Annotated in this window: 42 protein-coding genes (2 of these 42 cut by a window edge); 29 read left to right on the forward strand and 13 right to left on the reverse strand. The window is 39.1% G+C overall.

All coding sequences use genetic code 11. From position 1 onward, the window contains the following. The 3 genes in view from nusB to yajC are tightly spaced (at most 52 nt apart) and all read left to right on the forward strand, a layout consistent with a single transcriptional unit that may run on beyond the window. Nucleotides 1–775, forward strand: the 3' portion of a protein-coding gene (gene nusB / locus ACKWBX_RS05910; RefSeq protein ID WP_413967725.1) for a transcription antitermination factor NusB. 173 nt of this gene lie to the left of the window's left edge; 775 of the gene's 948 nt are visible here — the last part of the coding sequence; its start codon lies off the left edge, out of view; it ends in the stop codon at nt 773–775. Nucleotides 776–827: 52 nt separating this feature from the next. Further along, the gene (locus ACKWBX_RS05915; protein ID WP_413967726.1) at nt 828–1,298 is read left to right on the forward strand and encodes a DUF1573 domain-containing protein; all 471 of its coding nucleotides are present in this window, start codon (nt 828–830) and stop codon (nt 1,296–1,298) included. 26 nt (nt 1,299–1,324) lie between these two features. Beyond that, complete coding sequence (yajC, locus tag ACKWBX_RS05920) at nt 1,325–1,618, forward strand: preprotein translocase subunit YajC (RefSeq protein WP_413967727.1); 294 nt, start codon at nt 1,325–1,327, stop codon at nt 1,616–1,618. A 49-nt stretch (nt 1,619–1,667) separates the two neighbouring features. Here the strand turns inward: yajC and ACKWBX_RS05925 are convergent, their stop codons facing one another. Continuing rightward, nucleotides 1,668–2,270 (reverse strand): YdeI/OmpD-associated family protein, encoded by a 603-nt coding sequence (locus ACKWBX_RS05925; RefSeq protein ID WP_413967728.1) that lies wholly within the window; start codon nt 2,268–2,270, stop codon nt 1,668–1,670. Between the two features lie 53 nt (nt 2,271–2,323). Then, nucleotides 2,324–3,562 (reverse strand): peptidase T, encoded by a 1,239-nt coding sequence (gene pepT / locus ACKWBX_RS05930; protein WP_413967729.1) that lies wholly within the window; start codon nt 3,560–3,562, stop codon nt 2,324–2,326. Nucleotides 3,563–3,631: 69 nt separating this feature from the next. On the opposite strand from pepT, the gene ACKWBX_RS05935 reads away from it, so the two are divergent. Then, the gene (locus ACKWBX_RS05935) at nt 3,632–4,081 is read left to right on the forward strand and encodes a hypothetical protein (protein ID WP_413967730.1); all 450 of its coding nucleotides are present in this window, start codon (nt 3,632–3,634) and stop codon (nt 4,079–4,081) included. Nucleotides 4,082–4,163: 82 nt separating this feature from the next. Then, nucleotides 4,164–5,201 (forward strand): quinone-dependent dihydroorotate dehydrogenase, encoded by a 1,038-nt coding sequence (locus tag ACKWBX_RS05940; RefSeq protein ID WP_413967989.1) that lies wholly within the window; start codon nt 4,164–4,166, stop codon nt 5,199–5,201. Nucleotides 5,202–5,229: 28 nt separating this feature from the next. Here ACKWBX_RS05940 and ACKWBX_RS05945 read toward each other — a convergent pair whose 3' ends face one another. After that, a complete protein-coding gene (locus tag ACKWBX_RS05945) occupies nt 5,230–5,553 on the reverse strand; it encodes a Dabb family protein (RefSeq protein ID WP_413967731.1) in 324 nt (107 codons plus the stop codon). Nucleotides 5,554–5,725: 172 nt separating this feature from the next. Between ACKWBX_RS05945 and ACKWBX_RS05950 the strand changes: the two genes are divergently transcribed. Together ACKWBX_RS05950 and ACKWBX_RS05955 are read left to right on the forward strand one after the other, a co-directional pair. After that, nucleotides 5,726–6,349, forward strand: a complete 624-nt coding sequence (locus ACKWBX_RS05950) for a LysE family translocator (protein WP_413967732.1) — start codon at nt 5,726–5,728, stop codon at nt 6,347–6,349. 43 nt (nt 6,350–6,392) lie between these two features. Further along, nucleotides 6,393–7,259, forward strand: coding sequence for a hydroxymethylglutaryl-CoA lyase (locus tag ACKWBX_RS05955; protein WP_413967733.1), 867 nt, complete (start codon nt 6,393–6,395; stop codon nt 7,257–7,259). Here the strand turns inward: ACKWBX_RS05955 and ACKWBX_RS05960 are convergent. Next, nucleotides 7,256–7,615: a hypothetical protein gene (locus ACKWBX_RS05960; RefSeq protein WP_413967734.1), complete on the reverse strand. Its 360-nt coding sequence runs from the start codon at nt 7,613–7,615 to the stop codon at nt 7,256–7,258. The genes ACKWBX_RS05955 and ACKWBX_RS05960 overlap by 4 nt on opposite strands. Before the next feature lie 154 nt (nt 7,616–7,769). On the opposite strand from ACKWBX_RS05960, the gene ACKWBX_RS05965 reads away from it, so the two are divergent. From ACKWBX_RS05965 to ACKWBX_RS06035, 15 genes are all read left to right on the forward strand, one after another. Continuing rightward, nucleotides 7,770–10,193: a TonB-dependent siderophore receptor gene (locus ACKWBX_RS05965; RefSeq protein WP_413967735.1), complete on the forward strand. Its 2,424-nt coding sequence runs from the start codon at nt 7,770–7,772 to the stop codon at nt 10,191–10,193. Then, entirely contained in the window at nt 10,194–11,501 is a 1,308-nt protein-coding gene (locus ACKWBX_RS05970) for a PepSY-associated TM helix domain-containing protein (RefSeq protein ID WP_413967736.1), read from the forward strand. A gap of 24 nt (nt 11,502–11,525) precedes the next feature. Next, a complete protein-coding gene (locus tag ACKWBX_RS05975) occupies nt 11,526–11,882 on the forward strand; it encodes a hypothetical protein (RefSeq protein ID WP_413967737.1) in 357 nt (118 codons plus the stop codon). A 48-nt stretch (nt 11,883–11,930) separates the two neighbouring features. Further along, nucleotides 11,931–12,437 (forward strand): ferritin, encoded by a 507-nt coding sequence (locus tag ACKWBX_RS05980; protein WP_413967738.1) that lies wholly within the window; start codon nt 11,931–11,933, stop codon nt 12,435–12,437. Between the two features lie 353 nt (nt 12,438–12,790). Next, nucleotides 12,791–13,039, forward strand: a complete 249-nt coding sequence (locus tag ACKWBX_RS05985; RefSeq protein WP_413967739.1) for a hypothetical protein — start codon at nt 12,791–12,793, stop codon at nt 13,037–13,039. 196 nt (nt 13,040–13,235) lie between these two features. Continuing rightward, on the forward strand, nt 13,236–14,393 hold the full coding sequence (locus ACKWBX_RS05990; RefSeq protein ID WP_413967740.1) for an imelysin family protein: 1,158 nt from the start codon (nt 13,236–13,238) through the stop codon (nt 14,391–14,393). Between the two features lie 103 nt (nt 14,394–14,496). Then, complete coding sequence (locus ACKWBX_RS05995; protein ID WP_413967741.1) at nt 14,497–15,891, forward strand: di-heme oxidoreductase family protein; 1,395 nt, start codon at nt 14,497–14,499, stop codon at nt 15,889–15,891. Nucleotide 15,892: 1 nt separating this feature from the next. Next, the gene (locus ACKWBX_RS06000) at nt 15,893–17,002 is read left to right on the forward strand and encodes an imelysin family protein (RefSeq protein WP_413967742.1); all 1,110 of its coding nucleotides are present in this window, start codon (nt 15,893–15,895) and stop codon (nt 17,000–17,002) included. Nucleotides 17,003–17,160: 158 nt separating this feature from the next. Continuing rightward, nucleotides 17,161–18,381 (forward strand): DUF4856 domain-containing protein, encoded by a 1,221-nt coding sequence (locus tag ACKWBX_RS06005; protein WP_413967743.1) that lies wholly within the window; start codon nt 17,161–17,163, stop codon nt 18,379–18,381. Between the two features lie 177 nt (nt 18,382–18,558). Continuing rightward, nucleotides 18,559–19,689, forward strand: coding sequence for an imelysin family protein (locus ACKWBX_RS06010; RefSeq protein WP_413967744.1), 1,131 nt, complete (start codon nt 18,559–18,561; stop codon nt 19,687–19,689). Between the two features lie 6 nt (nt 19,690–19,695). Continuing rightward, entirely contained in the window at nt 19,696–21,063 is a 1,368-nt protein-coding gene (locus ACKWBX_RS06015; RefSeq protein ID WP_413967745.1) for an HTTM domain-containing protein, read from the forward strand. Further along, nucleotides 21,044–23,533: a TonB-dependent receptor domain-containing protein gene (locus tag ACKWBX_RS06020; protein WP_413967746.1), complete on the forward strand. Its 2,490-nt coding sequence runs from the start codon at nt 21,044–21,046 to the stop codon at nt 23,531–23,533. The genes ACKWBX_RS06015 and ACKWBX_RS06020 overlap by 20 nt, the downstream gene beginning before the upstream one ends. Before the next feature lie 68 nt (nt 23,534–23,601). Then, entirely contained in the window at nt 23,602–25,074 is a 1,473-nt protein-coding gene (gene guaB, locus ACKWBX_RS06025) for an IMP dehydrogenase (RefSeq protein ID WP_413967990.1), read from the forward strand. Between the two features lie 281 nt (nt 25,075–25,355). Beyond that, nucleotides 25,356–27,239 (forward strand): family 16 glycoside hydrolase, encoded by a 1,884-nt coding sequence (locus tag ACKWBX_RS06030; protein ID WP_413967747.1) that lies wholly within the window; start codon nt 25,356–25,358, stop codon nt 27,237–27,239. A gap of 26 nt (nt 27,240–27,265) precedes the next feature. Further along, nucleotides 27,266–29,197 (forward strand): plastocyanin/azurin family copper-binding protein, encoded by a 1,932-nt coding sequence (locus ACKWBX_RS06035; RefSeq protein ID WP_413967748.1) that lies wholly within the window; start codon nt 27,266–27,268, stop codon nt 29,195–29,197. A 10-nt stretch (nt 29,198–29,207) separates the two neighbouring features. Here the strand turns inward: ACKWBX_RS06035 and ACKWBX_RS06040 are convergent, their stop codons facing one another. Both ACKWBX_RS06040 and lysA read right to left on the reverse strand, forming a co-directional pair. Then, nucleotides 29,208–29,741 carry a thioredoxin family protein gene (locus ACKWBX_RS06040; RefSeq protein WP_413967749.1) on the reverse strand — a complete coding sequence of 178 codons (534 nt, stop codon included), beginning with the start codon at nt 29,739–29,741 and terminating at the stop codon, nt 29,208–29,210. A 60-nt stretch (nt 29,742–29,801) separates the two neighbouring features. Further along, entirely contained in the window at nt 29,802–31,040 is a 1,239-nt protein-coding gene (gene lysA, locus ACKWBX_RS06045; RefSeq protein WP_413967750.1) for a diaminopimelate decarboxylase, read from the reverse strand. Between the two features lie 254 nt (nt 31,041–31,294). Between lysA and ACKWBX_RS06050 the strand changes: the two genes are divergently transcribed. The 3 genes from ACKWBX_RS06050 (at nt 31,295) to ACKWBX_RS06060 (ending at nt 33,885) form a co-directional block, all read left to right on the forward strand. Further along, nucleotides 31,295–31,933: an LON peptidase substrate-binding domain-containing protein gene (locus tag ACKWBX_RS06050; protein ID WP_413967751.1), complete on the forward strand. Its 639-nt coding sequence runs from the start codon at nt 31,295–31,297 to the stop codon at nt 31,931–31,933. A 140-nt stretch (nt 31,934–32,073) separates the two neighbouring features. Next, nucleotides 32,074–33,267 (forward strand): ADP-forming succinate--CoA ligase subunit beta, encoded by a 1,194-nt coding sequence (gene sucC / locus ACKWBX_RS06055; protein WP_413967752.1) that lies wholly within the window; start codon nt 32,074–32,076, stop codon nt 33,265–33,267. Between the two features lie 291 nt (nt 33,268–33,558). Then, on the forward strand, nt 33,559–33,885 hold the full coding sequence (locus ACKWBX_RS06060; RefSeq protein ID WP_413967753.1) for a hypothetical protein: 327 nt from the start codon (nt 33,559–33,561) through the stop codon (nt 33,883–33,885). Between the two features lie 34 nt (nt 33,886–33,919). Here the strand turns inward: ACKWBX_RS06060 and ACKWBX_RS06065 are convergent, their stop codons facing one another. Further along, complete coding sequence (locus tag ACKWBX_RS06065; protein ID WP_413967754.1) at nt 33,920–34,285, reverse strand: DUF1456 family protein; 366 nt, start codon at nt 34,283–34,285, stop codon at nt 33,920–33,922. Nucleotides 34,286–34,402: 117 nt separating this feature from the next. Between ACKWBX_RS06065 and ACKWBX_RS06070 the strand changes: the two genes are divergently transcribed. From ACKWBX_RS06070 to ACKWBX_RS06080, 3 genes are all read left to right on the forward strand, one after another. Continuing rightward, nucleotides 34,403–34,804, forward strand: a complete 402-nt coding sequence (locus ACKWBX_RS06070) for a TerB family tellurite resistance protein (RefSeq protein ID WP_413967755.1) — start codon at nt 34,403–34,405, stop codon at nt 34,802–34,804. A 166-nt stretch (nt 34,805–34,970) separates the two neighbouring features. Then, entirely contained in the window at nt 34,971–35,393 is a 423-nt protein-coding gene (locus tag ACKWBX_RS06075) for an Hsp20/alpha crystallin family protein (protein WP_413967756.1), read from the forward strand. Between the two features lie 432 nt (nt 35,394–35,825). Next, on the forward strand, nt 35,826–36,146 hold the full coding sequence (locus tag ACKWBX_RS06080) for a hypothetical protein (RefSeq protein ID WP_413967757.1): 321 nt from the start codon (nt 35,826–35,828) through the stop codon (nt 36,144–36,146). A gap of 635 nt (nt 36,147–36,781) precedes the next feature. On the opposite strand, the gene uvrB is transcribed toward ACKWBX_RS06080, so the two are convergent. The 6 genes from uvrB to ACKWBX_RS06110 form a co-directional block, all read right to left on the reverse strand. Further along, nucleotides 36,782–38,770 (reverse strand): excinuclease ABC subunit UvrB, encoded by a 1,989-nt coding sequence (gene uvrB / locus ACKWBX_RS06085; RefSeq protein ID WP_413967758.1) that lies wholly within the window; start codon nt 38,768–38,770, stop codon nt 36,782–36,784. Nucleotides 38,771–38,815: 45 nt separating this feature from the next. Then, nucleotides 38,816–40,558: a T9SS type B sorting domain-containing protein gene (locus tag ACKWBX_RS06090; protein WP_413967759.1), complete on the reverse strand. Its 1,743-nt coding sequence runs from the start codon at nt 40,556–40,558 to the stop codon at nt 38,816–38,818. Between the two features lie 560 nt (nt 40,559–41,118). Then, entirely contained in the window at nt 41,119–41,883 is a 765-nt protein-coding gene (locus ACKWBX_RS06095; RefSeq protein ID WP_413967760.1) for a M48 family metallopeptidase, read from the reverse strand. A gap of 119 nt (nt 41,884–42,002) precedes the next feature. Next, nucleotides 42,003–42,836: an ABC transporter permease gene (locus ACKWBX_RS06100; protein WP_413967761.1), complete on the reverse strand. Its 834-nt coding sequence runs from the start codon at nt 42,834–42,836 to the stop codon at nt 42,003–42,005. A 16-nt stretch (nt 42,837–42,852) separates the two neighbouring features. Continuing rightward, on the reverse strand, nt 42,853–43,755 hold the full coding sequence (locus ACKWBX_RS06105; protein ID WP_413967762.1) for an ABC transporter ATP-binding protein: 903 nt from the start codon (nt 43,753–43,755) through the stop codon (nt 42,853–42,855). 229 nt (nt 43,756–43,984) lie between these two features. Continuing rightward, the gene (locus ACKWBX_RS06110; RefSeq protein WP_413967763.1) at nt 43,985–56,479 is read right to left on the reverse strand and encodes a T9SS type B sorting domain-containing protein; all 12,495 of its coding nucleotides are present in this window, start codon (nt 56,477–56,479) and stop codon (nt 43,985–43,987) included. A 237-nt stretch (nt 56,480–56,716) separates the two neighbouring features. Between ACKWBX_RS06110 and ACKWBX_RS06115 the strand changes: the two genes are divergently transcribed. Next, nucleotides 56,717–57,671: the 5' portion of a hypothetical protein gene (locus tag ACKWBX_RS06115; protein ID WP_413967764.1), read on the forward strand. The gene runs 128 nt beyond the window's last position; only the first 955 of its 1,083 coding nucleotides appear in the window; the start codon lies at nt 56,717–56,719; its stop codon lies off the right edge, out of view.

Consider the following 57,671-nt stretch of genomic DNA (forward strand, 5'->3'; position numbering starts at 1 on the left):
GGAAGAACAATTAAAACTTTCCTCAAAAAAGTACCTCAGTGAAGACCTAGGAAAAATAACTGATCCTCAAAAATTTGTAGAAAACAAATTCCTTTTGCAACTACGGGAAAATAAGAAATTAAAAGAGGCCCTCTCTGATAAAAAGTTGAACAATTGGTACCTGAACGAGGAGTACGTAAAATTAATTTACAAAGAAATTATTGAGAGTGAACTGTACCATAAACACATGGTTCAGGGGAATACTTCATATCAATCGGATAAGGAATTGATTATGGGTATTTTTAAAACGATAATGGCTCCTAACGATAAAATCTATGATTATTTTGAGGACGATAAATTAACTTGGGTGGATGATCTGCCCATTGTAAATACATTTTTACTGAAGCATTTCAAAAAAGCCAAAGAAAATCAGTCCGAAGGGTATTTTTTACCAAAGCTATTGAAGGATAATGAAGATATGAATTTTGCCAATGATCTATTGAGCAAAACGCTTTTGCAGAATGAAAAACTGGAAAAAGAAATAGAAGGTAAAACACCTAATTGGGACAAAGACAGGATAGCGGATATTGATGCAATCCTTTTAAAAATGGCAATTTGTGAGCTTTTGAACTTTTCTTCCATTCCGGAACGTGTCACCATTAATGAATATTTGGAGATAGCCAAGGAATATTCTACCCCTAAAAGCAGCATTTTTATTAACGGTATTTTGGACAAGTTGACCAAAGAATACAAAGCGGACGGTAAGCTTAACAAAGTAGGTAGGGGGCTGTTATGAAAATATTTTCTAATTTTGAACGTTGAAATATTGAAATAAAAAAAATACAATAATGAAAAAAGTAGTTTTCGCATTAAGTTTGGTTTCCGTTTTTGCATTTACATCATGTAAAGAAAACGCATCAAAAAAAATAGACACGGCCAAGGTTGAAGAAGCGGCCCAAAGAGACGAAGCTTCCAAAGCAGTTCCAGTAATGAGTTTTGAAAAATCGGAGCATGATTTTGGTACTATCGAGCAGGGCACTCCGCAAGAGACTGCATTCAAGTTTACGAATACGGGCAATGCACCTTTGATCATTACAGATGCTAAAAGTAGCTGTGGTTGTACAGTTCCCAATCCTCCAAAAGATCCAATTGCTCCAGGAGAATCCAGTGAGCTTAAAGTAAAGTTTAACGGATCCGGACAAAACCAAGTGACAAAAACCATTACGGTAACCGCAAATACGGCCAAAGGTTCTGAAATGTTAAGAATAAAGGCATTTGTAAATCCTAAAGGAGCCGCTCCGTTAGGTCCGGTTAAATAATAATTAGTTGTAAAGAACACTAGAGAATGGGAGATATAGGGCAGTTTTTGCCAATGATTTTGATTTTTGTGGTGGCGTATTTTTTTATGATTCGCCCACAAATGAAAAGGCAGAAAGATGAGAAGAAATTCTCTGCAGAACTAAAACGGGGTGATCGCATTATCACCAAAAGTGGCCTTCATGGCAAAGTGATGGATATTAACGACAAGGACAATTCCTGCGTCATTGAAACCATGGCCGGAAAATTAAAGTTTGACCGTTCCGCCATTTCTATGGAGATGAGCAAAAAACTAGCAACGCCGGCTCCTGCCAAAAAATAAATAGAAATTTGATTGAAATAAAAGTGCCGGATCCATGGATCCGGCACTTTTATTTTCTATACTTATCGTTCAATCCTTTTCCTTTCAAAATCATGGGAAGTATTTTCCCTAAACGCGAAAGTTTTGTTTTTTCCTGTTTTGCGGTTGTTATATACTCCACATATTCGTTTTGTTTAGAAAGGGATAGTTGAGCAAAGGCTTTTTCTAATTTGGAATCTTTCTGAAAACTTTCTTGAAGTAATAAAGGCACTTGGATTTTGTCTGTCTTTTTTTTCTTTTTGGGGAGTAATCGTAAGCCTTTTTTTTCATTTTCTAGGGCCTCGTTCATATAAGCCAAAACAGGCATATCATCAATCTCATCTATCGTAGTGAATTTCCAGTGGAGCATAGCCTGGGTCTTCCCTTCTTGTGCATTTTGCAATACATTTTTTGGGTCGCTCAAAAACACGCCGTTAAAAAACCAAATGCCAAAATGTTGCTTGAATTTGCAAATGGCCAATACATTTTTATTATTGTGCGTATATGTAGGAAACATCCATTTAAAGGTTTCCTCCAAACCGGTTTTTAACGCAAGGTCACGTAATTTCCCAATAGCTTTGCTGTAGGGATGTTCTTCAGCATAATAAGCTTCAACTTTTTCCGATTTTTCCATCATTAAGAATTTAGGTCGGGATATTGGTCCTCTTCCCGCTTTACTCTAGTCTATTACAGCACTTCCGAATGTCGCGCAGCAGTAAGTTCGCAAATTTTTACGATAACTTCAACCGCTTTTTGCATACTTTCTACGGGAACATACTCATACTTGCCGTGAAAATTATGGCCACCGGCAAAAATATTAGGACATGGTAAACCTATAAAACTTAGTTGGGAACCGTCTGTGCCACCTCGTATGGGTTTTATTATCGGTGTAATGTTCAAGGATTCCATTGCGGATTTTGCAATGTCTACAATGTGCATAACGGGTTCAATTTGCGCTCGCATATTGTAATATTGGTCTCTTATTTTTAAATCGATGCAATTATTATAGGAAAGGTTGAGCTCTTTCGTTATTGCTGCCAGCATAGATTTTTTTTGTTCGAATTCAGCGCTATCATGGTCTCTAATAATTAAACCTATTTCGGCTTTTTCAATACTACCGGTTACATGGTGCACATGAAAAAAACCTTCCCTGCCCGATGTTTTTTCGGGAACGGCATTTTTGGGAAGTCTGGAAATAATTTCATTGGCGATTAAAATGGCATTGACCATTTTGCCTTTGGCATAACCTGGATGGACACTTTTTCCTGAAATCGTAATGGTTGCGCCCGCAGCATTAAAATTTTCATATTCCAATTCGCCGATCTGACTTCCGTCCATCGTGTAGGCCCAATCCGCGTTGAATTTTTCAACATCAAATTTATGGGCACCACGTCCTATTTCTTCGTCCGGCGTAAAACCGATTCTTATCGTTCCGTGTTTGATTTCCGGATGCGCGATCAGGTATTCCATAGCGGTCATAATTTCTGCAATACCCGCCTTATCGTCCGCCCCCAAGAGTGTTGTACCATCGGTCGTAATCAGTGTTTGCCCCTTGTACTGAAGTAAATCCTCAAAATAAGAAGGAGACAGAACAATATTTTTGTCCTTGTTCAGAACGATATCTTCACCGTTGTAATTCTCAATGATTTGAGGATTTACGTTGGTACCCGAAAAATCCGGTGTGGTATCAAAGTGAGAAATAAAACCGATGGTGGGCACTTCATGGAGAACATTACTGGGCAAGGTGGCCATGATGTAAGCATATTCATCAATAGTGACATTAGACATGCCCATGTCCTTTAATTCTTCTACAAGCTTGTTGGCCAAATCCCATTGTTTTTGGGTACTGGGGGTGGTTTTTGAGGAAGCATCACTTTGCGTATCAATTTTTACATAACTGATAAATCGGTCTACAATATTTTTCATCAAGCGTGATTTTATCCAAAAATAGGACTATAAATTGTATTTTTAGGCTACTTGAAAAACGGGTGGATGATGGATTATTTTAAAAATGTTTTAATTTTAATATGCTTGTTCAATGGCTTTTTGAATCATGCGCAAGCCGATTGCGTTTTAGGGGTAGGTACTGCGGATGATGCCACCATTATAGATGTATTTCAACTTAATGAAATGCAACAGGAAAAATTGGCCAATTTTGGAGCGGAATTGAAGTATAGAAATGAAATACTGAACGATCAGTTAGAGAATATCATACAAAGGCATCCCCAAAGTACGGGTGCCGAATTACAACAATTGGCCGACAAGTACACAAAAACGATAGACAGTATGGCAAGTATCCAAGCATTTATCGATAAGAAAGTATTGTCTCTGTTCAACGAAAAACAGTACGAATTGTACCGGAATCTTTGTAAAGAAGCATCGCGCTCTCCTTTTGTGGTTGTCCCTGCCGTTTATAACGATAGTACAATTACTAAAAATAAATAGTTCCTCCCTAGTTATTTCTAAAAATGGAACTGCCTTAATGCAGTTCAGTTTGTATTTTTGTGGTCAAAACCACTCCATTTTTATGTACCGATTGTTGATTCGTCCCATATTGTTCCTATTTGATCCCGAGAAAATACACTACTTTTCATTTTCCGCGATCAAACTTTTTTCAAAGATGGGGCTTTCAGGTTTGTTTCGGACGCTATTTTTAGTGGAGGACAAAAGGCTGGAGCGAGAAATATTCGGTTTAAAATTTAAGAATCCGGTAGGTCTGGCCGCTGGTTTTGATAAAAATGCAGTACTGTACAATGAATTGTCCGATTTAGGATTCGGGTTTGTGGAAATTGGTACACTGACCCCTAAACCGCAAGACGGTAACCCAAAACAAAGACTTTTCCGGCTCAAGTCAGATAGTGCCATCATCAATAGAATGGGCTTTAACAACGGTGGAGTTTTTGAAGCTGTAGAACAGCTAAAAAAGAAACATCGTGTACTCATAGGAGGCAATATTGGGAAGAACAAAGTGACCCCAAATAGTGAAGCGGTAAAAGACTATTTAATTTGTTTTGATGCCCTATTCGACCATGTGGACTATTTTGTGGTCAATGTAAGTTCACCAAACACTCCGGGTTTACGGGAACTTCAGGATAAGGAACCGCTAACGGCCCTTTTGAAGGAACTTCAACTTGAAAATGATAAATATGCAACAAAAAAACAGGTAAAACGCAAACCTATCTTGCTCAAAATTGCTCCGGACCTGACCGATGAACAATTACTGGATATCATAGAAATTGTAAATACGACCAAGATAGACGGGATCATAGCGACCAATACCACTATTTCTCGGGAAGGCTTAAAATCCGATATGTACTTGACCGAGCAGACTGGCGGACTTAGTGGAAAACCCTTGACCAATAGAAGTACGGAGGTCATCCGATTCTTGGCCGAAAAAAGCAATAAAGCATTTCCCATTATTGGAGTAGGGGGGATTCATTCAGCTGAGGATGCACTGGAGAAATTAGCGGCAGGGGCCGATCTAATTCAACTATGGACCGGTTTTGTGTATGAAGGCCCCGCTTTGGTTAAGAGAATAAACAAAGCAATTTTAGAAATGGCTTAAAAGTTTCTTTTGATACCCTTCAAAAAAACTAATCCTTTGTCCAATAATCAAGAACCAATACATCTTCTAAATATGGAGAAAGAACCTCTCCAAAGGTCTTGTGGTCAGGATGTGGTAAATAAATGGCCCGGTCTTCTTCGCTGTCGAAAGACAGAAAGAAGCAATGAGTAAACCCCTTTTCTAACCCTTCTGGACTATTGTTTATCCCCCATTCATAATCTCTTATTTGCGGAATCTTAGAAGGTAGGGCACCGAACGCATCTTCTACTTTTTTTACTTCTTGTGCTGTTGTTCCATTTTTGAACTTAAATAGTACCACATGGCGTAGAACGGAATCTTTAACGGTAGTCATTTTATTGGTTTGAGAAGGTTTGTTTTTTTCTTCACAGGAGAAACCTAGAAATAAAACTAGCGTGAAAATTAAAAGTATTTTGGCGTAGTCTCTCATCTTTTTTTGGAAAGATATGAAAAATGAAGCACTGTAATTTGTATTTTTCCTATTTAAGCATCAAACTAAAAAATTGTTGGATTATACTATTTTAATCGCCTTTTGCGGTGCTACCGCCGCTTTGGCAATTTCTCCCGGTCCGGATAATATATTTGTACTTATTCAAAGTGTAAGCCATGGCAAAAAGTATGGTTTGGCAACTATGGCGGGGTTAATGACCGGTTGTTTGGTGCATACCACGTTGTTGGCCTTTGGCGTTTCCGCTTTGATAAAAAATAATCCGAATATCTTTTTGGGCATCAAGGTTTTTGGGGCACTCTATTTGCTGTACTTGGCCTATAAAGTTTTTAAGTACGATAGTACGGTCATGCTGTCCAGAGATGGTGGCCCAAGAAAAAGTTTATCGGCACTGTTTCGTCAAGGGTTTATCATGAATGTGCTGAATCCCAAAGTGACTATATTCTTTTTGGCTTTTTTTCCTGGGTTTCTATTTTCGGAAACGTTGGGGTCCGTAGTACAATTTTACGTTTTGGGATTCCTTTTTATTTTGGTGTCATCGCTTATTTTTGGAAGCATTGCGCTATTATCGGGATTTCTTGCCAGTCGCTTGGACAGAAATGAAAAAGTAGGTCTGGTTTTGAAATGGTTACAAATTTTGGTTTTCGTAGCAATAGCCATCTATTTGTTTGTTGAATCATAACTTTTGAAGTTGGTACTTTCTTTGGAGTTTGTACTTTTACAAGATGACCAATAATGTCAAAATCACTGAGTGTCCCCGAGATGCCATGCAGGGAATAAAAAAGTTTATACCTACCGATGAAAAGGTACGCTATATACAGTCTTTGTTGGGTTGCGGTTTTGATACGATTGATTTTGGGAGTTTTGTTTCGCCAAAGGCAATACCCCAAATGATTGATACTGCAGAAGTACTGTCAAAATTGGATCTGTCCAAAACCAAAAGCAAACTACTCGCTATCGTGGCCAATATAAGAGGTGCACAAGATGCAGTGAAACATTCTGAAATTGATTATTTGGGCTTCCCGTTCTCTATCTCCGAGAATTTTCAAATGCGGAACACCCATAAGACCATAGCACAATCTGTTGAGACTTTACAGGAAATTTTCAATATTGCCGAAAGTAAAAACAAGGAAGTGGTCACTTATATTTCGATGGGTTTTGGTAATCCGTATGGTGATCCGTGGAATGTGGAAATAGTAGGGGAATGGACTGAAAAATTGTCCGCTATGGGCGCAAAAATAGTATCCCTATCTGACACGGTGGGTACTTCTGACCCAGAGACCATTTCGTATCTTTTTTCAAATTTGATTCCAAAATACCCGCAAATAGAATTCGGGGCCCATTTACATACGACACCTACTAAGTGGCATGAGAAAGTAAATGCTGCCTTTCAGACAGGTTGTAGACGGTTTGATGGTGCTATACAGGGTTTCGGGGGTTGCCCCATGGCGAAGGATGAGCTTACCGGAAATATGCCCACTGAGAAAATACTTTCCTTTTTAACGACTGAGAAAGCGGAAACGGGGGTCAATTGGATGGTCTTTGAAGCGGCATACAATAAAGCAACGGCGTTATTTTCGAGGTATCATTAATCGGACTTACAGATTCCACTTAAAAAATTATCGAGTTTTAACTGAAACAAGGTTCCTTCTACAAGGTCTTGGATAGCATCCAATTCTTTAACATTCATAGCAAAAGTGATTTGAGACGCAGGTGAGTTTACCAATAGTGCCTTGCATTGCTCGCTCTCCTTACAATCTTCACATAAGGGCGAGTTCTTTCGGGTATGCAATATATTCTTTGAAAATAGAAGCAATTCGTCGTAGGAAAGCAATAGCCCCGTATCCCTAAACACGAGTTGAATTCTCTTTATATCCCTTAAACTGGCCCTTTTACATTGAAAAGCAACGCCAAACTGATTGTTGTAAATGGGGTGAATATCGGTCATTATGTTTCTATTTCGGATTAGAAATTATTCTTCAAAAATATAATATTTATTTAGATTAATTAAAAATAAGAAATATATTTGACCCTCAATTAGGAATCATTCTAAATAAGAAAAATGGTTCATCTCTCTAAGAACCATTACTAATCAAAGTTTTATGAAAAAAAATTATGTATTCTTTATCGCTTTTCTCACATTTTCAATGGTGTGGGCTCAGACAGAAATAAAAGGAACTGTTTATGACGAAAACGATTTGCCCTTATTGGGAGCTACAGTCATGCTAACGAGTACGGAAGGCACCACGACCGACTTCAATGGAAAATATAGCTTTCCAGGACTTACTGAGGAAGAGTATACCGTAACGGTCACCTATATCGGGTATGGGACCCAGACCAATACCGTAACCGTTGAAAATCAGGAAACCATTTTGCTGGATTTTTCGTTAGTACCGTCAGTGGAAAAATTACAGGCGGTGGAAATCACCGGTCGTAGGGCCAGGTCCTATAAAAACGATGTGAGTTATTCCGCTACTAAAACGGCTACCGCCATTAAGGATATTCCACAAGCCATAAGTTATGTCACCAAGGAATTGATGTCCGACCAACAAGCGTATCGTGTAAATGATGTAGTTAAAAATATTAGCGGGGTCAATCAGTTTTCCTATTATGACGACTTTACGTTTAGAGGTTTCCGTTCGGGAGATACTTATATCAATGGTTTGCGCGTAATTGGTCTTTTTGGTCCGCAACCTTTGTTGGTCAATATAGAAAGAGTGGAGGTGGTCAAGGGTCCGGCGTCTGCCATGTTCGGAAATTCTATTCCAGGTGGAATTATGAATAGGGTCACCAAGAAACCATTGGCAGAGGATAGGAAAGCCATCAATTTCACGACCGGTAGTTTTAATACATTACGGGCTACTGCAGATTTTACTGGTGCTATGAATAAAAACGGTTCATTGTTGTATCGTTTAAATCTGGGGTATGAAAATTCGGATACGTTTCGTGATTTGCAACAATTTAAGTCTTTCGTAATTGCACCTTCGTTCTCCTTTCTGCCAACGGAGCGAACACGTATAAATTTCGATTTGGTAGTCAGTAATTTTGATAACAATTTAGATCGAGGTCAGCCCATTTTCGGTGCCACCGCAGGAACCGATTTAAATTCAACACCTATCAGCTTTGCAATTGGTCAAACAAGCGATTATCAAAAAAGTGATGTGGTCTACTCCACGTTGTCCCTGAGTCATAATTTTTCTGATAAATTATCCTTTAATGCCTCCTATATTAAGTACCTATTCGAAGAGGATTTATTGGAGCACCGTACATCCAATCAATTTGCAATAGATGGTTTGGGACAACAGATACCGACTTTGATGGGAATGCAAGTCATTAACCGCCAAAGACAACAGATAGCGGATAACATTTCTACCTATTTCATCTACAAGGAAAATACCGGGGCGTTGGAACATACTATTCTTGCAGGGTTAGATTACAATGAACAGAAACAACCTGAAGGAAATGCTGTATCCACGGCACGCGGATATCTTTTGAATGATGGTACATCATCAACTAGTGCGGGCGATTTTGCGGATTTTCAGAGGGATGAAGAAGGAAACCCTATTCCCAACGTGCCTCATTTTGATTTGGAAAACCCTGAATATACTGTGGCGCGGGTAAGCAATTATGTGTTTGTGGATAGGGCTTTTGACCCCACAAAATACTTTTCTTATGGGTTTTATATACAGGATCAAATCAAATGGAACAAGTTTCAGTTCCTGATTGGCGGTAGGCAGGAATACTATAATGACATCGTCAATTTTGACCGACCCGATGAAGAAAAAACGGAACAGAAAAAATTCCTGCCAAGATTAGGTCTTGTGTACGCTGCCACGGACAATATCAATGTTTACGGAACTTATACGGAGAGTTTTCAACCGCAAGGAGTTTCCGTCCAAAACAATCCGTTAACGGGAGGTCCTTTTGATCCAATAAGTGCTTATATGGCAGAAGTTGGGGCCAAAGGGGAATTTTTCAACAAAAGATTATCGGCAAATTTGGCGCTCTATTATATCGAGAACAATAATATTTTGGTGAATGCCAACGCGGCGGACAATCCAGAACTGCTTCGCCAACGGGGACAGGAAGAGTCGTTGGGTTTTGAGTTGGACATTAACGGCCGTATTTCAAGAAACTTTACGCTTAGTGCCAACTACGCCTATAACCAAGCAACAATTAGTGAAAGTAATGTTGAAGAGGAAATAGGGGAAAGAAAAGAAAATGCACCCCTAAATCAGGGTGGATTTTTTGGAAAATATACATTTGATAACGGTGTTTTAAAGGGTATAGGATTGACCTTGGGAAGTAATTTTGTGTCTAGCAGGAATACTTTTGAAAGCAGTTTGCAGTTGCCTGAGTACACCATTTTTGATGCTGGCGTTTCGTACACGGTAGATAAATTTAATATACGTTTGCTCGTCAATAATTTCACCAACAAAACCCATTGGGTAGGTGGTTATAGCTATGTGCGTTTATTTCCCGGGGCTCCACGTAATTATTTATTATCCGTGGGATATACGTTTTAAATGAAACTCAACAAGAAGTCTTTTTTTAAGATCCATAGTTGGATAGGCATCCGATTGAGCATACTATTTTTTATAGTATGCTTTTCGGGCACCTTGGCAACACTTAGTAATGAGATGGATTGGCTTTTTAATTCGGAAATCAGGGCAGTCCCCCAAGAAGAGTTGGCTCCGCGTAACCTGATTATGGAAAATTTAAAAAAGACCTATCCTCAAGCCGAAGTTACTTTTTGGGACCATAGCGGGGAAAAATACATGTGCGATATATTACAGGTAAAAAATAATGGTAAAAGGAGCTACGTTTTTGCCAACCCTTACACTGGTGAAATACAGGGTAAGACTCAAATGACCGTACAACGGTATTTCCGAAACCTACATTATTTTCTTTTTATACCCTTTCAAATAGGTCATTTCACGGTTTTGATTTTTGGTTTTTTATTATTGATTTCGTTGATAACGGCTTTAGTTTTTTATAAAAAATGGTGGCGGAAATTATTTGAGCTAAAAACAGGTAAAGGAACATTGGTGTTTTTTAGAAGTTTACACCGCTTGGTAGGCGTGTGGTCAGTGCCTTTTACCTTGCTTTTTTCCATTACCGGCATTTGGTATTTTCTTGAGCGGACCAATACGGCAGGGTTAGGGCGAATAGCAAATCCAAGGGCACCAAAGATTGAAGCTTTGGAAAACCTTGATAGCACGGAAAATTTGGATGCCAAGACGTTGGACTATGACAAAGCTATTGAAATCGCAAAGACACAAATACCTAACTTGGAGCTTGGTTTTATAGTCCCTAGCAGAGGCTCGTCCGGTACCATCTATATTACGGGAACTAGTGAGGTGCCTTTGGTTCGCCCAAGAGCGAATAGGGTGTACTTGCACCCCGAAACATACGAAGTAGTTTCGGTTCAAAAAGCAACCGAAATCGGGGCGATTATGTACTTAAATGATATTGCGGATCCTTTGCATTTCGGTTACTGGGGCGGTTTGGTCACCAAAATTATCTGGTTCATATTGGGTCTGGGTATTTCTTCATTGGTAGGCACGGGAATTTGGATAACCTTGAAACGTAAAGCAATAAAACGTAAAAAGAATAAACAAAGGATTATGGGACATTGGCGTTACGTTAACTGGGGCATATTCGCTGTGATGCTATTTTTCATGTATTACATCAGTATTGATACTTATCAGGTTTCAACATTGGGTTTATGTGCCATAAGTGCAGGTTGGGCAATGTTTTTGTCGGTAGTATATTACTTGTTTGTATATCGATTAAATAATACTGTAGAAAAAGAAATTTTTAAAAATCAGTGAGTTGAATACCAAAAAATAGTTGAAATGGAATTGATCTATAAAAATGATTACGGCGCTACCTACTACGTAAAAAATAGCCCAAACCCATCTTGTGAAATGCAATTGGTAATAGACACGGTGGGGCTGTTCATATCAAAATCGGATCTGGACCACCTGTTGAAAATTGTTAATAAATCCAACGAACCATGTAACTGCGATGAATGCGGAGGCAATCAATGCAATAAAATATGGTGTTCAAATCCGCTGATAGATATTTGTTTAAAAGTGAATGAACCTATCTTGGAAATGATGGAAGACCTTATCAAAGGCACCCATTTTATTTTGGATATGGATGCAACTTTGGAAAAATATCGGGTAGACCCTAAAAATCCGCTTACCTAAAATTTGAACGAACTTAAAACCTAATTACCTTTGTTAAAAATAATACCGATGAACAAATCAATTGAAAAGCTGTTAAACGATCAGATAAAGTATGAAGCCAATGCCTCAATGCATTATTTGGCAATGGCCTCGTGGGCAGATGAAGAAGGATATAATGGCATTTCCGAATTCTTTTACAAGCAATCAGAGGAGGAGCGTGTACACATGATCAAATTGGTAAAGTTTGTGAATGAGCGCGGAGGCAAGGTAGTTGTACCGGCATTGGAAAAGCCAAAAGCGGAGTTTGAATCTTTGAACGAGCTGTTCGCCGATTTTTTAAAGAGTGAAATGTTCGTAACGGAACAGATCAATCATGTCATTTTTGAATGTCTTAATAAAAAAGATTACAACGTGCACAACTTTATGCAGTGGTATGTTACGGAACAGTTGGAAGAGGAAGCAGTGGCCAGAACGCTGTTGGACAAATTGAACATTATTGGCGATGATAAATCCGGACATTATATGTTCGATAGGGACATTAATACCATAGCGACATCCGTTGACGCGGAAGAATAATTGTTGGTAACGTTTTACAATATTTAAAAAAGGCTTGTCATTACAAGCCTTTTTTTAGTAGTTTTGTTTTTATTTAGAATAATTAAAAATAATGTTGTTAACTACTTCTGGCAATACTTGTATAATTATGGGACCATCTTGCACAGCGTGCTCTGGCGACAAGAAAAAAAAGTGTTGTAAAAAGTTTAAGAAAAAGGGGAAGACCAACTGCAAGCGTTGCCCAAAAATTTAACATTATCCACTTCCTTTTATTTTAAAGCAATCTAAATAGATATTACTGTATATCAGCTATTTAAATTGTTTCTGATCAGTTTCACCCTTAGTTTTATAGATATAATTAAAAATTGATTGTTATGTCTATAAGATTAGGAAATAGTTGTGTGAACTGTGAAAATTTATTGGAAGGTAATACCTGCAAAAAGCATGGAGTTCAAGTGGGAAATAGCTATACATGTGATAGTTTTGAAATGAAAGCTGCGTTAAAAACGGAACAGAACTGCATTAGTTGTGTTCGTTTTGAAACGAGTGATTGTGCCAACCCTCAGAAAGCGGCTCCCGGAATGTCCTGTAATCATTGGGCGCCTCAAACGGCATCGGCCTAGGTTTACAAGCTACATTTTATAATATTGAGGCTGTCTGAAAAGGCAGCCTTTTTTCTTTCCCTTTAGCTTCCAAATGTTAAATCTTTAAGTTTATTTAGATTTAATTTAAATAAAGTTTGTTGGAGTTAATTATCAGTTTAAATTTGCGCTTTCAAATTGTTATTTAAAATAAGTCCAAATAAAAACAACCTGAAAAATGAGAAAAATCACCTTTGCCCTAATGACCTGTTCAGCAATTTTTTTTACTAGCTGTTCCGATGATGATACTGAAAGTCCTGAAAACAATACAATTGATAGAAGAACCGTAACGTCCAATTATGCAGATTTAGTTTTGGCAAACTATCAAGCAGCTATGGTAGATGCAGAAGCACTTGAAACGGCTATCGCTACTTTTGTTGCAGACCCTACGGAAGTTAATTTTAATGCGGCCAAAGAGGCTTGGTTGGTATCTAGGGAAAGTTATGGGCCAAGTGAGGCCTTCCGTTTTGCCAACGGGCCTATCGATTCTGGTGATACTGAAGAAATAGAAGGATTTTTAAATTCATGGCCTTTGGATGAAGTCTTTATTGATTATGTAGATGGGGATGCTGCTGCCGGAATTATAAATGACGATACTACTTTTCCAACCCTTAGCAAGGAGGTATTATCTGGAGAAAATGGTAATGGTGGCGAAGAGAATGTTGCCATTGGATACCATGCCATTGAATTTCTACTATGGGGCCAAGACCTTACCGCTCCTTCAGAAAATATGGCGGGACAACGTCCGTACACTGATTTTGTGGACGGTGGTACTGCTGCCAATCAAGACCGAAGAAGGGAATATTTAGCCATCGTGGCGGATTTATTAACGGATCATCTACAGGTCATGATAGATGAATGGTCCGGTGCTTACAAAACAACCTTTTTGGCACTTGATGAAAATGAAGCCTTGGATAACATGATTAGTAGTATCTCTGAATTATCGCGAAGCGAATTGGCAATTGAACGTATGTCCGTTGCTTTGGTAAACCAAGATCAAGAAGATGAGCATTCTTGTTTTAGTGATAATACGCACCGCGATATACGTTTAAATTTACAAGGAATAGTCAATGTCTACAAAGGTACGTACGGTAACGTATCCGGTAACTCATTGGAAGATTTAATCAAGGAGGTCGATGCCGATCTGGCCTCCGAATTGAACACACTTTTGACTACGGCGCAAACTCAGGTTGACGCTACACTTGACCCTTTTGACCTTGCCATAGTCGAAGGGACTACGAGTACGGAAGGTGCTAAAGTACAGACGGCCGTTCAGGCTCTTGTAGCTTTCGGCGATAAATTATTGGAGGCGAGACCTGCATTGGGAATCAATTAAACAAAATATATCCTGATAAAAAACTTTGAAAGTTTTGCCCCCAAATAGTTAGTTTAATTAAAGGAAACTGGACTCGAAAGAGTCCGGTTTTATCATTTTTAAAATGAGTAAATCAATATTTTTAAGCATCATATTTTCAATTGCTTTTTTACTTTCCTGTAATAAGGAAGAAATTATAATTCCTTTAATTCCAGAAGAAGGAGAAGAACTTTCCGGAGGGAGCAGTACATCAAATAACTTTTCCGCAGAAGCCTTTGGTTTTGCGTCTCCCGGTCTGTCTTTTGATGAACGGGTAACTTTCGGAGTCGGGAATTCTCTTTTTAATCAAAGTTGGGTCACGGCACCTGCATCTACTACAGCACGTGATGGTTTAGGCCCCTTTTTTAATGCTAGGAATTGTTCTGGTTGCCATTTTAAGGATGGTCGTGGTAGACCCCCGGAGTTTAACGGTGAACTTTCCCATGGGCTTCTATTAAGGTTGGGCCTATTGGAAAAGAATGCCAATGGCTCAAATGTAGGTGATCCGGTCTACGGTACGCAGCTTCAGGACAACGCTATTTTAAGTGTTCAAAAAGAAGGTACCTTGATTGTTACGTATCAAACTTTAACAGAAACATATCCAGATGGCAGTACGGTAGAATTACAGAAACCGGAATATGGGTTTTCCGGTTTAAGCTATGGGGCGTTGGACCCGTTGACCAAAGTTTCGCCAAGAGTGGCCAATCAAATGATCGGTTTGGGACTTTTGGACGCCATTCCGGAAACCACCCTCCAAAGTTTTGCAGACCCAAATGATATGGATGATGATGGTATTTCCGGTCGTATAAACCTTGTTTATGATATAGCGGAAAATACCATGAAAATAGGTCGGTTTGGTTGGAAGGCCAATCAACCGAACATTAAACAACAGGTGGCAGCGGCTTTTTCGGGAGATTTGGGTATTACCTCCTCGCTTTTTCCTAACGAGAACTGCCCTACACCTTTAAATTGTGACGGCATTGCAAATGGAGGAACTCCAGAGATACCGGATGATAATCTTGATAGAGTAGCTTTTTATGCCGCTTCTTTGGCAGTTCCTGCTCGTAGGGATGTTGATAATGAAAAAGTATTGGAAGGAAAAGAAATATTTGAAAGTATAGATTGTACAAAATGCCATATACCAAAAATAGAAACGGGCCCATATGAAATAGCGGGCCTTGCCAATCAAATTATCCGGCCCTATACTGATTTATTGTTACACGACATGGGAGAGGGGCTTTCCGATGGTTTGCCAGATTTTGAGGCCAATGGCAACGAATGGCGAACCCCTCCATTATGGGGTATTGGTCTCATAGAAACAGTAAATGGTCATACCAATCTGCTTCATGACGGTAGGGCCAGGAATATTGAGGAAGCTATACTTTGGCATGGCGGCGAAGCTTTGCGATCCAAAGAAAAGTTTAAAGGCTTATCCAGTGAAGCACGTAGTAAATTAATTCAATTTTTGAATACATTATAAGATGACAAAGAAACAAATAGTTATAATCCTTGGTATTCAATTGGTACTGTTAATTATTTCTTGTGGTAATGATGATGTGCAGGGTACTGAAAATGAAGCAAAAATTACGGTAGCTGAAGGTAGGGCCATGCAAGTAAGTGATTTATATGATAATCAGATTAAGATGCTCCAAACCGTACATGTAGAATTAGTGGGCAAATTGGTTGTTGGGACTGAGGAATTTATTGAAAATCCATCCGAACAGACCCTAATCAATATTAAAAATATATGGGAAAATTCCTTTTTACATTGGAAAAAGGCTGAAATATATAACTTGGGTGTTGTTCAAAATTCTTTTATACATACACGTATTCATCAATGGCCGATTAATACTTGCGTTATAGAAAGAAATATTGAAAGCACTGATTTTATTGACAGTGAATATATTGCTAAAAATGGCGCAAATAGTAAAGGATACGGTGCTATTGAATATATGATTTACCGTGGCAGTACGGATATGGTTCTTTCTGAATTTATATCGCTTCCCAACTACGAAAGACGTGGAGAATATTTATTGGCCCTTGCAAAGAACTTAAACGAAGAAGTTTTAGCACTTCAAAAATTATGGGAAGAGGCTCAGTCCGCTCTCAAATCAAATTTGGAAACCGGTGTCAACGGGAGTCAAAATCAAATGGTCAATGCACTTATTGCCGCGCTGGAATCCATTAAAAACAGAAAAATAGAAGAGGCATTGAATTCGGAAAATGAGGGAGTCGAAAAACTAGAAGTATTTAGGAGTATGCTCAGTAAGGAAGCTATAGTAGCAAATTTAAATACGATACAAGAAAGTTATACCGGTGATTATGTTCGAGAAGAAGGTTTTGGTCTAGCATCATATACGACGGATGTTTTAAATCGTCCCGAATTGGACAATGCCATTCAAGAAGCTATACAATTGGCCATATCCAACCTAAATCAAATTGAGGGATCTTTGGAAATGGCAGTTGAAAATGACATTGATGCGATTGAAACATTCAGAGAAAGCATTCAAGAGGTCATCGCTATTTTCAAAACCGATTTTTCCAGCGCGGCAAATATTGTAGTAACCTTTAATGACAATGATGGGGACTAATTCATTAATCTATCCAAAGACACAAATTTTACCTAAATGTTAAATCTTTAAGTTTATTTAGATTTAATTTAAATAAACTTTGTGTAAGTCAATTTTGCGATTAAATTTGTGCTCTCAAACAATCTATTTATAACAAGTCTAAATAAACTTAACAAATAATGAAAAAATTAGCTTTTTCTTTGATTGCAACTACCGGATTATTATTTACTTCTTGCGACAAGGATGATGATGGCCCAGGCGAAATAAGTAAGGAAATTGAAAATCCAACAAGTTACACTTTCACTAGAGATGGAGAGAGTACGGTCAATTTTTCAGGTCAGACGACTCGTATAGCAATGGGTGAAGAAATTTTAAGCTTGATCAAAGACCCAAATACAACAGCTGAAAAAATGGTGGCCATGTATGGGCATCAAGAAGGAGAGGATAATTTCTCCGATACTGATTTAAACGCTTCCGATAAAAATATGATAAGTAAAACGGCAGCTTCTGAAGACTATTTTTCCAATAGTCCTTCCGTGCAAGCTGCTATCAGGGCCGATTTTGAATCGTATTTGAACAAACAGGCCAGTGAAGTGTTTCCAAACTGGGGCGTAGCTGCAGCGGCCGGAACGGCAGGCCAAATTTCGGACGGTTCATCTACTCGATATATTAGCGCAAAAGGGCTGGAGTATGATCAGGCCTTTACGAAGGGGTTGATAGGGACACTAATGGTAGACCAGGCTTTGAACAATTATTTAAGCCCGGCAGTACTTGATGAAGCGGACAATAGAGCGGAGAACGATGCCGGTACAGTGGCAGAAGGAAAGTCCTACACCACTATGGAGCATAAATGGGATGAAGCTTATGGTTATGCATTTGGCTTGAATGCTGATGCTGCAAATCCCAATGCGGATTTAGGTGCGGATAGTTTTTTGAACAAATATATAGGTAGAGTAGAAGGCGATGCCGACTTCGCCGGAATAGCAGATGCTATTTTTCAAGCATTCAAATTAGGCCGTGCGGCTATTGTGGCCGGAGATTATACGGAGCGTAATAAGCAAGCAGACATCATTAAGCAGAAAATATCCGAGGTAATCGGTATTCGAGCGGTATTTTATCTACAGCAAGGTAAAAATGCCCTTGCACAGGAACCAACTGCTTTTGGAACAGCTTTTCATGACCTGTCCGAAGGTTATGGTTTTATATATAGTCTCCAATTTACCCGAAAGCCCGGTACGAACGAACCTTATTTCACAAAAGCTGAAGTAGACGCTTTTTTGATCGACTTGATGGATGATGGTATTAATGGACTTTGGGATGTGGAAACTGCAACATTGGAAGATATGGCGACGGATATCGCTGAGCGATTTGACTTTACATTAGAGCAAGCATCAGAATAGTTTTAGGTTATGATGTTAATAAAAAAGTGGTTTATTCTTATTCTGGAATAGACTACTTTTTTTACTTTCGCATTTAATTAGAATAAATAAAAATAAGGATAGCAATCTTTAATATTGAATGTAGTCGGAACAAGGTTTTTTAGCGAACAACATTTTACCGTTTTGAAAAATATACAAATGAAAAAGATACTCGGAATTCTATTTTTAACGACCATTTTTTGGGCCTGTAGCTCGGATAATGGAGGCGGTGGGGAAATAACGGATGATGGTCCAACGCCGGTAAGTTTTCAAAGAGGTCCCATGCTGGCCAACTGGGCGGATAATATCATCATTCCGTCTTACGAAGCTTTTTCCGCCGAAATGGAAAGTTTGAACACGGCCTTTTCTTCGTTTAAGGCAGATGCAAGTGTGTCTAATTTAACTGCTTTACGATCATCATGGTTGTCTGCCTATAAAGTTTGGCAGAGCGTTTCCATGTATGAAATTGGCCCGGCTGAAACGGTTGGACTGCGTTTAAATATGAATATTTATCCTACGGATGCTTCAAAAATAGAAGGTCATATAGCCTCTGGCAGCTATGACCTTTCACTTTCTTCCAATAGGGATGCCAAAGGTTTTCCTGCATTGGATTATTTGATAAATGGCTTGGGAGAGGATGATGCAACAATTGCCGCTAAGTATAATGACACGGATAAGGAAGCACTAATAGCATATGCCGAAGCTGTTTTGGAAGATATGACTACGCTTACAAATCAAGTAGTTGCGGAATGGAGCCAAGGATATAGAGATACTTTTGTGAATAATGATGGGGCTTCTGCCACAGCATCAGTAGATCGTTTTGTAAACGATTATATTTTCTATTACGAGAAATTTCTCCGAGCGGGAAAAATGGGAATACCATTGGGTGTTTTTTCTGGAACCAAGTTTCCGGAAAAGGTAGAGGCGTTCTATAAAAGTGATGTTTCCAATGAATTGTTTTTGGAAGGGTTGAACGCCGTTCAGGACTTTTTCAACGGAAAGCATTTTGGCAAAACAACTTCTGGAGTAAGTTTGGCTTCCTATTTGGACGATTTAAATTCGGTCAAGGATGGCGAGGATTTAAAGCAATTGATCAACAATCAGTTCAATGAAGCGCGTAGTGCGGTAACCGGATTGGGAAGTTTTAGGGAAGAAATTCAAAATAATTCACCTGCCACACAAATGCTATTGGCATATGATGAGGTACAAAGAGCGGTACCGCTGTTAAAGGTAGATATGGTTTCTGCAATGAGCATCAGTATTGATTTTGTTGATGCCGACGGGGATTAATAATCGATGAGTACATTTATTAATAAACATATAAAAACCCAGGTAGAGGCCGCCCCTTTGGCGGTCTTTCGCATTTTATTCGGTTTGATGATGTTTATGAGTATTGTAAGATTTTGGAGCTACGGGTGGATAGACAAACTATACATTGAACCTAAATTTTTCTTTTCATATTATGGTTTTGAATGGATCAAACCCTTAGGGAACTACACCTATCTTTTGTTCATTATATGTGGATTGGCATCAATTTTTATAGCACTTGGTTACAAATACAAATGGGCGATCATTACCTTTTTTCTCAGTTTTACCTATATCGAATTAATGGATAAGACCACGTATCTAAATCATTATTACTTTATAAGTATCCTAAGTTTTCTAATGATTTTTTTACCGGCAAATGCCTATTTTTCTATTGATGCGGCCAAAAACCCTAAAAAAGCGTTTCAGTACGTTCCGGCTTGGACGATAAACAGTATAAAAATTTTACTGGGAATCGTGTATTTCTATGCAGGTTTGGCCAAATTGAACTCGGACTGGTTGTTGAAGGCCATGCCTTTGAAGATATGGCTTCCCTCTAAATTTGATGTTCCTTTATTGGGAAATCTGTTGAGTCAAGAATGGGTGCAATATGCTTTTAGTTGGATCGGTGCCGGATACGATCTGGCCATCCCTTTTTTATTGTTATACAGAAGAACAAGACCTTTTGCTTTTGCTTTGGTCGTTATTTTTCATGTATTGACTAGGGTGCTTTTCCCCATCGGGATGTTTCCGTACATCATGATCGTTTCCACACTTATCTTTTTTGATGCAAAAGTACATCGGACTATTTTAAAATACCTGGGCTTATTACTTAAAATCGATGTCAATCGTTTCAATACGGACAAAAGGTTACCAATTCCTTCGACTTTAAAAAACAAAATGACAAAATGGGTTTTGATACTGTTTTTTGCAATACAGCTACTGTTTCCTTTTCGATATCTATTATATCCGGGAGAACTTTTTTGGACAGAGGAAGGGTATCGGTTTTCATGGCGGGTTATGCTCATGGAGAAATCGGGTTATGCTCAATTCAAGGTGGTAAACGGGAATACGGGAAGATGGTTCTATGTGGATAATTCCGATTTTCTTACTCCATTTCAAGAAAAACAAATGGCATTTCAGCCTGATTTTATTTTGGAATATGCACATTACTTAAAAGAACATTTTAAAAAGGACGGGCATAAAAATGTTCAGGTTTTTGTGGATAGCCGTGTTGCTTTAAACGGAAGGTTAAGCACTACCTTTGTCGACCCAAAAACAGACTTGGTTCAAGAACGCGAATCATTTGCGCATAAAAAATGGATAATACCCTTCAAAGATGAAATTAAAGGAATTTAGTTGTTTATTGATTTTGCTTTGTTCTTTTTCGGGATGGTCACAAATGACCATTTCAGGAACGGTAACCAATGCCGAAGGAAAACCAATTCCAGATACCGAGGTATATCTAAAGGAATTACAACTTTTAAAAAATACGGATACCGGAGGTCGTTTTGAGTTTACGGACGTTCCGGGAGGAAAATATACGATTTTGGCATTTGCCTACGAGTACGAGGTTTTTGAGAAAGAGTTGACGTTCGATAATCCCATGTCCATCGAAATTAAATTAAAACCACTGGAGGCCGAAGCGTTATCCGAAGTAGTTTTAATTCAACGAAAGGAAAAAGTATTCGCGCTAAAACAACTTAAAAAAGTAGAGGGAACGGCCATTTACGCCGGTAAAAAAAGTGAGGTAGTCTTGCTGGACGGGATAACGGGTAACTTGGCCGCTAACAACCCGAGACAAATATACAGTCAGGTCGTGGGGTTGAACATCTATGACAATGGGGATGCGGGACTGCAGCTGAATATTGGCGGTAGAGGTCTGGACCCCAATCGCACGGCCAATTTCAATACACGCCAAAACGGTTATGATATCAGTGCCGATGTTCTAGGCTATCCCGAGAGCTACTATACGCCTCCTGCGGAGGCCTTGGAAGAAATTCAAATAGTGCGTGGGGCAGCATCCCTGCAATACGGAACACAATTTGGGGGGTTGGTCAATTTTAAGTTTAAAAAGCCAAATCCCAATAAAAAAATAGAACTCGTTACCCGCCAAACTTTAGGTTCCTATGATTTATTTACCAGTTTTAACAGCTTAAGCGGTACGGTAGGGAAGTTGAGTTATTATACCTATTTTAATTATAAAGAAGGAAACGGTTTTAGACCTAACAGTAATTATAATAGTAGGAACTATTTTGGCCATGTAGGGTATCAATTTTCCGATAGGACAAAGCTGACCTTGGAAACCACTTTTCTCAACTATTTGGCAAAACAACCCGGTGGGCTTACCGATGCCCAATTTTTGGAAGACCCTACATTTAGCAACAGGGAACGCAATTGGTTCAATGTGGATTGGAAGATGTACGCATTACGGTTGGACCATAAGTTTTCGTCAAAAACAGATTTTAGTTTACAGCTGTTCGGTCTGGATGCATCAAGAAAAGCCTTGGGTTTTAGGACAAACAGGGTTTCACAACCGGATGTTCCCCAAAATGAGGATGGGGAATTTGAACCCCGTGAGCTATTGGTAGATAATTTTCAGAATTGGGGTGCGGAAGCACGGGTTTTGACAAGATATAAACTTGGAAATACGGAGTCCGCTTTGTTATTGGGCTCTAAATTTTATAAGACGGCGAATGACCAGAGGCAAGGACCGGGAAGCAATGGTTTTAATGCCGATTTTGACTTTGCCGATGACGATTTTCCGGATTATGATAGGCAATCCCAGTTTGATTTTCCCAATTTGAATATTGCTTTTTTCGGTGAGAATATTTTTAATATAACTTCTAAATTTACGATTACTCCGGGATTCCGTTTAGAGCATATCAAAACGGAAAGTATTGGTTCTTTCAAGAACATTCAAAGGGATTTGGCCGGCAACGTTACCCTGAACGAGGATATTGAAGATAACAGAATTTTTGATAGAACTTTTGTACTGCTGGGTCTGGGCGCCACGTATAAGGTTTCTCCCAGTATAGAATTGTACGGTAACTTCTCCCAGAATTACCGATCGGTTACTTTTAACGATATCAGGGTCGTGAATCCATCTTTTCAGGTGGATGCCAATATCACCGATGAAGACGGTTTTACGGCAGATTTGGGTTTTAGGGGTAGATATAAGGATATCCTTGCCTATGATGTGAGTGGCTTTGGATTGTTGTACGATAACCGCTTGGGAGAGATTCTAAAGCCTGCCACCCGAATAGATGCCGATGGAAATGAAATTGAAACAGGAGGCATAGTTCGTTTTCGCGGAAATATAGGTACAGCTTTTATGTACGGATTGGAAAGTTTTGCCAACTGGAGCTTGAAGGAAACCTTATTTCCTACTTTGAAAAAAGTAAAACTAAATTATTTTGTGAATCTAGCATTGACCAATTCTGAGTATTTAGAATCAGAAGAAACGAACGTAGAAGGAAATCAGGTCGAATTTATTCCGGCGGTAAACTTGAAAACTGGACTGAATTTTGGGTATAAGAATCTCTTGGGAAGCCTTCAATATACCTACTTGTCCAAACAATTTACGGATGCCACCAATGCGCTACAAGATGTAACGGACAACCAAAGAGGTATAGAAGGGGAGATTCCTGCGTATGACATCATGGATTTTAGCCTTTCGTACACCTATAAAAAATGGAAACTTGAAGCAGGAATCAATAATGTTTTGGATAACAGTTACTTCACTAGAAGGGCTACCGGATACCCTGGACCTGGAATTATTCCTTCGGAACCTAGAACGTTTTACACTACTTTACAATTTAAGTTATAGGGCGAATATGGTAGGTTGATAACCAATAAAAATCACTACATTTGCACGCAATTAAATCCTTAATTGCTATGCAAGCCCACCAAAATAAAATTCTCGGAGAAGGTCTCACCTATGATGACGTTCTGTTAGTACCAGCGTACTCTGAAGTGCTTCCAAGGGAAGTCAGTATCAAATCAAAATTCACTAGAAATATTACGATCAACGTTCCTATTGTTTCCGCAGCTATGGATACCGTGACGGAAAGCAGAATGGCCATTGCCATTGCACAAGAAGGAGGTATTGGGGTATTGCATAAAAATATGACTATTGAGCAGCAAGCCTTAAAAGTCAGAAAGGTGAAGCGTGCGGAAAGCGGTATGATCATGGACCCCGTGACCTTGCCCTTAAATTCTTTTGTGAGGGATGCGAAAGCCTACATGAAGGAATATAGTATTGGAGGTATTCCAATAGTGGATAATGTAGGTAAATTAATCGGTATCGTTACGAATCGTGATTTGCGTTTTGAAAAGAATAATGACCGACCTATTTCCGAGGTCATGACCTCGGAAAATTTGGTGACGGTCGGTAAGGGAACTTCTTTAGATCAGGCCGAAGATATTTTACAAGAAAATAAAATTGAAAAATTACCGGTAGTCGATAAGGATTATAAATTAGTGGGATTGATAACCTTTAGGGATATCACAAAACTGACCCAAAAACCCAGTGCCAACAAGGATCAATACGGTCGTTTAAGAGTTGCTGCGGCATTAGGAGTAACAGGAGATGCCGTAGAAAGAGCGGAAGCATTGGTAGATGCCGGGGTAGATGCTATTGTAATAGATACCGCTCACGGTCATACGGCCGGGGTAGTGACTATTTTGAAAGAGGTAAAGAAGAAGTTTCCTGAACTAGAAGTTATCGTGGGAAATATAGCTACCGCGGAAGCGGCAAAATACTTAGTAGATGCCGGTGCCGATGCTGTTAAGGTCGGAATAGGTCCCGGGTCTATATGTACAACAAGGGTTGTCGCCGGAGTAGGTTTCCCGCAGTTTTCTGCCGTATTGGAAGTAGCCGCTGCTGTAAAAGGTTCCGGGGTTCCTGTAATTGCGGATGGAGGAATCAGATATACAGGAGATATACCAAAAGCCATTGCGGCCGGAGCGGATACCGTAATGTTAGGTTCACTCTTGGCAGGTACAAAAGAATCACCCGGAGAGACAATAATTTACGAAGGACGAAAATTTAAATCGTATCGTGGCATGGGCTCTGTAGAGGCGATGAAACAGGGGTCAAAAGACCGCTATTTTCAGGATGTTGAGGACGATATCAAAAAATTGGTTCCAGAGGGTATTGTAGGCCGTGTGCCTTATAAAGGCGATTTATTTGAAAGCATTCATCAGTTTGTTGGTGGTTTACGTGCCGGAATGGGATATTGCGGTGCCAAGGATATTGAAACCTTAAAAGAAACCGGAAAATTCGTAAAAATAACGGCAAGTGGTATCAATGAAAGCCACCCGCATGATGTTACGATTACAAAGGAATCACCTAACTATAGCAGGTAATTCTTCAAATAGTTTAGAAAGGGTTTTCAATTTATTTTGGAACCCTTTTTCTCGTTTGTTACTTCATTTCAAATACATTAGGCATTTTTCTGCGAAAACCTTTTCTTTCTTTTCGTTATACTAAAAAGACTATTGGAGACCCTGCATATATTACATTATTGATTTAATGCTTTAGATGGTTATTTTAAGTATTACACTCCATACTATTTGATTTTTACCATATAAGCAAAAAAGCACTAGTGTTTTTACTATCTTCCTATATTATCAGTTAAAAAAATACAATGAGAAAAATAAGGTGTTTAGAGGTGTGTTTAGGATTTGCCTTTTTGCTGTTTATAAATTGTAATGAAAAACCCCAAGAAATTGTAAAAAAAGAAAACGAGGAGATGATTACATCTTTACCATTTTCTGAAATTAATTTCGAAAATTTGGAATCTCTTAAAACGGTTGGAAACAATTGGAAAGTGGTTGGACAGGTGCTTTCGGACTTCTCGAAAACACATGATATACAGACAGAGACCGGCACAGGTATTTTAGTGAATCAAAACACGGAGACTCAAAAAGCAAATCTGTTCACCGTTTTTGAACATGAAGACATTGAGCTTGATATAGAGTTTATGATGCCCAAAGGTTCCAATTCCGGTATTTATTTTCAGAGTAGATATGAAATTCAACTTTTTGACAGTTGGGGCAAGGATGACCTGACCGTACAAGATTGCGGTAGTATTTATGAAAGATGGGATGATTCCAAACCTGAAAATAAAAAGGGATATGAAGGTCGCCCACCTAGTCAAAATGCGTCAAAAGCACCCGGATTGTGGCAACATTTATATGTAAAGTTCAGAGCTCCCAGATTCGATGCTGATGGAAATAAGATTGCGAACGCACGTTTTGAAAAAGTTGTACATAATGGTGTTAAGATTCATGAAAATGTAGAGGTAACAGGAGCTACAAGGGCAGCCAGTGCAGAAAATGAACCAGAAGTAGTCAAAGCGCCGTTAATGTTTCAAGGTGATCACGGACCCGTAGCTTTTAGAAATATGAAATACAGGTGCTATGGAAATGAATTCATGTTCATTACAAATTTAGCTTATAAGTATTATGAAGTAGAAACCCCGGTTTTGAAGTTGCCAAATCTGGATGATCTAACGGTAGTAACGTCAGATACTACTAGTACAATGGATATAGATAAACTTTCCAAACGTAGGGATGGAGTAGCCTTTAGATTTACCGGAAACCTTAATGTGCCAAAACAGGGAGACTATTTATTTCATTTGTTTTCGGACGATGGCACAAAAATTTATATTGATGAAAAATTGTTAATAGACGGAGATGGTAAACACGCTTCCAATCCACCAAAACATGGTATGATAAATTTATCCGAAGGACTTCATAAGATACGTGTAGATTATTTTAATGATGACGGGCAAAAAGAATTAATGTTGCAGTATGAAGGACCGGAACAAGAACTGCGTACTCTTCAAGGACAGCGTCCAATTCAACCAAAAGAGAAGAAAACACCCTTTTTGGTAAAAGCTGTTACATCTCCGGAAATGATTAGAAGCTTTGCCTATTATGGTGACGAAAAGCGTACACATGCTATATCCGTTGGTAATCCGGAGGGTGTACACTACACCTATGATCTTAATACGGGAAGCCTCTTGAAAATATGGAAAGGAAATTTTGCCAATGTTACGGAAATGTGGCAGGGTCGTGGAATAGAGCAGGTCCTGGTGCCTCAAAGCGTATCCTCGGAAATAACCGAAAATATTATTGCAGCACAATTGGAAAGCAACGAGGCTATATATCCTGAAGGACTTCCGACAAATATAAAAGGTAATGGATACAGTATGAACCAAGAAAAAAGGCCTGTTTTTAAATATCAGCTTGGAAACATGATGCTCTTCGATTATTATTCTCCTTCGGCGAACGGCGATGGCCTAATAAGAACGCTTAAATCCAAGGGCGCAGATACTTTATATTCGAGAGTGGGTATGGGAGAATCAATTGAAAAAGTGAATCAAGACTATTATAATATCGACGGTAAATACTATTTAAAAAATGAAGGAGAGGTAGAGCCTTTTATAAGAGAGGTGAACGGCACATTGGAGTTGATGTACGAAGTTAAAGAAGGCAAAGAAGTAAAATATTCATTATTGTGGTAAATAGTAAGAAAATTAAGCAGTATAAGATGAAAGCGTTAAAACATATTTTATCCTTTTTGGTACTATTGATGTATAATCAGGTATGTGGTCAGGCTCAAGATACCGAAGCCATGTATTATCCCATAGAAAAAATCTCGATACCCGAAGAAATTGCCTTGGAAATAGGGGGTCTGGCATTTAACGATAAAGGTCAGCTCGGCGCCATAACCAGAAGGGGAGAACTGTGGTTGATTCTGAATCCCAATAACGATAATCCCAACTTTGTGAGATTTGCCCATGGGTTACACGAACCACTGGGATTGGCCTTCAAGGATGGTTCCTTTTATGCCAACCAACGTGGTGAACTGACCAAAATCACGGATACCGATGGTGACAATGAAGCGAACGAGTACGAGACAATTACCACTTGGGAACTGTATGGTAATTATCATGAGTATTCCTATGGTCCTTTATTTACCGAAGATGGTGATATGGTAGTGACATTGAACCTTGGATGGGAGGGTAAAGGGGTAAGTAAATCCAAATGGAGCGGTTGGATGCTCAAAGTTTCTCCAAATGGCGAGGTAAAACCCTATGCTACAGGTCTACGTTCACCTGCGGGTATGGGAATTAATGCCAATGGTGATATTTTCTATACCGAAAATCAAGGGGATTGGGTAGGTTCTGGCCGTATGACGCATTTGGAACTCGGTGATTTTGCCGGAAATCCTGAGGGGTTGCATTGGTCCCAAGAGAAAAATTCTCCCCTGTCTATAAATTTTGAAGACATTGACGATACCAAAGAACTTACACTGTATGAATATAAGGATGAGATCGATGCGGTAAAACCACCATCAGTATGGTTCCCCCACACATTAATGGGAATTTCTACATCGGACATTGCGTTTTTCAATGATAAGATGGGGCCATTTACGGGTCAGATGATGGTAGGGGACCAAGGCCACAGTAAAATTATGCGTGTTTTTCAAGAGAAGATAAACGGGGTATACCAAGGCGTGTGCTTTCCTTTTATTGATGGCTTTTCCTCAGGGGTTTTACGTTTGCAGTACAATCCGGAGAAAGATGCTGTTTACGTTGGGCAGACGAGTAGAGGATGGGCTTCTAGAGGTCAGGACTCTTACGCTTTGGAGCGCTTTTCTTGGACAGGTAAAATGCCTTTTGAAGTTAAAACCATTAAAGTAAAATCGGACGGTTTTATGCTAGAATTCACGCAACCTGTTAACGAAGCATCGGCAAAAGAGATAGCTTCTTACCAAGTAACGGACTTTACTTACAAGTATCATCATTTTTATGGCAGCCCTGTACATATGAAAGAAGCCAGAACAATCAAGGCGATTGAATTGTCGGAGGATGGTTTGAGTGCTACCTTAAAACTGGATAAGTTTAGAAAAGGTTTTATTTATGAAATAAAGGCATCTGGCGTTAAAAACAGAAGCGGCAAACCTTTATTGCACGACTTTGGATATTATACTTTGAACGAAGTTCCGGATGAAAATAATAGTATTGTAGCATCAAGTAACGATGTAACAACAAAAGTTGAGTCATCCAACCTGCGTGTCACTGAATTGCCCGCGGCTTGGAAAGGTAAGGTTGATGTAGAAATACAATTAGGAACCTTACCCGGCTTAAAATTCGATAAAACGGAATTAACGGTTAAAGCCGGTGAAAAGGTAAAGCTCACGTTCAATAATAGTGATGATATGCCTCATAATTTTGTATTTGTAAATCCTGATAAAGCAAATGAGGTGGGTGAGGCAGCTTTAAAACTTGGTTTGGACGGTATGGAAATGAGTTTTATTCCAAAATCGGACGAAATTTTGGCACATACCAACATGGTGGCTCCACAAGATGCGGAAAGTATTTATTTTACAGCTCCTACCGAACCGGGAATATATGAATATGTATGTACCTTTCCGGGACACCACACCGTGATGAGGGGAATACTAAAAGTTGAATAAAAGAAATTAACTATTTTCTTGAGCTAGTATAGGATTTCCAATCTTTCTCTTTATAAATATCGTCTCCAAAGTATTTGGCAATATTTAGAAAGGGTTGAGGTTTTTGATAACCTGGTACGGGAGATAGCATATTCATTTCCTCATCCAGAAAGATGGTAGTAGGATAACTCATTCTACCTTGCATCAACGCGGCAGCGAACTCGTGGTAGCCTTTTCTTCCAGAAGGAACAAAGTTGTAGGTCTTTCCTTTGAACTCAATAGGCTCTTTGCCTTCCCCATCCATCTTTACCATATAAAAATTCTGTGACATATAAGCGGCAACTTCGGGATTTTGAAAGGTGTCCTTATCCATTTTTTTGCACCATCCACACCAATCCGTATACACATCGATAAAAACTTTTTTAGGGTTTTCATCGGTCGCGGCCAATTCAGCTGCCTCGTTCCAAGTAAGCCAAGTTACTTCTTGGGCATACGTAAATGTGCATATTAAAATGAACGCTATATAAATGAATGATTTTCTTAAAAAGGAAAATTCAGTTTTCATGGTATTTTTTTGAGGAATTAGTCCAATAACTATACCAAAACTAACGTTTTTTTTATGTGTTTATTTCACTTTGGCCGTTTGCTTTACTGAAAACAGATCTTTGACATCCACTTGATTTTTAATCAAATCATCAAAATCTTCACGTTCCCTGATCAGAATGGCCTTACCCTCGTGCCATAGCACTTCTGGCGGTCTAAATCTGGAGTTGTAATTACTGGCCATGGTAAAACAATAAGCTCCTGCATTTTTAAAACAGAGAATATCGTCTTCCTTTATTTCATTGATACGTCTGTTGCTCGCAAATGTATCTGTTTCACAGATATATCCGACTACAGAATAATAACGTTCCCGTCCTCCCGGATTTGAAATATTTATGATTTGGTGGGTAGATCCGTATAACATGGGTCTGATCAAATGATTAAACCCTGAATCTATGCTGGCAAATACCGTAGAAGTGGTCTGTTTTACAACATTTACCTTAGCCAAAAAGTAACCTGCCTCGCTTACCAAAAATTTGCCCGGTTCAAACGCCAATGTAAGTTCTTTGCCATAATCCGCACAAAATTCATTGAACCTAGTGCTTAATTTTTCACCTAATTCTTCAATATTGGTTTCTATATCGCCCTCTTTATAAGGTACTTTAAAACCACTTCCAAAATCGATGAAATCTAGATTTTTAAAGTTTTTAGCTGTCTCAAAAAGAATTTCAGAAGCATAAAGGAACACATCTATGTCAAGAATATCGCTTCCGGTGTGCATATGGATACCATTGATATTCATTTTGGTCAGTTCTACAATTCGTAACAGATGCGGTATCTGATGAATGCTAATACCGAACTTAGAATCGATATGTCCGACGGAAATATTGGAGTTGCCACCGGCCATCACATGCGGATTAATACGTATACACACGGGAATATCCGGATGTTTGCTACCAAATTGTTCCAAAATGGAAAGATTGTCTATATTGATGCGAACTCCCAATTTTGCCGCTTCCTCTATTTCCTGTAGCGAAACGCCGTTCGGGGTAAATATGATGGATTCCGGTTTAAAACCTGCCAATAGCCCAAGATGTACTTCTTGAATGGAAACTGTGTCCAATCCGCTGCCCAAACTGTTCATTAAACGCAAAATGGAAATATTGGAAAGAGCCTTGGCCGCATAGTTGAGCTTTAGGTTTTCAACAGTGCTAAAAGCTTTTGTCAACCGATTGAATTGAGCTATTATTTTTTCGGAATCGTAAACATAGACAGGGTCGCCATATGTTTTTGCAATATTGAGTAAATCGGCATTTTTCATCTAAAATACATTTTGAGCAAATCTAGCTTACCTTTCCGGGTTCACAAAAAAAATCAATATAAAGTAGAAAAATACAACAAAATGTTATATTTAAAACTTTTTGTATTTCTTTTTTATGCTTGTCCTGTTGGGCAAACCGTCGTATTTTTAAAATATAATATAGTTGGTAAGTGTCAATAAATATAGACTGAATTCAATTCACAGTAATTGGATTTGCACTCAGAAAAAATTAACTAGAAAAGCTTTTTACATAAATGAAATTACCTTTATTTCCGTTACAATCCATTTTTTTTCCCGGTGAAACTGTTCCGTTACACATATTCGAGCCTAGATACAAGGAACTCATTAATGACTGTAGAACGGAGGCCATCACTTTTGGAATACCCGTTTATATTAATAATGTACTGGAATATGGGGTAGAAGTACAACTTGTTGAAGTGGTTACTACTTATGAAAATGGTGAGATGGATGTTGTTGGGGTGGCCCGGCAAGTTTTCAAGATATTGACTTTTGAGAATGAAATGGAAGGTAAATCTTATGCGGGTGGTCTGGTAGATTTTTTAGAATATGATTATGAATCCGATGTGGCTTACAAACAAAAAATAATCAATAAGATTCAAGAATTATATGGAATGATGGAAGTACCCTTTTCTACAATCCCCATGGATAAATTCAACAGTTTTACATTGGCCCATAAAATCGGATTGTCCTTTGAACAGGAGTATGAATTATTAAAAATACCTACAGAGATGGAGCGTTTGTCTTTCTTGAACAAGCACTTGACCTCTACGATAGCGGTATTAAGCGAGGTAGAGCGCACTAAGAAAACGATAGAAATGAACGGACATTTCAAAAATTTTGACCCGTTGGATTTCAAGGATATCGAAGTGTAGTATTACTTATATCTTAAATTTGGTCAACAATAGATTTAATGGTGAAGTTTTGGTAACGTAAACTATTATCCTCGTTTTAATCCTTCATAATTGTTGCTTCTTTGTTATTTTTGCACAACAAATAAAAATCACCTGAGAATATGAATCTTCACGAATATCAAGGAAAAGAGATATTAGCTAGTTTTGGCGTTAGAATCCAAAGAGGCATTGTGGCGCATAACCCAAAAGAAGCTGTTGATGCCGCTAAACAATTAACGGCCGAGACGGGAACGGGATGGCATGTCATTAAAGCACAGGTACATGCAGGCGGAAGAGGAAAAGGTGGTGGAGTAAAATTGGCCAAAAACCTAAAGGAAGTAGAAGAAATTGCGGGTCAGATTATCGGGATGAACCTTGTTACGCCCCAAACTTCCGCGGAGGGTAAAAAAGTTCATCAAGTATTGGTTGCGGAAGATGTTTATTATCCGGGTGATAGCGAAACAAGCGAGTTCTACATGTCCGTTCTATTGAACAGAGGCACGGGAAGAAATATGATTATGTATTCTACCGAAGGGGGTATGGATATTGAAGAGGTTGCTGAAAAAACGCCACATCTAATATTCAATGAAGAGATAGACCCTGCGACGGGACTTTTACCTTTCCAAGCCAGAAAAATTGCTTTTAACCTTGGTCTTTCTGGAACGGCGTTCAAGGAAATGACCAAGTTTGTAGCGTCTTTATACAAAGCATATGTGGAAAGTGATTCCAGTATGTTTGAAATTAACCCGGTACTAAAGACCTCCGATGATAAGATTATGGCGGTAGATGCCAAAGTCTCGATAGACGATAATGCTTTGTATAGAAGAAAGCAATACGCAGAGATGCGTGATCTTAGGGAAGAAAACGATATTGAGGTTGAAGCCGGGGCACTGGGACTCAACTATGTAGATTTGGACGGAAACGTAGGTTGCATGGTAAATGGTGCCGGTTTGGCCATGGCCACTATGGACTTGATCAAAATGGCCGGTGGAGAGCCTGCTAATTTTTTAGATGTTGGTGGTACGGCAGATGCTAAAAGGGTAGAGGAGGCTTTCAGAATAATCTTAAAGGATGATGGTGTAAAAGCTATCCTAGTGAATATTTTTGGCGGAATCGTACGTTGTGATCGTGTTGCCAATGGTATTGTTGAAGCTTACAAGAACATGGGAGATGCCATTAAAGTTCCAATTATCGTAAGATTACAAGGTACCAATGCGGAAATAGCCAAGGAAATTATAGACAATTCCGGTTTGGCAGTACATTCTGCAGTACAGTTTCAAGAAGCGGCGGATAAAGTTAAAGAGGTTTTGGCCTAGATTTCATTCTTAAAAATCAAATATTTTCAAAGCAACATTATCTTAATGTTGCTTTTTTTATGTGGCGTTTTAAGAAAAGTTCTTTTGTTTGAAAAGATGGTTAAGAATGTTCGGGATTGACCTAATTATCATTTATTAAATATAATTTTGAGTTGTCTTTGAGAGTTATTGAATCGACTAAAAATATTGCTTATGACATTTTTATTTATAAAGAAAACGTCTTTTAGTAATTCATTATCAATCAATTGTTAACCATCTCTAAAAAAACAAACGGAGAAAAAACAACAAGTCATGAAAAAAATCAGTTTAGTAGTAGCGGCCTTTTTAATAGTAACAGGCAATGTTTTGGCAAACGGTTATGTTGAAGGTGTAAAACCAAAAAACAACATTTCCGCTCAAATTTCAAAAATGCTTTCTAAAGGTAAATTTACGAAGGGAACATCAGCTCAGGTACGATTTACATTAAATAACGTAGGAGAGATTGTAGTGCTTTCCGTTGATAGCGATTCAGAGCAGTTTGAAAGTTTTGTAAAATCTAAATTAAATTATAAAAAAATTGAACTGGACAAAGTGGAGGAAGGTAAGCTATATACTATTCCAGTTAGAGTAGAAGCTTAAATAATAGTATTAAAAAAAAATCCTGAAGCCAACTTCAGGATTTTTTTTTGTTCTTATATTTTACCGGAGACACAGCGCTGTCATATTTTTTATGTTGTTTACTTTTGAAGTTTTTCCCCTGTACCACTACTTTTGGAGCTATTTTCTTTCGGAGAAGAACTTCTCCTGGATTTTTCGGATTTTCTTTGGTGCCTCTCAAATGCAGCACAAGACCGTTCAAAAAATTGCGCAGTACCTGATCTCCACACTCCATGTAATTAGGATGCTCTTCATTTCTAAAAAAAGCGCCTAATTCACTTTTGGACATCTTAAAATCTACAAGGGTTAGAATGTCTACTATTTCATCGTCCCGGAGCTTGAGGGCAACCCTCAATTTTTTGAAAATATCGTTATTGGTCATTCGGATAAATTTATTGCAAGGTATTATTATTTGAGCAATACTATTGGCTAACCGCCTATACTATTTCCAGTTTTTTTAAGTTATTTAAATAGTTGTTGGTAAGGAAATTATAGGAAAATGAATAGCGAGAAGGAAAAGTTGAGTATTCTATCGGAAATGATTGCATTTGCAAGGGTAGATAATACCGTGAAGCAGTCGGAGTACGACTTCCTTTTTAGTGTAGCGCAGCAACTTAATGTATCCAAAAAGGTATTCGATTCGCTTTTCAAAGAGGAAGCGGAGCACGTTATACCCAAGTCTCAAGCAGAACGAATTGTGCAGTTCCACAGATTGGTCTTATTGATGAATGTGGATAACCACCAGGATTTAATCGAAATAAAACGCTTGCACGATATGGGGCTTTCCATGGGTTTGCCACCTTCCGCTATACAACAAGTGCTCGCCATCATGCATAAATACCCTAATAAGGTGGTTCCACCAGAAGTCCTTATCAATATTTTTAAGGCACATTACAATTAAATTTACTTCGAAGGCTGTCAAGATTGATTAGAAAATCAATCTAAAAGCGACTTTTTGTCATTAAGTATAACATTAAAACGGACAAAAAGACAGATAAAAAGCTCTGGTACAACATTTGTCCTATTCAAGGCGTAATGAAAAGTTTAACCTTGTAAAAGATAAAATCATGAGTTTAATAAAAAGAAACGATGTGCTATTTCCATCATTAATGAATGAAATTTTCAAGCCGGATTGGTTTGGTGGATTGGAGAACCATAACACTATGCCAGCGGTCAACATTAAGGAAAATGAAAAGGATTTTGAATTGGAACTCTCCGTTCCAGGAAGAGCAAAAGAGGATTTCAATATAGAAATTGATGATAACGTCCTTACCATCTCATCTGAACTTAAAAATGAAAAAGAAGTTTCAGAAGAGAATTATACGAGAAGAGAATTTGGATACTCGTCTTTTAAGAGAGCATTTACACTTCCAGAAAGTGTAGCTAGCGATAATATAAAAGCGAACTACGAAAACGGTATTTTAAAATTTAATCTTCCTAAAAAAGAAGAGGCTTTACCAAAGCCAAAAAGAATGATAGAGTTGTCATAAAGTAAAATTTATGTGACTAAAAATTTAGATTTTCATAGTTATTGTTTGGTTGGTTAGTTTAAAAAGTGTCTTGATGAATGTCAAGGCACTTTTTTTATTTTAAAAATAGGACCAAAAGTAAGTATGCCAACATAAAATTTTTCACCTGATTTTCTAAAATATGATAATGGAATGTCTATAATGATATGTTTCAAATATTAAATAATTATAATTATTTGAAAACTTTTTTTGATGAAAATATAATTTTGTTATCATTTTCAGATATTAAAATGAATTATCATCAATAAATCAGTATCATAAATATCTGTTAAAACTGATAAGCTGATGTTATTTGAAATTAATTCCACGAACAAAGTGCCATCATATAAATATCCGTTACGGAAAACAAATTAATAAAACGAAAAATAGATTAAAATGAAAAAAATCAACGTAATGATGGCAATGTTAGCTTTAATGACTTTAAGCAATGTATTTGCCAATGACTTGGATAAAGCTGTTAAGCCTAAAACTGAATTGTCAAAACAGATTTACACACTCCTTGAAGATAACCCTTTTACGGTAGAGGATGAGTTGGTGGCAAACGTTAGATTAACGTTTAACCAAGCTGGAGAAATAGTGGTATTGTCTATAGAGGGCACTAACGCTTCTATAACTAGTTTTGTGAAAAGTAGACTTAATTACACTAAGGTCGACTTTGCAGGTAAAGTAGAGGGAAGGGTTTATACGTTGCCCGTAAAGGTTGTAGCATCCTAATTTCCGAATACGAAATCAACCTAAAAGGCTCTGGATTTTTTCAGGGCCTTTTTTAATGCAACTATTAAACTAAAATTATCGGTTCAATTTGCTTCCTATGTTTAAGTTTTAATTTTAGTTGCACGCGGCGCACTAATTCAAAATAGTAAAATTTGATTGTTGTGTTATACGTGAAAAGTAAGTGGAATTCGGCTAGGCATATTTTTGATTTTTGAATAATGGTTTTTGATGATTTAACGAATAGGGGAGCATAGCAAAAAAATACTTTTGACAAATTTATGGAGTGTGAAATCGATGTTGTTTTTACTATTTATGAAGTGATTTATCAGACTAATTTTGGCTATTTTTAACTTGAAAAATACAGTGAAATAATCAATTTTTAGGGTCGTTAAAATAACCTTACATTTATTTTATAAAGCGAAAATAGATTTCTTTTTTATGCGGCATCATTATAATAAAAGCTCTGTATAAAAAATGCTAAATTTCATTAATTCGCTAGTTTAAATCAAATTTAGTCTTATCTAAAAATTTTATCAATTATTTTAAAACCAGATATTTAAAGTAAATGATTTAAACTTATAAATTATATTTCTTATTTTATTTGTTTTTAAACAAAAAAGAACGAAATCATTAATTTATTCTTGTTTTTGAAGTACTTTTATCTCGTCTCTCAATTTCGCTGCTTGCATAAAATCCAATTCTTTTGCAGCCTTTTCCATGGCTTTTCTTTTGTCCTTAATTAGCTTTTCGATTTGTGCTTTGGTCATGTATTCCAACTCGGGTTCGGCAGCTCTTAATTCTTCCTTTTCAAAGTGGTACGTAGAGACAGAATTTTTAGCTAAAACACTATCCAAACTTTTATTCAAAGCTTTGGGTGTAATGTTATTTTTTGTGTTGTATTCTATTTGTTTTTGACGGCGATAATTTGTTTCGTCAATTGTTTTCTGCATGCTGTCCGTAATCTTATCGGCATACATAATTGCCGTTCCATTTAAATGTCTTGCAGCTCTTCCCACGGTTTGGATCAGGGATCTATTGCTTCTTAAAAAACCTTCCTTGTCCGCATCTAAAATGGCGACCAATGAAACTTCGGGGAGATCTAACCCCTCGCGCAATAAATTTACACCTATCAATACATCAAAAATACCTTTTCTAAGATCTTGCATAATTTCAACACGCTCCAAAGTATCCACATCACTGTGTATATACCTACAGCGTACATTTATTCTATCCAAGTATTTGGCAAGCTCTTCCGCCATCCGTTTTGTCAGGGTCGTTACAAGGGTGCGTTCGTCTTTTTCTACTCTTTGTTGCATTTCTTCCACCAGATCATCGATCTGGTTCAGGCTTGGCCTCACTTCAATGATAGGATCCAACAATCCCGTAGGACGGATAACCTGTTCTACGTAGACACCTTGGCTCAACTGTAATTCGTAATCCGCGGGAGTGGCACTCACATAGATCACTTGGTTTTGCAATGCCTCAAACTCTTCGAACTTTAAAGGGCGGTTGTCCATCGCCGCTGGAAGTCTAAAACCATATTCTACCAGGTTTTCTTTTCTGGAACGGTCACCACCGTACATGGCGTGCACTTGTGGAATGGTAACATGACTTTCATCGATTACCATTAGATAGTCGTCCGGAAAGTAATCCAACAAGCAGAAAGGCCGTGTGCCTGGTTCCCGTCCATCCAAATAACGAGAATAATTTTCAATACCGGAACAATACCCCAATTCCCGAATCATTTCTAAATCAAAGTTGGTGCGCTCTTCCAGTCTTTTGGCTTCCAAAGGTTTTCCAATTTCCTTGAAATAATCGGTCTGCTTCACCAAATCGTCCTGAATATTATGTATCGCATTTTGCAACACATCTTGAGAGGTAACGAACATGTTTGCAGGATAGATATTCAAGTTTTCATAAACCTCAATAATATTATTATTAAATGGGTCAAAGGCCTCGATTTCCTCTATTTCATCCCCAAAAAAATGTATTCTAAAGGCGTGGTCCGCGTAACTGGGGAACACATCTACCACATCACCCTTTACCCTGAAGTTACCATTTCTAAAGTCCGCAGTGGTACGGGAATAAAGCCCTTGAACCAATTGGTGCAAAAACTTGGTCCGGGCAATTACTTGGTCTTTTTGTATTGAAATCACATTTTTTTGGAATTCTACCGGATTACCAATACCATACAAACAAGAAACGGAAGCGACAACCAGTACATCCCTTCTTCCCGATAGTAGGGAGGAAGTGGCACTTAAGCGTAACTTCTCTATATCCTCATTAATGGAAAGGTCTTTTTCAATGTACACACCACTCGTAGGAATATAGGCTTCCGGTTGGTAGTAGTCATAGTAAGACACAAAATATTCAATGGCATTTTCAGGAAAAAACTGTTTGAACTCCGAGTACAGCTGGGCGGCCAAAGTCTTATTATGTGCCAATACCAAAGTTGGCTTTTGCACTTCCTTGATTACGTTCGCTACTGTAAAAGTCTTACCGGAACCGGTAACGCCAAGCAAGGTTTGATATTTTTCTTTGGCCTCTAAACCTTGGCTTAGTTCTTTTATGGCATTGGGCTGGTCCCCTGTGGGTTTGAACTCTGAAACTACTTTAAACTTCATGCTTTAAAGTTACGAAAGGAAGGGAATAAACTGCGACTCGGAAAATTATCTTTTTAGGGTAAAATGGCCCTTTATTTCATTACCATCGTTGGCAACAGCTTTGAACCAATAATCTGAAGCTGGTAAAGGACTGCCCTTGAATTCTCCGTTCCAACCACGGGAGTTCGGATCTATTTGAGTCAATAATTTACCAAAACTGTCAAATATAAAGATGGTCCTAAAATTTATCTCGCCAGTGTTCACCGGTGGTATATATTGCCAATAATCATTGGCATTATCTCCGTTGGGAGTAAAAAATTTTGGGAAACCTTCTAGGCTGAGACTCTGATCGATATTTTTTTGTTCTATGCCGCAACCATTTTTATCCCGCACAAAAACGGTATGATTTCCCGCAGGTACGTTGGTAAAAAGATTACTGTCTTGATATGGCCCATTAATATCATCCAAAGCAAATTCATAAGCTCCCATACCGGAAGCAGTAATTTCAATCCTTAAAGATCCATCTGCTCCGGGAATTGACCTAGCATCCGATATAACAGGGGCTTCCGAAGCCACGACTACAAATTCTTTTCTTGAATTACATTCTATAAGGTTGCCATTCTGGGTCAGAATATCATAGGCTTCGTAGATATAATTGCCAGCTTCGGTTATTTCTACCATTTCGGTCGACGAAATCAACTCTTCTCCACCTATGTCATTAATCCTAAACCAACGATATCCATCAGCTGTATCGGGAGCGGTAATGATTGATGAATTTTCGTTCAAACAAATTCCTATACTATCTGGAAAGTCAATGACCGGATTCAAAGAAATTAATTCACCTGTAGCCGGGTCAAAAAATGGACCGCAACCAATCACCGTAGAAAAACTTTCCTGTTGACAGCCTATCGCACTCCCAGCACTATTAAATGGGACTATTGTTATGAAAAAATTCCTATTAGGTTCAAAATTGGTTACCAGTGTTGAATTTGTTGTGAAGACCGAATTCTCTAAGATATCATTATTAAAAGGGGAGGTTCCTATAGTTACACGATAACCCTCCGCTTCTGGAATCTCAGTCCATTCCAGTATAGGATTCAAGGGGACATTTGTTTCACCGTTTGAGGGGCTCACCAAGCTCGTGCATGACGGCAGCACAGCAGCTTCACCTGTGGTAAATGAAGTTGAAGGACAGAGCAAGGTTGCCGGTCCATTTTCATTCCTTGGTACGATGGTTACGTAGATTATGGTTTCAAAATCAAAATCTGTTGGTGGATTATAGGACAGTGCATTACCAACATTTAAGCCATTTTCGATTTCATTACCGCCGGGACTGGTTCCTAAAAAAACCTCATAAGATGTCGCGGTAGGGGCATAATCCCAAGATATATTTGTAGCTACATTTACATCTGTGGCACCATCAAGAGGGCTATTTAATTGTGTACATGCGGGAGGTGTCAATACATCCGCTGTTCTAAACGAACCAGCAGGACAGACTATTTCTGGAATATTGCCTAAAAAGAAAAGTGTTATCGTCACATAGATCTGAGTATTTTCCGGGAGACCTGTCGGTGGGGTATAGTTCGTAACACTACCAACACTTCTTCTATTCAGTAGATCTGTACCCTCCGGAGTAGTTCCTAGAGAAATGATATATCCTGTTACACCGGTAATATTGTTCCAAACAATTGTAGCATCCACTGGAATATTGGTGCTTCCATCCGCCGGTGAAATCAATGTTGGACAATTTTGAGCTACGGCACAGTTCACCATTAAATAGCATCCAAAAAGTAAGAATAAGCCTTTCATTTTCTTTTCCACAAAAGTTTTTGGATTATTTTAAAGAGCGAAATGCCACTTAAATAATCTGCCGTCTTTTAGTTCGGCATAAAATCGATAATCTTCTAATTGTGTACATTGATATTCAAATTGTAATTCTACTATTATTTTATAGATTTCCTGAATTATCAATTTATTATATTAACTATAAATATAACCAACTTCTAATCAATTATTTCCTTTGAAAGAAATAGTCGTCGATGTTGATTTATTTCAGCATACCAACATTTTATCATAAGCAATAGAAGAATAAAGCGCGTTATAGTAAAGAGGTTTTTGACACTATTCAATCCTAGTTGTAGCTTTTTAAATTGTGCTATTAATCCAATGTGATTTAAACCCCAAATCTATTTTAGACTTCATGCTTTTAAGTTACGAAAGTAGCAAAAATGGCGGGTTGTGGACATACAGGAATTTCTAGGGGAACAGCATCTTAACCCAGTGATTTTCCATATACTAAATTGGTCATTTAAAAAGGCTTTACCCCATAAATAGGTAAAGCCTTCATACATATTGGCAATAAGATATCCCTATTTCTTAGCGTCTTCTTCTTCCGCCCACTTTTTAGCGCGTGCCGTTCTTTTTGCAGAACCAGGGTGTGATGACGAGATGGAACCTTTTCCTCCATCCCCACTTAAATCTGCCAATTTTTGAAAAGCTCCGGCCATGGCATGGTAATCATGACCTTTTGCGACCATGAATTTAAAGCCGTATGCATCCGAGTCCGACTCGTTCGTTTGCGAAAACTGTGCATTGGCGACCGTTTCTACAAAATTACCGATTTCCTCATCGGCTAAAATTTTTCCAGCTCCCGTATTCGCCACCGCTAAATCTTTTGCCGCGGAAATACTGTATGCGGATTGATATCTTTTTTTGGAATGTCCCAATTTCACGTGTCCTATTTCATGACCTATGACACTTAGAATTTCATCATCCGTCATTAAATCCATAAGACCTGCCATGACCCGTACGCTACCATCCGGTGTTGCAAAAGCGTTTACGTCAACTACGCGGTACACTTTAAAATTAAGGTCAAGGCCATCCTCATGTTCCAACCCTTCTACCAATTTTGCCAAACGGTCTCCGTAGGGATCCCCAGCTTCCGCTATTGGATTGTTTTCGTCCATCCATTTAACGGACTGTAAGGATAGCGTAGCCATATCCTCATCCGACAGGGTTGCTGCTTTGACCAGTTTTTTGCCGGCATCTACATTTCCTTTTTTAAGTATTTTCCCGAATTGCGCGTTTGAGGCAAAAACTGAAAATAAGGCTAGTACTACTAAAGAATTTTTCATGGTTTTCGTTTAAATAATTAGTGTTTATAATACACCAAATATAAGTCGCGAAGAGATAAGTTATATCCCTTTATATAGGGATTTTTTATGTTTTTGACAGGTTGTAGGCCGAGGTCTTTTTATAAATCCCTTTTCTTTAAAAGCGCATAGGAAAAATAAATGAAAATGGCCGTCCACCCCAGTACAATGAGTATTTCGTACCAATGAACATGGTAGTTCAGGTTAATCTTTTCTCCAACCTGATCGGCAACCGTCTGCACGGCTTCCAGTCTGGTAATAGGTTCTTTTATAAGATTGAACATGGACTGTAGCGGAAAAAAACCCATTACTGTTTCGGTTGTATCCCCGTCAAAGAGTTTCCATCGGATCAGTCCTCTTATAATGCCCTCCAAAACTTGCCAAAGTATTAGAAAGCCTAAGGCAAAAGCCGATCGTTTTACTAAAATGCCCAAAAATAGACAGAAAGAGAAAAAACCAATAAGCTTTACAAAGAAAGCCAGAACAAATTCTAGGTCGGAAAAAATAATGGACAGCTCATCAAAATCCGAGTATATCAGACCTAGGATTAATGAAACTATGAATACAAATAGCGTAGAAATAAATGAAAAGGAAAGTACCGTTAAAAATTTGGATAGGATAAATTCTTTTTTAGAAAGCCCGTCGATCAAGTTCTGCTTTATCGTTTTATTACTATATTCATTGGCCATCATGGAAACAATGACGATAGCCAAGAACAGCTTAAAAAAAGCGGTCACAAAAGTGTTAAAGTGCCATATATATGGAAAATTGAAAATTCCTATTTCGGCTAGGTGAAATTTTATTGGACCGATATCAAATTTTATAGCGGCCACCAATGCTATTGAGGTGAGCAACACAAAATAGGAAATGATAAGCACTTTGCTGGCCCTATTGTTCCAAAGTTTTATGAATTCTATTTGCAATAATCGTATCATGAGATTCTTTTTGGCGTTAATTGGCTTCGTTTTTGGTAAGGGTAAGAAATTGCTCTTCCAGACTTTCCTTTCGTTTTACCAAATGCGATAAAACAATTCCTTTTTCAAAAACCGATTTGTTGAATGTTCGTGCATCCATTTCTTCTTTTAGGAACGCCGTTATCAAATCACCTTCTTCCTTGACTTCGCCAAAACTGGCATTATTATTTAGAAATGCACTTAATTTATCCTTATCGTCTGTCTTTAGTTCAAAAAAGCCATGACTGGCCAGCATACCATCTACACGCCCGGAATACAATTTTTTACCCTTTCTTAAAATCACAACGTGGCTACATACTTTTTCAACTTCATCCAAAAGGTGAGAGGCGAGAAGTATCGTTGTTCCTTGGCTTGCTATTTTTTTAATGATTTCACGTATTTGATGAATCCCCTGTGGGTCCAATCCGTTGGTGGGCTCATCCAAGATCAGTATTTCTGGGTCGTTCAAAAGGGCAGAGGCAATCGCCAAACGTTGTTTCATGCCCAAAGAGTAGGTTTTGAACTTACTGTTCTTTCGCTCTAAAAGCCCTACCAATTCCAGCTTTTCTTCTATCCTATCCTCTGGAACTTCTTTTATTTTACAGACAAGCTTTAAATTTTGCACAGCGGTCATGTAGGGATAGAAATTGGGTCTTTCAATGATGGCCCCTACTTTTTTTAGCGCCTCGTGGGTTGATGTGTTTCCATCAAACCAAGAAAACGAGCCGCTCGTTTTGTTCACTACATTGAGCACGATACCCAAGGTAGTAGACTTTCCACTTCCGTTAGGCCCTAGAATACCATATACATTTCCCTTTTCAATAGAAAATGAAAGGTCTTTTACGGCAGTTAGATAACCGAATTTTTTCGTCAGATTGTTGACGGTGAGTATTTTCTCCAAGGTGAGGCGTTTTTGATTGATATACTAAGTTGACGAGGAAAGCCCAACTTTGTTACAATTTGGAGACCTGAATTCTATGGACAGTCATTGGAGAATTGAGACTGCTCTCACTTTTTGGGGTATTATCTCATTGAATAACACCGACACAATTAAATAAATCCGTGTATTATAAATGATATGCCGAAAAAAAGAAAAGCCTTTTAGAAAATCATCTAAAAGGCTTTTTTGATTATCTATAGAGCGTGAAATGTCCTACAAACTCTCGCTTATCATTTTCTCCATATAGTTTTATGATGTACCAGTAATCGCCAGAAGGTAGATTGGTATCATTATATAGGCCGTCCCATCCTTCAACATTATCCGGTAGTTTATATACCTGCCTACCTGTTCTATCAAAAACCTTGATAAAAATATTGGGGAATTGTTCTATATTTTTCGGTATCCACATGTCATTGTTACCATCCCCGTCAGGAGTAAAAAAGTTAGGAATTTCAATATCAATGAATTCCATAAAGATACTGGAGACAGACTCACATCCATTTTCATCAACCACTCTTACTGTATACGTATCGGTTTCGGTAATATAAAATGTGTTGTCATTGCCGTTGTCCACATCATTAAAGTAATATGTATATTGCTCTCTTCCGCCTGTAGCCAGTGCTGTAATTTCATTGATATTTTGCTGTACGGCAGATAACTCCAGAGGTAAGAATTCTTCCACCATAAAATCTATTCTATATACGCACCCATTGGCGTGTGCAATTGTCACGAAATGTGCTCCTGGATTTAAGTTGCTAAAATCAGGGTCAAGCACCATGTCATTGGCATCATCCGTATCTAAAGCGTATAGAATATTTTCCGTTACGGATGGGTCTTCAAACGTTTGCACTAAACGATTTTCAGGTGTGGCGCCAGAGCATTCATAAATTACCTCTGCCGTTGCATTCAAATTGGCACCGGATTCAATTTCAATGGTCTCGAATATCTCGCAGCCCATGGCATCTCTTGTGAATACGATATAAGTGCCACTTGCAAGATTGTCATAAATGAACTTTCCTTCCTCAAAATCCGATTCCTCATTACTATTGATACTCGTCCTATACGGGGCAGTGCCTCCAATAATGTTTAACGTTATAGATCCGTCTTCATCTCCTTCACAAATCTCCGGAGTTGAGACATATGTCATTTGTAGCTCTTCCGGTTGGGTAATCGTAAATTCGATCAATTCAAAACAACCATTGCTATCCTGGGCAATTACCTGATAATCTCCAGGGGCCAATTCATCGAACATATTAACGTCGTCAAACTGATTTAGGTTTGGTGAAATGGCAAATTGGTACATTCCTGAACCACCGGTAACATCAATTACAATGCTACCATCGTCAGCTCCTCTACATGAAACATTTGTTGGATGAGGAGTTATCAATAAAGGCTCCGGTTCTTCGATACGAATTTCCCTAGAAGTTTCACAATCCCCGCTTTGTAACCCAACATAATAGAGTCCTTGCCCTAAATTATCAAACGTGTTCGAACTTTGATAGGGTCTTAGAACGCTTGTAAGCGCGGCATCCGAAAAGAGACCATACATGTAGTCTCCAAGTCCGCCGTCGGCGTTGGCTATAACCACGGCACTGTCATCCCCGTTACAATTTACCGATGCCCCGCCGTCAAAATCCAACGTTAATGGTTCAATTGCATTTATGGTAATTTCATTGGAAATTATTGAGACACAGTCAAAACTGTCTTTTATGAAATATTGATATTTTCCTGCCGATACATTTTGAAATACATGGGTATTGGTACCGTTTAAACCGTTCATGGCGTTAAAACTAACACCGTCAACACTCCACAAGTAAGGAGCAGTTCCTCCCATGGCACTAAGCTGAAGTTCCGCATTTACTAGACAGCTTAGTGGCTGTGCTATGGTAAGCGTGCCATTTACTTCCGATGGGTCAATGATTTCAAAAGGAGCAGTATTCTCAAATGTACATTTTAAATCATCTTCCACAAAAATGGTGTAAAAACCAGTTTCTAGATTACTGAAGATAGATGACGTTTGAGAAGCGGAGCTCTGTAGTAACACCGTTTTTGAAACATCATTGTATTTCCTGAGCGTATATCTGTAGTTTGTAACCACGTTTCTAGACGGACTCGAATTCAGGACAAACTCAATTTCCGCATCATTGTCCCCCTCACATTCCAAGGAATTATTGCTGACTATTGCACCAGCAATAGGATCTGGTTGCAATATTTCAAAAGCGTTAGGGAATGTTCTATTGCAGCCCAAAGCATCAGTAATATTGACGGTAAATAGACCTGCCGACAGTTCCTGGAAGAGGTTTGAATTTACGTTATTGATTACTGGATGCGTAGTTCCAGTATCAGTATTGATGATTGTGATATCATAAGGCCCTTCTCCTCCTAACGGCCTCACAATTGCCGTACCTTGTGGAGCGCCACAACCGGCATGTGTCACATCAATGGTATCCAATGTAATCGGTGCGTCTGGACCCGTAATACTAAAGGCTCTTTCTTGGGGACAATTGGGAAAATTGTTTTGTATCACCTCTACGCGGTAATTTCCAGCAGGTAAAACAACTGGAGCTGTTTGGCCTAGCGAGACGGCAAGGTCGGCATATTCCAATGTGTCATCTGTATCGGTGGCCAGCGTACCTTTTGTATCGTAGATGTTCAAGGTGAAATCACTGGCATACGTTGCATCTGAGATATTGAATCTAACCGAACCATTATCTCCATGGCATACGACATTTGCCAAAACTTCAGTAGTTACATCAAAAGTATTGGGTTCTTCAACCACATGCGAAACCATAACTTCACAATTGGTGTCGATATTTTTAACCCCGAAGGTATATGTGCCCGGTTGCAAGCCGCTAAAAATACTAGAATTCTGATAAGTGGTCGACGGTAGCTTCCTAAATTGGTAATTGGTTGGATTTGCTGTAAGACTTGTTTGGCTGCTTACTATATCTATGCTGATGCCCTCACCTAGGTTTGAACAACTAATAGGGTTATCTATATGAATGGATGGAGTGCCCAATTCATCAAAAGGCAAGATACGGGCATAAACAATTTCGGAGCATCCTGTATTGTCATAGACTTGTATTCCATAATACCCTCCGGCAAAATCTGCTTCAATATAGTTGTTGCTGGAATTGTCTTGTACATCAACATTCGGTTCAACAATAGAAGTTGTAATTGGATCGTCCGTTCTAAAGAAACGATAACGGTTGAAGCTATTGGAACCTCCAGAAACACTTGATATTGTTATCATAGCATTGTTTGAAGTGTTTCCTGAGGAGCATCCGAATGCTACAACAGTAGGAGCTCCTATCACGATAGGATTGGGTTCCGATATAGTTATCGGAGCACTGTTTATACTACAATTGTTAGTTGTGGCATCTCCCGTAACGGTAACAACATAGCCTACACCAGTGGTAGGTGCCAAGCCCGTGAACGTAGCGGAAGTAGTTGTTGTGCTGGATGGACTAATATTTGTTGAAGACCCATCCAACGAGGTGATTTCAAAGACATATGGTGCAGCAGCGTTATTTGCCATTGAAATGGTTATCGTGCCATCAGCATTTCCCGAACAGGTAACGTCCATTCCCGTAATAGTATCTATTATCGGCGTTACCATGGGCGGAACATTAATCGTAAATTCCCTATTACAGGAGGCATTGTTGGGCGTATTGGTATCATAGATCGTAACCGTATATTCACCGGCTGCCGTAGGGTGATAATCAAAATTCGTACTTGGTACGTTTGTGGGAGCAACCGGTGTAACCCCCGCATTATTGGTAATGCCATACTGATAATTTGCGGAACCATCAAGAATTTGAATGTTTATGGTCGCGTCCGGAGAAGCAGTACAATCCAATAGTTTTGTTAATGTTGCAGTGGCCGATAAAACAGGATGGACTACAAAATTAGTCTCTACCTCTGTACAACCTTTGCCATCAATGACGTAAATGTCATAAGACCCCGGTGGCACATCTTGAAAAATCCCGGCATTATCTTCAAAAGCAGTAGGAACCGGATTTCCATGAGGAACCTTGGCATAACGCAGATTGCCTACAGCTGAATTACCTGTTGCGGTAACGGTTATAGGAGCGCTACAATTGTCCTGTGCTACCGTCAATGTTGGATTTGGAGACAATGTCATTGCTACCGAATTCAGTACTAATGGGCAACTATATTGGTCATATAAAGTCACGGTATAGTTGCCGGCAGGTGAATTTACCGGTATTTGTACGGGATTATCCGTTGTTCCCGTTGCCGTGTATACGACTACCGGATTTCCAAAAGCATCCAAGTCGGTCGGATGTGTTCCCGTTACATCATAGCTGTATGGAGCACCACCGCCACCAGAAATACCATTAATGGAAATCAATCCCGGGAGATTACATGAAATATTCCGTGTAACTACCGCCGTTCCGGACAAAGGAGCCAATTCTGGTACGTATGTGTTTTCACTTGCACCCTTACAAGCTTCGGTAACATTATCGGCTTCAACTTGAGTTACTTCAATATAATAATCCCCCTCTCCCAATGGCACCGTAGTAGATACGGTTGCATTAAAAGTGACATTACCTCCGCTTGTTTGGATAGGTGTATTATTGCCTACTTGATATATTTCCCAATTCATATTAGGATAAGCAGTGTCCGGTGTAATGGTAAAGGTTATAGCACCCGTGGTTGCTCCTGAACAGGTAGGTGTAACGTCGGTCGTAAACTCTATGGGTATATTTACCGAAGGTATATCATTCACATTGACGCTACTTGAGCGTACACAACCATCGTTCTCAACATAAAAAACATAAGTTCTTCCCGGTACAAGTAACGGCAAGCCAGGCTGCTGCGGTGTCGTAGGATCTATATTGGCGAAAGTATGGGAGGTGCCATGCGGAATGTTTGCCGTCCAAATTGCCATTGAACCATCAAAATTGGCAACATCATCTGTATAGGTATAACGATAGCCTGCTGCCGTATCTCCTTCTTGCCCCTGAACGGTTACCTGTAGGTCATTGCAATTTAAAACCTGAGGGAATAGACTAATGTCCAAATCATCCACTGGGAAAGGAATAATAAACCGATCAAAATCCTTTTGACAAATAGTACCGCTTGGTAATGTAACTTCTATAGAAGGAAATACTTCCGTTCCCGAAGTTCTACCTCTCATTTCATGTGAGTTCTGCCAGCTTAAACCTCCATCAAGGCTATATCGAACTGCGCCTGTCGGGGTAACCACATTAATGAAATTGAATCCATAATCCGCTGGTGTATCGCTACAGTCGTTAGGTATTTCTGGGTCTATATCTGCCGTAATCTCAATGGCATTGTTTATGGTTACGATGGATGAGGTTTCGGAACAAGTGTTTTCATCTGTTATGGTAACTTCATAATTTCCAACACCGATACCGTTAAAAGTTAGTGTATTACCCGAAACATTTGTATCGCTTCTACCATAGTCAATGCCATCCGTAGCCGATAAATCTATCAAGGTATAGCTATATGGTGCGGTTCCGCCACCAACGGTAACATCAATTGAACCCAACCCATCAAAACATTCCGGGTCATTGGCCGTGGCCCCAACCGTCAAAGCTGTTGCAGGGGAAAGGATAATATCTTCTTGGATAAATGTACATATAGCCGGAGCGCCATTATTGTCCTGTACATAAACGTCAAAACCGCTAGGATTTGCAGTAGCCATGGCGTTGGTAATGACTAGGTTATTGGTAGTGCTGTACAGTCCTGATGGACTTGTGTTTGCCGGTACAATAGCATAAAGTAATGTTCCGTTACCTCCTGTTGCATTAACGGTAATGGAACCATCACCACACGAGCTGGGTTCCACTATTGCTACATTGGCTACAAGCTGAGGTTGTACAATAACGGTCTGTGCATTTGAGGTAACGGGGCACCCTAATTGATCTCTAACTTCTATATCATAGCTGCCATCTGACAAGCCACTAAATGTATGGGTTACGGCTGTTGATGGAGTAGGAGCGGTCCATGCGCTCCATACACCATTCGTATTTATTCTGAATTCGTAGTTTCCATTGCCGGCCGTGACATCGACCAAGATAGATGCGTCGTTAGTACCTGAATAACAAGGAGTAGGCGTTAGGTCAAAAACGATATTAGCGGGAGCGGTGATGGTAATTGGCGTGTCTATTATATCTTCGCAACCCTTATCATCCCTCACTCGAACATAATAGTCTCCTGCTGTGGTTATTCCTGAGAATATGGTGTTATTCCCATTAGTCGTAAAATCATACCCAGAAATATTGTTTCCTAAATTGTCCTCTAGTTGATAACGGTAATTGGGAGTGCCGCCCATTGCACTTGCCGTAATGGTGGCATCATTGCTACAGGTCAAGATTTGGCTCAAGCTTGCCGAAGCTACTACAGCATCCGGTGCTGTTAAAGTAGCGGAAAAATTAACCGAGCAAGTATTGTCATTTACCCTTCTTACCTGAATATTGTAGGTGCCATCTGCCAATGTTGCACTTGTGGTTATGGGTGATGCGAAAGCAGTTGTCCAAGTCGTACCGTCCGTTGAGTATTGGAATCCGGTAGTAACATCAAAATTGGAAACTTCAAAACGTATGGAACCATCTGCAACACCATTACAGCTTGGATTGTTTACACTGAGCAAGGCTGAGCTAAATGCTTTGTTATCTTCTACAATGACTGAAATATCCGTTGTTTTTTTACAAATTTCGAGTAATTGATATGCTTCAATATCGTCTAAAATCAATTCGTTACCGTCGTCACTGGGTTGATTGCTTCGCAATACAATGGTAACGTTTGTATTAGCTAATGGGTTGAACGTAACCGTTCTTAAATGCCAATCAGAAGTGTTGTTGTTTTTCGGTATTTCTGCCGTGACATTGCTACTGATAATGTTTCCACTACCGTCCACTAATTGAATTTCTACTTCTGGGTTGTTACCGGCAGAACCGGTTTGACGGAGATTGTAGGCCCAGAAAGAAATTGTGATATCTGTATTAGGTAATACCTCAATATTCGTTCTTTCCCATATAATACTATTATTGCCTACTAGATTATTACTCGGGTTTATGGCAAAAAACCGTCCATTGGTCAATGCCGTATGGTCATCAGGATTTCTATAGGCGGGTATCGGATTGGTCACAAAATTGGTTACGGCATATTCACCATCTACCAGAATACCGGATGGCCCAAGATTACAACTGGTAGTTGAACCATCTTGCGGTTCATAACAATAACCTGGTCCAATCTCGCCAATTTGGGTAGTATGTCCTGCCCCAAAACCCTCAAAAAACAGAATACTTCTTTGAGGGCTGACGTTGGAAAAACCTGCGGTTATCGTATAGGTATTATCCGCTAATCCAGCAAATACATTGTTAGTTTCCGGGGAATTGGGTGTGCCATTTATGGCGTAAGAGTAATCAAAATCTGTTGAGTTGGAAGGGGTAATGGTTACTGTTCCGAATCCCGTACAATCATAAGTAATATCTTGTGAAAAACTTGGGTCGGGCGTTGGTGTAGGAACAGTAAGGTCCATCTCAAAAGTACAGCCTAAAGCATCTTTAACTTCCAACCGATGATTTCCGGGAAGTAAGTTCTGCGTATCTGTACCAGTAAAAGAACTACTCCCATCAAAACGGTATTCATAAGGAGCTTGACCACCGTTGGGATTTATGATTTTTACCAATGCTCCGGCAGGATTACAGGAAGCATCTTCTATAATGGCTGCCGATGCGGTTAATCGGAAGGGCTGTACAATTTCATAATCAAAATTTTCTACACAACCTGTTCCAGTAGTTCCGCTAGAATCCATTACCGTGATGGTATACAGACCGGCTGGTAAATTTTCAAATGTGTTGATGTTTTGATAGTTGGAGCCTCCATCCAGACTATATTGATAAGGTGCCGTTCCCCCATTTACGGAAACGGTCAGGGTAGCCGTAGATGAGTCCGCACAAATAATATCTGTATTTGAAGCTGAGATGGACAGCATCCCTAAATCTGTTACCGTAACGGTATTGGAAGTACCGTAGCAACCACTACCATCCCTCACAATAAAAACATAATTCCCTTCTCTATTTGGGTTTCCAAGGTCACCAAAAAGGAAGTTGGTATTGGTTTGATAGGCCGAATCCGGAACTGAAGCTTCGTCTGCATATAGCATGGCACCATCCTTGCTCCAGATAGCCATTTCATAGTTTGGATTTGGTGCTCCACCGGAGGGTGTAAGATTAACGATACCTGGAGTGCAGGTGATGTTTTCCGAAGTAACGGCGTTTAACTTTAGTGTTGGAATCTCGGATACGGTAATATCGCTTGTAATGGAACAGCCATCTTGAGTGCTGGTTATTACCCTGTAATCTCCAGGAACTACATTGGTGAAAGTATGTGTATTACTGTTCACCGCAAGCTGTTTTCCGGCATCTGAAAATCCGCCGAGACCATCGCTTAGAAAAATTTCATAGCTATAATTAGGCCTTGCATTTAGAGCTGAAATTGAGATTTCACCCAAATCATTGCAATCTGCCGACGTTATGCCGATGTTCACATCGAATATCCTTTCCTGTATACCTATTGGGTCTGTTTCAAAAATACAGGCTCCAGAAATTGGCGTGCCGTCCATAGGGTCTAATTGTACCGCCTGTACTATGTAGGTGCCGCTGGTGGCTATATCAAAATTTGGCCCGTTATTGTCTGAGAAAGGAACAACAATGTTGTTATTTGTAGCATCAATCAATTGAAAACCGTATCCCGTACCAATGCTGGTAATTCTTATGTTTCCTGGAGTATTACATAAAATATCCGTTGGGGGAGGACCATCCAGTTCCACATCATTCTTAAATACATTAAAGTAAAAACGGCTAAAACAACCATTGAGATAGTTGATAATAACTCTAAATTCCCCACTTTCTGTTGCGGTAAAGTTGTTTCCATTGCCCACATTGGTCCACTTGCATGTAGCATTCTTGTTGGCACAATCATCACTGGTATCCGAACAACTTGCTTCGTTTAATTTTTCCCAAGTAATGCTTTGGGCGTCAGTTATGCCTAATTGAATCAGCGCTTCATCAGCAGCACCACATAGAAAAATTTTAGGAAGTAAATCGGCATCTATAGAGCATGTAACTATTTCTCCTTGAATATCATTGCCTGTATTGGCATCGTTATTTACTTGATTGAAATAGCTTATTATCGGGTTTGTTTGTGTAGTGCCAAAACGTTCCACTTTGATACGTTCTATGAGGTCGGGACAACTTCCGCCGGAAGATTTTTCCACGATATAGTCGCCAATATTCGTAATGGCCAAGGTGCTGGGGTCATTGTCCGGATCACCATCATTTAAAACGGTATCCCCGCCATCAACCGTACCATTTGCATTGGTGTCAAGAACCCAATTGTAGCTAGAGAACCCTGAACCTGCCGCCAATATAGTATCTTCTCCGCACAACTGTACCGTTCTTGCTTCATTGCAGCTTGTTAGATCGTTTAAAATAGAATTATTGGCCACATTAGGAGTTCTGGGACAGGCAGTTATAGAAGTAGAACCCCCTTCATCTGTAAATGTTGCGGTATTGATAACTCCTTGATAAGTGGAGAACGCGTTATTTTCCAATGTTGAAGAACAGGCGCTTATGAAACTTGAACAATTACGATCTATGGTAACCGTAATAATGACCTTATATTCCGGGTCTCCAACTTGCACATAGGAATCGTCAATGGCAAAAGTGATAATACCGTTCGCAACATCATGATTGGCTGTTGAAAGTGGTACACTAGAGGTATCAATATTATCTACGGTGACGTTGTTTGGCAAAACATTTCTTATACTATAGTTGGTAGCATTATCATCACCGGTATTTTGAAAACGAAGTACATAATTCAGGGTTTGCCCCAAACTCACGTTCTGTCCGTTTATATCTGTGCCTCCTAAGTCCTCGGAAGTGTTGCCCAATACTATTTCCGGTGCAAATACGCGAGTATATGACGCGGTGTTTACAGTCCCGTTTGTGGTGTTCACAACGGGTACTCCTATTCCGTATTCCCCTCCGTCGCCACCATCGGCATTATTATCCTTATAAAATTCATTGGCATCGCTGCAACCATCACCGTCACTATCTAAATCTAGTTGGTCCGGAGTTCCATCCGAGTCGGTGTCACATCCGGCGGTATGTAAAACACCGCTAATATTTGTTGACCCGTTAACCGTTTGTCCAATGCGTATTATGTTGTTGCCTGGCGCATTCCAACTAAACGGTGTTGCTGCCGTTGAGAGTGTGATAGGTTCCAAAGGCCCATTGGAAGTCTTTGCCCCATATAAGGTCAACTGCCCCCCTTGATCCATTACTACACGAAGTAGCGGGGTTTCTGGAGAACCTGTTAAAGTGTATATTTGGGCATTGCCATTTTCTCCATAACTATAACCATCTGAAAAGGTTGCAAGATTACCCGAAATACCGGGTTGAAATTGAATTTCCCCTGCTATGTCCGTTCCGTTTAGTTCAAGATTAAAGGAATTGTCCAAACTAAAAATATCAACAATTAGATAGTTCTCAGCACCTATTATGGCTGTAGTGTTCGAGTTTCCACTATTTAAATTGAAAGTCAAATCCGGACATTCGTCCCTATCGTAAACCCCATCATTATCGTCATCAAGATCCGTTACATCCCTTACCCCGTCATTATCTAAATCATTGTGTACCGTTATATAGGCCGAAGGATTGTCCGGTGTCGTATTTGAGTCGAGTTGATCTTGCGTATTTGTAACGGTGTTTATCAAACTTAGCAAGGGTAGCGTATCAATTTCATCAGCCTGTACCTCAAGTTCCAATTCTGCTACTTCACCGCCATTTAGAGTGCCAATGTCCCATGTATTGCCACTCCAGGTTCCCTTAATGGTAAAATCTGAAACTAAAGTAAGTCCATCTGGAATATTGTCCGTAATCTGTAGATTGGTAACTGGTCCCACGCCTAAATTTCGGACACGAATGGTAAAAGTAGCCGTTTCGCCCTCTGTTATTTCAGCCTTGTCAACAGTCTTGTCAAGAACTATATCCGGATTACAATACAATGCTTGAATTGATTGCGAGTCATAGGTACAAGGACCTTTGGTTCCTCTTACAAAAAATTCTCCAGCTCCTGATGGAGCATAACTTGGAGAATTGGCTCCTGGAATCAGGACACCATCCTCAAACCATTGGTAAGCATCAAAATTGCCAGTGGCCTCAAAGATTTCAGAACCTACAAAACAACCTGTACCACCTCGTATTTCTAATTTCACTTCGGGTACCGTGTCAAAACCTGAAAAATAACCCGCAACGCCCCGTGCTCCGTTAAAACCAAAAAAACCAATGGCCATTGGGCCAGTAGATTGTACGCTTACATCTCCATTTAGATTAGGTATATAAAACGTTTTCCAATCTGATGAGCCAGCAACGGCATTGGCGGCCGGTAATGAAACAGGTCCATTTCCATCAGTTACTTGAATGTTGGCATCCGGGGTATTTACCGCTGCTATAATGGTTAATCCTCCCGTAACTGGTGTTCCGGCCATATTTTGGATATCAGGAATATTATCCATAACATCGGGAAGCAGACAGTTTACCGGGGCCACAAAATTTAGACCTTGGGTATAGGGTGTAGATGCTCCCGCCAAACATTGATAGGCATAAGCATCTTTTGAAGTTTGTACCAACATATTGGCACCTACCGTATTTGATGAATAGAAACTACTGGGGATTTCAAAATATTCACCATTATTTAAAGTCGCAATTGGAGTTGCAGAACCGTTGACAAAAATTTGGGTGTTATCGGAGGTGGCAATTAATAGCGGAAACTCTGTCCATCCGTTGGCGTTTCCATTACCACGTACAAAAACATACTCTTTTCCCAGTCTATTTTCGGGTACAGGTTGGTCAATTCCTGCATCACGATTGGATGCACCTACTTGCCGACCAAAGTTCATGGAGCCATTACTAATGACTATGTTCTTATCCGAAACAATAGAGGCTCCGATCCAACCATCTTCATGGGCTTGTGTTGGAGAATTACCTATATAAGTTTCGTATACAAAGGATTCATTGGCATTAAGCGTAATTTGATGTGTATTGGCCGTAATACCGGCTCTATTATTACCGACCCTGAACTCACACCCGGGATCATAGCCAAAAAAGTCAATAGTTGTATTGTCTTCGGTTGCCATGATACCCAAAGTGTTCGACTTTGATGGGTGACTACCTCTATTAGGAACGCCTCCCCATTTGAAACGGGTTCCCATGGCCACTCTACCTTTAGAAGTCAAGGATGCAGATTGAGCATTACTACTACCACGGTAATTTACATAAAACCGATTACCGCTCGGTGATTCAAAACGCAGTCCACTATTATTTAGGACAACTCCGGTATTGGCATTATTTACTAAAATAATGTTATTGTCTCCATTACTCATCGTATAAACTGCAGGCGCTACATTAGAAATATTAAAAGTAGCAACTGGCGTCGTATTGGTTCCTCTATAGGCATTTACCGTAAAGGTCGTTGGTTCCGGAGTGGACAGGTAAACGGCCTGTTCCCTAATCCCTTGATTGTTTTGGCCTTGTTTTAAAGGCGGGAGGTAATGAAGATCACTCAACTGCGCATTCAGCGTAATACCAAAAATGAGGAAGAAAAATAAGAGTAGTTTTTTTTGGGACATCAGCTTTTTTTTAACTTTTTAGTTTAGCGACTTCCAAAAAAAACACATGTATCCAAGCTTAATAATAATTTGTTGTAAAAGCCCTTAATCGTGTGGGTAACGCGGTCAAACATGTACGTTCATCGTTAAAGTTTTCGATAACCTGACTAGACAAAGAACCGGTTGATTCTATTTTCGGGAAACCTATAGATTTTAGAAGTTGTATTTTTATGTATCAATTAGGTTTAAAAATCTTATATGTCCGAAGAGCGTTTAATGTCCAAAAAAAAACCGGCTTACCCTGTTAGTAAGCGTTTGGATGAGTATCTGAATCATTACAGTAGAAAAATAGAGATTCCTATTTTTTATGATGATTTGTTACGTTTTTCCGGCTCTGTGGTCGTTTATGATAAGAACGATGAGGATACCTTATGGGTACGGGTCTATTATTCGGAATTTGAGCGGGAAGAAATAGACGATAGTCTTAAAAAAGTATATTCCATATTGCATTCCGATGGTAGCAACAATATTCATCAGTATCTAAATGTGGATGCGGTGGATTTTTGCACCTTTGGGAATTCCAAACCTTTTCGTATTAAAATCAGAAATATTCTTAATGATAATTTTACTTATTTCTACATTAAGAAGACAGATGCTTCCCGTATTTACGGGCTGGAATTGGAACATATGTTGTCTCCGTACAACTTAAACTTTTTAGTCTATAAGGATACGTTGATTGAAGAACATATTGCTGGAATTCCAGGAGATGAGTTTATAAAAACCATGCTTCCAAAATGTTCAGAACCGGAGAAAGCGCAATTGGCAAAGGAGTTCGTGAAGTTTAATGAGCGTTGTATGATCAGGTTGTTGGGTGACATGCGATCTTATAATTATGTAATCGTTCCTACGCATGATTTTGACCATGTGGTGTACAAAATAAGGGCTATCGACTTTGATCAACAGTGTTTTGAAGGCAAACTAAAAGTCTACAGGCCACAGTTTTTCAAGGAGAACTATCAAATGGTAGAATTGGTCCGCCATAAATTGTTACGGGATTCCGTAGATCAGTATAAATTGGAAGAACGATCTATTGTTGCCAAGCGTATTTTGAGTTCCGGTAATCGGATTAAAAAACTACGTTCTATTTGTAAGGGCGATACCATATCTACAGCTCCCAACATTGATTTACTAAAGGAACAGATTCATGAACTCA

This window comes from Maribacter algae, from assembly GCF_047345745.1.
In the GTDB taxonomy this organism is placed as follows: Bacteria; Bacteroidota; Bacteroidia; order Flavobacteriales; family Flavobacteriaceae; genus Maribacter.

Bases quoted from the DNA above. Each gene is read 5' to 3' on its own strand.
- ACKWBX_RS06075 (WP_413967756.1), top strand. From the start codon at position 34,971: ATGAGTTTAATAAAAAGAAACGATGTGCTATTTCCATCATTAATGAAT.
- ACKWBX_RS06000 (WP_413967742.1), top strand. From the start codon at position 15,893: ATGACAAAGAAACAAATAGTTATAATCCTTGGTATTCAATTGGTACTG.
- ACKWBX_RS06080 (WP_413967757.1), top strand. From the start codon at position 35,826: ATGATGGCAATGTTAGCTTTAATGACTTTAAGCAATGTATTTGCCAAT.
- ACKWBX_RS06020 (WP_413967746.1), top strand. From the start codon at position 21,044: ATGAAATTAAAGGAATTTAGTTGTTTATTGATTTTGCTTTGTTCTTTT.
- ACKWBX_RS06050 (WP_413967751.1), top strand. From the start codon at position 31,295: ATGAAATTACCTTTATTTCCGTTACAATCCATTTTTTTTCCCGGTGAA.
- uvrB (WP_413967758.1), bottom strand. From the start codon at position 38,770: ATGAAGTTTAAAGTAGTTTCAGAGTTCAAACCCACAGGGGACCAGCCC.
- ACKWBX_RS05970 (WP_413967736.1), top strand. From the start codon at position 10,194: ATGAAACTCAACAAGAAGTCTTTTTTTAAGATCCATAGTTGGATAGGC.
- ACKWBX_RS05985 (WP_413967739.1), top strand. From the start codon at position 12,791: ATGTCTATAAGATTAGGAAATAGTTGTGTGAACTGTGAAAATTTATTG.
- ACKWBX_RS05945 (WP_413967731.1), bottom strand. From the start codon at position 5,553: ATGACTACCGTTAAAGATTCCGTTCTACGCCATGTGGTACTATTTAAG.
- ACKWBX_RS05940 (WP_413967989.1), top strand. From the start codon at position 4,164: ATGTACCGATTGTTGATTCGTCCCATATTGTTCCTATTTGATCCCGAG.
- ACKWBX_RS06095 (WP_413967760.1), bottom strand. From the start codon at position 41,883: ATGAAAAATTCTTTAGTAGTACTAGCCTTATTTTCAGTTTTTGCCTCA.
- ACKWBX_RS06070 (WP_413967755.1), top strand. From the start codon at position 34,403: ATGAATAGCGAGAAGGAAAAGTTGAGTATTCTATCGGAAATGATTGCA.
- ACKWBX_RS06040 (WP_413967749.1), bottom strand. From the start codon at position 29,741: ATGAAAACTGAATTTTCCTTTTTAAGAAAATCATTCATTTATATAGCG.
- ACKWBX_RS05955 (WP_413967733.1), top strand. From the start codon at position 6,393: ATGACCAATAATGTCAAAATCACTGAGTGTCCCCGAGATGCCATGCAG.
- ACKWBX_RS05975 (WP_413967737.1), top strand. From the start codon at position 11,526: ATGGAATTGATCTATAAAAATGATTACGGCGCTACCTACTACGTAAAA.
- ACKWBX_RS06010 (WP_413967744.1), top strand. From the start codon at position 18,559: ATGAAAAAGATACTCGGAATTCTATTTTTAACGACCATTTTTTGGGCC.
- ACKWBX_RS05960 (WP_413967734.1), bottom strand. From the start codon at position 7,615: ATGACCGATATTCACCCCATTTACAACAATCAGTTTGGCGTTGCTTTT.
- ACKWBX_RS06030 (WP_413967747.1), top strand. From the start codon at position 25,356: ATGAGAAAAATAAGGTGTTTAGAGGTGTGTTTAGGATTTGCCTTTTTG.
- ACKWBX_RS06060 (WP_413967753.1), top strand. From the start codon at position 33,559: ATGAAAAAAATCAGTTTAGTAGTAGCGGCCTTTTTAATAGTAACAGGC.
- ACKWBX_RS06100 (WP_413967761.1), bottom strand. From the start codon at position 42,836: ATGATACGATTATTGCAAATAGAATTCATAAAACTTTGGAACAATAGG.
- ACKWBX_RS05915 (WP_413967726.1), top strand. From the start codon at position 828: ATGAAAAAAGTAGTTTTCGCATTAAGTTTGGTTTCCGTTTTTGCATTT.
- ACKWBX_RS05990 (WP_413967740.1), top strand. From the start codon at position 13,236: ATGAGAAAAATCACCTTTGCCCTAATGACCTGTTCAGCAATTTTTTTT.
- ACKWBX_RS05935 (WP_413967730.1), top strand. From the start codon at position 3,632: ATGGATTATTTTAAAAATGTTTTAATTTTAATATGCTTGTTCAATGGC.
- ACKWBX_RS06110 (WP_413967763.1), bottom strand. From the start codon at position 56,479: ATGTCCCAAAAAAAACTACTCTTATTTTTCTTCCTCATTTTTGGTATT.
- ACKWBX_RS06035 (WP_413967748.1), top strand. From the start codon at position 27,266: ATGAAAGCGTTAAAACATATTTTATCCTTTTTGGTACTATTGATGTAT.
- ACKWBX_RS05965 (WP_413967735.1), top strand. From the start codon at position 7,770: ATGAAAAAAAATTATGTATTCTTTATCGCTTTTCTCACATTTTCAATG.
- ACKWBX_RS05995 (WP_413967741.1), top strand. From the start codon at position 14,497: ATGAGTAAATCAATATTTTTAAGCATCATATTTTCAATTGCTTTTTTA.
- yajC (WP_413967727.1), top strand. From the start codon at position 1,325: ATGGGAGATATAGGGCAGTTTTTGCCAATGATTTTGATTTTTGTGGTG.
- ACKWBX_RS06090 (WP_413967759.1), bottom strand. From the start codon at position 40,558: ATGAAAGGCTTATTCTTACTTTTTGGATGCTATTTAATGGTGAACTGT.
- ACKWBX_RS06015 (WP_413967745.1), top strand. From the start codon at position 19,696: ATGAGTACATTTATTAATAAACATATAAAAACCCAGGTAGAGGCCGCC.
- pepT (WP_413967729.1), bottom strand. From the start codon at position 3,562: ATGAAAAATATTGTAGACCGATTTATCAGTTATGTAAAAATTGATACG.
- lysA (WP_413967750.1), bottom strand. From the start codon at position 31,040: ATGAAAAATGCCGATTTACTCAATATTGCAAAAACATATGGCGACCCT.
- ACKWBX_RS06005 (WP_413967743.1), top strand. From the start codon at position 17,161: ATGAAAAAATTAGCTTTTTCTTTGATTGCAACTACCGGATTATTATTT.
- ACKWBX_RS06065 (WP_413967754.1), bottom strand. From the start codon at position 34,285: ATGACCAATAACGATATTTTCAAAAAATTGAGGGTTGCCCTCAAGCTC.
- sucC (WP_413967752.1), top strand. From the start codon at position 32,074: ATGAATCTTCACGAATATCAAGGAAAAGAGATATTAGCTAGTTTTGGC.
- ACKWBX_RS05980 (WP_413967738.1), top strand. From the start codon at position 11,931: ATGAACAAATCAATTGAAAAGCTGTTAAACGATCAGATAAAGTATGAA.
- ACKWBX_RS05925 (WP_413967728.1), bottom strand. From the start codon at position 2,270: ATGGAAAAATCGGAAAAAGTTGAAGCTTATTATGCTGAAGAACATCCC.
- guaB (WP_413967990.1), top strand. From the start codon at position 23,602: ATGCAAGCCCACCAAAATAAAATTCTCGGAGAAGGTCTCACCTATGAT.